This is a genomic window from Fictibacillus terranigra, assembly GCF_030412265.1.
Classification (GTDB): Bacteria; Bacillota; Bacilli; order Bacillales; family Fictibacillaceae; genus Fictibacillus_C; species Fictibacillus_C terrinigri.
On the sequence record NZ_JAUHLN010000006.1, the window covers coordinates 57,672 to 112,590 of the forward strand.

Genomic DNA, 54,919 nt, shown 5'->3' on the forward strand with positions numbered 1-54,919 from the left:
CCATCATTCCCCTTCCCTTTTGGTATTCATTTCCCATTTAACGCCATTATGTAACGTTGTTGTGTCTTGCAGATGTTCAGCCATCTTTAGTCCCTTCTTAGATTATGAACATACCGGTATTTTCCCATAAATGATGAAAAACAAAAAAAGTTTTGCTTATCTAAATCACAGCGATCAAAAAGCCTCTCTGTCTTTATAAAAGAAGGATCTCCGGCTTTTTTATAAAGTACGACCGGCTGTATTTCAAATCATTTACAATTTTGTGCAGGAGTGTTTCATTTTTTATGGAATATTACATTCATGAAGAAGTAAGTTACGCGGAGGTGTTATGATGATAAAAAATAATGTCATTGACTTCCCTGAGCAAGTGAGCAAAGATGTCATTCGTGAAAACGAACTGGACTTGATCACCGAGATTCGCGGTCTTCTCAGTGAGTTTCAAAATGATTACCCTCTGTTGATCAAACGCGCCATTCTGACACGGGTCGATCTTCTGACAAAGCAGTTAGTTTCCTTGAACTAGCAAGCATTTCGTTGGTACTCATTCAGCAAGCCATCAAGCTCCTGGCTGCACTGCACTGTCTCATGACTTGTAAATCCTCTTAGAAATGCCAGTCTGATCAACTCTTCTTTTTTTGCTCCAATCGATTCTAATAACCACTTTTGGCGATACTCTACATTACTCACGCACAATGCTCTCCTTTTCTATCATTTCCAACATTATCAGATACACAAGTGATATTATCTATAAAAATTTGAAGTTTGAGAAGGGATTCAACAAAAGAAGTGATAATGTTACAAAACAATACAAACTTCCCCTTGAACAGCTGAGTGATCACTTGTCTTTTGGTCATACTATTGAAAAAAAGACAGGAGAATCCCTTTGAAATACATCAAAATTATCGTCTTGTCCCTCGGGTTTATTTTCCTTGCCGGCATGTGGTATTTCGAGATTATAAACTGGTTTAAATGAAAAGCTGAAGCTAGACATCACTTCATGAGATTCAAGAAAAAAAACATTCTGCCGTGGGCAGAATGTTTTCTTTTTTATTCTTCCGTTAAATTTTGTTTATTGGCGGCCACGGTCTTTGTTAATTCAATAAGCTGATCGGCCAGTGCAGATACTCGTAAAGCAGCAAGCTCTTCTGAAAGTTCGCGTTCTTCATTGAAATGAAGGGGATCAGCGACAAATTGGTCCGGCAGTACAAGGCTATACAAACCTCGCATTACTGTTCGCAAGTTGTTCAATGCGTTGATTCCGCCTTTGCCTCCTCCGGCTGCGGCGGAGATGGCAACGGGCTTGTTCTTAAAATGGCTGCCGCTTAAAAAATCGAGCGCATTTTTTAATGCTCCGCTCATTCCATTATGGTATTCCGGTGTACAAATAAAAAAACCTTCCGCTTCATCGGCTGCTTTACTCAAACTGCGAACGGCTTCGTCTTCCCGCTCTGCCATATCTCCCGTAAATAATGGAAGACGGTCTTTACCGGCGTCGAAAAAGGAAACTTCTATGCCTTTTTCATTCAGGACGTTTGCTGCATACTCGGCAATGCCTCTAGTTCTTGATTCAGCGGTAGGGCTGCCGTTCATCACAAGAATTTTCATGTTTAATACCTTCCTTTATGTTTCCTTATAGTCTTTCCATTTTATATTATACTTAAATTTTACAATAGGTTAAATATTCTGTTCTTAAGGGGGAAACAAAGTTTCTTCTGCACAGGATATTAGGCGTCTGCATACACTAGATTGTCACAAGGCTACTTAAACGCGAGGTGAATCGAACGTGCTACCTTATCCATATCCTCCTTATCCTTATCTGGGACCGGCACCCTTTCCAGGACCTGCCGAGTTTCCTGGGCCTCAAGGATGGGACGGTCCAGGTCCTGGTTATCCAGGTGCAGCTCCAGGTACCAAAGATTACTATACCCCATACAATAATCCCCTGAAATTATCGACTTTGACATCCGTCGAGTGGTTTGTCCAACGGGGATTGGCTGAGGCTCCGAAAACCTCCTATGAGCATGCTTTGCGGGAGGTGGCTGCCATGGCTTATCTTTATGGAAGTGGCTTCCCGCAGCAAGAGGCTTACCAAATGGTAGAATCATGGGAACTGGGTGAAAAGTTTTTCCCGGGCGAGAGAGATCAACAATATTGAAAAACTGGGGGATACAGTGATGTATTCTCTTTTTTGGAAAGAAAAAACGCAAAAAGGCAGGGAGGAGCTCCCTGCCTTTTTAGCAATTATTGCAGAAACGATGTCGCCTTATAGTTCACGCCGATTCCATTTCCTCCAGCATTGCCTGAGTCGACCACTTTAAGGTAATAGTCTCCTGATTCTGCGAGATTGATTACCTTTTGATAGCCTACACCCTTTTCTGTGATCCAAGGTGTCTGGCCGACTCTTTCATCCTTAAAAAATAAATGCTTTTGCCAAAGCTCCAGCTTCAGCTTCCCGCTTCCCGTGGTCTTCTTGATCGAAATGGTCGCGTAGGTGTCGTCAAACGACACAGAGGACGAGGACTTATCTCCACCATTCGACCTGACCTGAAGCGAGCTGGCCGCATAAACAGTGCTGGTCACCATTAAAAGGAATACCGTTAAAAGGATAGTTTTTGCCTTCATAACGAAATCACCTCGCACGTATGTTATTTCAACATAATAACATACGTGCGAGGTAAACTTAATGGAATTACATAAAACAGTAGGTTTGTCCTACTTACTGTTTTTTCTCATTGAAATAATGAACGCCATAAGCTGAACCTTCCGATACCATTTTTGAGTCTTCATAGTCACTCGGATCAGGATGGCCGCCTTTTTCGACAGGGAGCACCTTCGTCCTTTCTGTATAGTCAGGTTTAATTTTTCTTTTGATATTTTTAAATGCTAGTTTGGTGCGTATTCTATTAGGTTTGGAAGATAACCATACAGCCGCCGCCGATGTGCCTAAACCCACTAATATCCAAGGTTTCATACTCATTGTTTGTCTCATTTTCGAACCCTCCTTACGAATTTATACCCTGATTAATGAGAAGATAACCCATTAAATACATTTCATTTAATTTACAAAAAATTAATTCAAAAGTCAGGTGTATGAAGTGAAGGAAATTTCGGCATATTAACCATAATCAGGATATAAGGGAGGCAGAATTCGTGAAATCTATTTTTTTCAACATGCTTCTTTTCCTCATTTTACTCATTACCGCCGGTACGCCGACACTTGCCAACCCGCTCGATCAGGAAAATAATGAAAATAAAAGCGGCTCATCCATCTATGTGCTTTCTCAGCGAAAAATGGATGTAACAGGTGACAGGCGCCCTGATGTTGTAACGTTAATGGGCCAAAAGGAAAAACAGGAGAATATATACTCTGAAAATCTGTTCATGATTCTTCAGGACTCAGCAACTCATCGGTTCACTACACTAAATTTAAATGATGGAGGCTATCATCCGCACATCCAATTCTTTGATTTTAACGGGGACCATATTCCAGAAACGTACATTTCAGCTGAGACAGGCGGTCGAGGCGGAACCTCTGTCTTCCACCTGGTATCTGCCAAGAATAATCATGTGTTTGAAATTCCAGTTCCTTCTTCATTAGGGATCAGCGGAAGATTTACTGACGGCTACCACGCGAAAATCTTAGTCAAGAATACAGGAAAAATTACTTCCATTAATTTAAAAGAACGCAAAGAAAAATATGATACCTCTGAGGTATATAAGAATGGTACCCTTGTTAAACCCATCAAGGTATCGGCTAATAAATTCAGTATGCTCACTCCCGTTGATATTAACGGGGATGGTGTTTTTGAACTGCGGGGGGTCCAAAGGATATCTGGGATTGCCAATGCCGATTCAGTAGCTTTTGCCGATTCCATCTGGAAATTCCGCTATACACGCTGGGAGCTTGTTAGCAGCAGCGTTCATAAAGCCCAATGAAGCCTTAAAAAGACCAGCGAGAAAAGATATATTCAAATATCTTTCTCTTGCTGGTTCTTAGTTTTTTTCATTTTTTGTCAGCTGTCAAAACGAGTTGCATAAGCTGTTCTTTCACGTCACGGGTGGACAAACCATCATGGTAACATATGACTTTATGAATATCATAAGCGCTATATTTTGTTATTGACTGTTCAGCTTCCCTCAAATCCGGCGTCGTTTCTTCATGAGGTCCATGCAAGGTTCCATTGACGCTGAACATCGCGTCTCCAGCAACGAGTACTTTACTCTGCTGCAGATAGAGGCTGATATGTCCCGGTGTATGCCCCGGAGTAAAAATAACCTTCATGCCGCCTGCAAGCGGAATGGTCTGCCCATCTTTCAGAGTATGATGAACCTTTGAAACCGGGGAGGGTATTTCATAGAATGCTTTAGCAAGGGGAGGAAGGGATTCCCACTCTTCATCTGTCAGTTGGCTGCGGTCCGTCTTAATCAGCGGAAGTCTACCTTCTATATATGGCTGATCGTTCTCATGAGCAAAGACTTCCAATGAATGGCCGGCAGCTTCCTGAAGTTCAGGAAGGCTTCCGATATGGTCAATATCCTGATGAGTCAAAATGACTGCTTTCAAATTGCTGAACGGAACACCCGCTTCAGTCATTTCAGATTGAAATGCTTCAAGCTGTCCAGGCACTCCGGCATCAATTAAAATAGCACTCTCATCATCCCATACGAGTGTGGGATGAAAAGCGATTTCATTGACCTTTAACTCCAGCATGGCTACCCCATTAGAGACCTTTATCATCGGTATGATCCTCCCTAAAAAATTTTTTGATTTGTATTATTTGCCATAAATATATCACAGTGTATCCAAATTACGACTAAAAAAGAGGCTGCCTTCAGCGCCTCTTCCGTTAGTCCTTCTCTTCGTTTTGATGTTCATGTTTCAAACTTTTCATATATTGATCTTTCTTCTTCTGGGCTTGCTCCCGCCTGTTTTTCTCGAATTCGTTTATGGTATCCCGTTTCTTATCCAGGGGTTTTCATCTCCTTTCGTTCATCCTTCCATCAGTTTTTCCATCTGCAAAGTATTTATCCTTGCATAAAACGGCATTGTCTTTGGGAAAAACCGTAAGAAAATGGCTGATTTTTATAAAAAATCCTGTATACTTCATATAGGCATATTGAGAGCACAGGAGGCCTCTATGGAAAAACTAAAATGCCCTGTTCCTGTTTTTATTCCTTTAATCGTTGGTGTTATCGCCGTTTCTTTTTCTTCTATTTTTGTTAAGCTGTCTGATGCTCCCGTTTCTGTTCAAGGGATGTACAGGCTGCTTTTTACTGTGCTTTTCATGCTTCCGTTTTCTGCAAAGCATGTGATGGAGGCAAAACGAATAACCTCCAGGCAGTGCCTGCTCCTATTTTTGTCTGGACTGTTTCTCGCCCTTCATTTTTTATTGTGGATGGGATCACTGAAGCTGACCACAGTCGCGAGTTCAACGATCATACTCGCTCTGCAGCCTGTTTTTGTCCTGATCGGGGCTTTTTTCTTATTTAACGAAAAAACGTCACCATCCTTGCTAGCAGGGATGGGCGTTGCGATTTGCGGAGCAGTGTTCATCGGCTGGGGAGACATCGGCATCTCTCCCGAAAATTTGCTTGGAGATGTGCTTTCGCTTTTGGGCACACTTGCTGTTGCAGTACATATGCTGATCGGTCAGCATCTTTTACGCCGAATCCCTTCTTTTTTTTACAGTCTTTCCGTTTTTGTATCTGCGATCTCTGTTTTTGCCTGTTATAATCTTGCAGCCGGCATTCCGATGGTTGGCTATGCCAAACAGGACTGGACAATATTCTTTTTGCTGGCCATTATTCCGACCGTTTTCGGTCATGTCCTCTTTAACTGGCTGATGAAGTACGTGAGTGCAAAAACCATTTCTTTCAACATCCTTGGCGAACCTGTGGGTGCGAGCATTCTCGCTTATTTCATGCTGAATGAACATATCACTATATTTCAGGCCGCTGGTGGCTTTCTTGTTTGTACAGGTCTGTACGTCTTTCTAAAAACAAACCATGTGAAAGATTCATCCCTTTCCCAAAGCGTCTAGAGGCTGAAGTTGATAAAAATAGATAAAAGATGTACGGTAATATAGTTAATGCATTGTATGGATTTAAAAAAATACATAGATAGTGATCTGATCGGGAGGGGACTCAAGGTTGGAAAATAAAAAAGCACTGCCAATCTTATTCTTAGTCATGTTTTTAGTTATGGTTGGATTCGGAATCATTATTCCTGTCCTTCCTTTTTTTGCAGAAAAAGTAGGCGCCACTCCGGCACAGCTCGGTTTGCTTATGGCTGTTTATTCGTTAATGCAGCTCCTTTTCGCCCCCATCTGGGGAAGAATATCGGACCGCATCGGCCGGAAACCGGTGATGCTGATCGGAATCGCTGGACTTGCTATATCTTTCTTTTTAATGGCTGTCTCAAGCCAGCTCTGGATGCTATTTGCGGCACGTATTATCGGCGGCTTGCTCTCATCCGCAAACATGCCTACGACGATGGCGTATGTGGCAGACATTACAACTCCGGAAAACCGGGGAAAAGGAATGGGTATCATCGGGGCAGCGGTCGGACTTGGATTTATTTTTGGCCCTGCCATCGGCGGCGTTTTTTCAAAAACAAGCTTGAATACACCGTTTTTGCTAGCAGGAGCATCATCGATTATTACCTTCTTTCTCGTTCTTTTCGTTTTGAAGGAATCACTGCCTGAACGGCTTCGGTCGAACGGACCGTCTGAATCCGGGTCAAGATGGAGAGCTTTTACCGGAGCGGTTTCCATTCTGTTCGTGCTCCAGTTGTTCATCTCCCTTTCGTTATCGGGGCTTGAAGCGACATTCGCTTATTTTGCAGCGAAAAAAGCAGGACTGGATACCAATCACCTTGGCTACATTTTTATGATTATGGGCTTTGCAGGAGCCCTTGTCCAAGGTGGACTTGTTGGCCGGCTGACCAAGAAATTTGGTGAAGGAAAAGTCATTCAGGGAGGAATTGTTATCTCTGCTGTTGGGTTCTGGTTAATTCTGCTCGTTCATAACTTTACGACGGCAGCCATCTTCCTTTCCATTTTCGGTATTGGAAATGGTGTCATCCGACCGAGTGTTTCAGCGCTGCTGACGAAAACGTCCACATCTGGCCATGGCAGTGTAACTGGACTCTTGTCATCCTTTGATTCACTTGGACGAATCATCGGCCCTCCGCTTGGAGGCTGGCTGTTTTCACTGGCAGCAGGACTCCCGTATATCTCAGGGATCATTCTGTCAGTCATTGCTCTTGTCCTTTACCAGTTCTATAGTGTACGGGCAAAAGCCTCAGCGCCGGCGGCATAAATGAAGAGAAAAAAGGGCAGGGAGAAACATTCTCCCTGCCCTTTTTTGGGGTGCCATCTTTTTGGTGCCCGCAAGCCTAATAAAAGCTTTTTATTTTCCTTTCTTCACAAAACCCACTACACTAAGGATATAAACTCCGTTACTAAAAGAATAGGAGGTTGACAATGTCTGTTTATGAGTATCGGGCAAAGACGATCATGGGTGAAGAAAAATCTCTAAGAGAATACGAGGGCAAGGTTTTAATCATTGCCAACACAGCGAGCAAATGCGGATTTACTCCCCAATACAAAGAGCTTCAATCGCTTTACGACCAATACAGCGAACAGGGTCTTGAGATCCTCGGCTTTCCGTGCAACCAATTTGCAAGCCAGGAGCCTGGGAGCGAGGAAGAAATCCAGGAGTTTTGTGAATTAAACTACGGTGTAAAATTCCCTATGTTTGCCAAGGTTGATGTTAAAGGCGAAAACATTCATCCTCTCTTTGCCTGGCTGACAAAAGAAGCACCAGGCATACTGGGTTCAAAAGCGGTCAAATGGAATTTTACAAAGTTCCTTGTCGACCGCTATGGTAACGTTGTCTCCCGGCATTCTCCTCAGACCTCACCAATGGATATGAAAAAAGAAATTGAATCACTGCTCTCACAGCAATAAAAATGTTCTCCAATCCGCACACGCTGGAATAGGTTCCAGAAAGAAAGCGTGTGTTTTTTCATTGCTCAGGATTTAGGCTTGCCTTCAAGGCATTCGTCCAGACCGACTGGTGGATCCTTCATATACTGTACCGAGGATGTTGGAATAGTATTTAGAAGGAGGAATTTTAAATGTTTGCAAATGCACCGATGAATGCACCATTGAATGCTCCGCTTAACGCTCCGATTACTGCTTCTTACGGCGGGTACGGGTATGGTGGAGGATGTGGCGGTTACGGCTACGGCGGCGGAAGAGGATTCGCGATTATTATCGTACTGTTTATCCTCTTGATCATCATCGGCTGTGCCTGCTGGCATAGCCATGGCGGCGGATGTGAATCCAGCAGCAGCTGCTGATCACCTTTGCATCAGAACAAAAAGATCCAGGCGAAAGTGCCCGGATCTTTTTATTTGTTTTTGGTGCAATACACCGAATCCTATTGTTCTTCGTCCCTGTTGATCACGAGTCCATCAACGTGCCTTTTGCTCAAAATCCGGTCTTTTTTCCGGTTTTCCTTGCTTTCAAAGACAATATCCATATCATAATTCTCAGGATATAATTCGTTCCTTGAAATATGGAGGGTTAGACGATGCTTATGAACCTTCACTTTTTCCTCTTGCACAAGGACAACGTATTCTCCCCGGGTATCTTCTTCAGAACAGATGATGCCCGCGGTTTTCAAGCTGGAAACATAAACGCGGTCGCCGATTTCGAATGTTCGGTTATCCGGTTTTTCTTTTATTTTCTCCTCCTTTCTGCTTATCTTCCGGCTCCTTTTTTCTTCTGCTTCTCTTCTTCTCTCCACCATTTGCTTTTGTGCATCTTCATGCAGAATAGTCTCCTCTGCCTGTCGTGAAACGTCTTTACTCGTAATTTGTCTGGCTCTTGTGATCAGCTTCTGATCAAGGCCGAGCTTCCACGCGATGGAAAATGCTTGACTCTCGCCGGCTTCGCCGATCCTCAGCTCGTATAGCGGCTGGAGGGACTTAAGATCAAACGCCATGGATGCATTTTCAAATCCGGGAGTAAGAGAAGCAAAATCTTTTATTTCACTATAGTGTGTTGTGGCCAGAATGGAAGCTCCTTTTTCAAACAGATCTTCAAGGATCGCTATTGCCAGCCCCATTCCTTCAGCAGGATCGGTTCCTGCTCCAAGTTCATCGAGAATGACAAGAGTATCAGGCCCAGCCTTTTGAAGAATGGAGATGATGTTTGTCATATGAGCGGAAAAAGTGCTTAAGGACTGCTCAATGTTCTGATGGTCACCGATATCTGTCAGCACCTCTGAATAGATTCCGAACTCACTTCCCTCTCCCGCAGGGATATGAAGCCCCGACTGAACCATCAGCGTCAGCAGCCCTGCTGTTTTTATAGCTACCGTTTTCCCTCCGGTGTTGGGACCCGTAATGATGAGTGCTCCAAAGTCTTTACCGAGTCTTATATTCAACGGAACAGCCTGGCTTCCGAGCATCGGATGCCGCCCCTCATGGAGGATGGTCCGTTTTTCAAGATTAAGCGACACTTCCCTTCCATTAATGGCAAGGCTGTATTTAGCTTTGGCAAAGATAAAATCATAATGAAGCATACCCTCGATATTAACGGAGATCTCCTTTTTATAGCCTGCCACCAGGCCCGTTAATGTGCCGAGCACCCTCGCAGTTTCGATATCTTCCTCTGACTGCAGAAGCTGAAGCTCAGCCTGAAGCTTTCGGACCTCTTTTGGTTCAATAAAAACGGTGGAACCGCTCGCAGATGAATCAACGATTTGCCCATCCATGCTCCGCTTAAATTTACTTTTTACAGGTATAGCGTATCTGCCTTCTCTCATCGAAATCATCGGCTCCTGCAGCATATCCCGATAGGCCGGCGATTTTAAAATATGCTCGAGCTTGGATTTGATTTTTTCCTCACACGCAATCATTTTTTTTCTAACCTTTTCAAGCGGCTTACTGGCTCCGTCATCCACTCTTCCATTCCGTATACAGCGCTGGATCTCGGTTATGAGATCTTTCAGCGGAAAAAGAGAATACGCATAAGCCGATACGGCAGGTGCAATAAATTCTTTATCTTTCATATAGCGCTGCATGCGCTCTACGTTTTCTGCCAATCCGCAAATAAGCTGGAGCTGTTCAGGGCTTAAGAGAAGACCCTTATCCGGAAGCGACATCACATGTTCGATTCCATTCAAGTTCGCGATAGGAACGCTGGTTGACTTTCTTAGAACCGCCGCGGATTCTGTTGTTTCCCTCAGCCAAGCTTTAATAACCGGCAGCTCTCCGGAAGGCAGAAGCTCCTGAATTTTTCTTTTGGTACGTTCATTTAATGCATACTCAGACAGAATTTCTCTGATTTTATTGAATTCCAGCATTTTATTCGTAAAGGTGTTCAATGGTCGTTGCCTCCTCTTTTTTTAACACATTACCGTTACACCATGTTTTATGATTGGTTCCTGCCGTCCCTCCTTCCCGGGAACAGGGCCAGAACATGCCAATGAAAAAGGCAGAAATGGACCGCCGCCATTTCTGCCTGTTAATCATTTTCGCGGAGAAGGATGCGCCACTCTGTACAGCCTCGCCCTATGCTTTGGCAGCTGTAAAAAGCATAAAAAATACGCCCAAAGAGCGCGGCATCGTTCGGTGCACAAAATACGCACACGAAAATGAGAAATGTTGTATGCTGACCGCTGTTCTTAACTATTGGTGGCCGCAAAAAGACATAAAGGTACAAACCGATTCAAACACGGTCTTTTTGCTCCAGCTATCCAATTCGATTAGTTAAGAACGTGAACGCTCATCCACACAACTCCCTTCCTTTTATTACTCCCATCATATGTAAAATACTTTTCATTGTCAACCTGATGACATAAAAAAATCCGCAGAGAGTAAAAGGGCTCCCCACGGCTATCTTTATTCGGCTACAAGAACTTTTTCTCTCTCTGTTCCACTGCTGCTTTTTGAAAGCCGGACCGGATAGATACTGTTCACCGGAATAAAATCATCCTGTGTTGAAGGCAGAGTGCCATCATAAAGCAAAGCAGCAAGAGAAGCATGAGAAAACCTGAGAGAAGTCCGGTCTAAAATGGTACCATGCTTTTCAAGCGATGCCACCCTATCTTTTGTAAAATCTGCTTTGTCACCGATTAGAAGGTAGGTACGATCTCCTTGTTCCTGTTTCTTTTGTGTTACTGCCGATACTGCCGGTTTATCTCTGTACGCTTCTCCTGTTTCATAAATGGATAAGAAATCTTCCACGATGGCACTTGTCGTAGCTTCTGCCCCAGCTCCCGGCCCCTGCAAGGTCAAACAGCCGAGAAGATCGGTCTGAATACGGACGGCATTATCGACACCTTCCACTCCGTATAAAGGGTGATCACTGTCTACAAATACAGGCTTCACTTCAAGATTCAGACTTTCGTTCAAAAGGACGAGATGCTTCAGCCGAAGTCCGATCTGCTCCGCCAGCTGAATCTCCTCAAGGAGCACATTTCCAATCCCTTCAACCTGCACTTCTTCCCAGGAAGGCTGAACGCCATAAATCCATTTGCTCAGCACCATCGCCTTATAAAAGGCGTCCAAGCCCTCAACGTCATTCGTTGGATCCGGCTCTGCATATCCTTTTTGCTGTGCCAGTTTCAGTGCTTCCTCAAAGGAAGAACCGGTCGTTCTCATGTGTGAAAGAATGAAATTGGACGTCCCGTTTAAAATGGCCTCCACATGCTGAATCCGATTGATTCTTAAAAGCTCCCTCAATGTTCTCAATATCGGTATCCCGCCGCCTACACTTGCCTCATAGATAAACCGCACACCTTTTTCCGATGCACGTTCAGATAATTCCTCTCCATGACGGGCGATTAGATCCTTGTTGGCAGAAATCACGTGGCAGCCTGCTTCAAGTGATTGAATGATATAGGTTCGGGCGGGCTCAATCCCCCCGATGGCCTCGATGACCACATCTGGCACTTCTTCCCCGATCGCCTTCTCAAAATCTGATGTCACCCGCACCCCTCCTACGGTTGGCCTCGATTTGGAAGGATCCTTAATTAATATACTGGACAGCCTCAGACGTTTTCCCAGCAACTCTTCTAAAGCTCCTTTTCTTTCTACAATGGATGAATACACACCCGTGCCAACCGTTCCCAATCCAAGCAATGCAATTTTAATTTCATTCATTGTCAACACTCCCTGTAATCTATAATTTTTAGTAAAAGACTGAATAATTAGTACCTGCCAGAAGGCAAAAGAAAAAACCTCATCATAAGAAGAGGTTTGCAGCAGCGGGCCTCCTCTTATCATCCAGGGTCTTTTCCTGCAGGTAGTAGCACCTTTTCAGACCTGTGTCTGCAGGTTGCCGGGCTTCATCGGGCCTTTCCCTCCGCCGCTCTGGATAAGAGTATTTCATTAGAATGAAACATGTTATGTAGCACTTTATTTTTTAGTACAAAAAACCCCCTTATCATAAAGATAAGAGAGCTTTAGGTTCCCGTTCCGTCTCTTATCTCTCAAAGTTTTACCTTTGAAGGATTTGGCACCTTTTCAGACGTATGCCTGAAGGTTGCCGGGCTTCATCGGGCCTTTCCCTCCGCCGCTCTTGATAAGCTTCATTAAATTATTCTAACTCTATCATGGCGGGACGGATAGCGTCAACCATTATTCAGATATTTCAAGATTCAGCGGCAAATGCTTCTGGTATGATAGAAATACATAACTAAAAGGGGTGGAACGTTTGGGCAGGAAAATTGTGTTTACCGGTGGAGGTTCAGCGGGGCATGTCTCTGTCAACCTGGCGCTGATTCCCTTGTTCCTGGCAGAAGGCTGGGACGTCAGCTACATCGGATCTAAAGGCGGAATTGAACAGCAGCTGACAGAATCCATTGATGGGGTGCGCTATTACAGTATCTCAACCGGAAAGCTTAGACGCTATTTCGATTGGAACAATTTTAAAGACCCGTTCCGTGTCGTGAAAGGGGCTTTTGAAGCATTCCGGCTCATTAAGACAATAAAACCAGATGTAGTCTTTTCAAAAGGCGGTTTCGTTTCTGTACCTGTTATACTCGGGAGCCGAATGAACAAGGTACCTATTGTGACACATGAATCCGACCTTAGCCCAGGGCTTGCCAACCGGCTATCACTTCCCTTCGCAAAGAAGGTATGTACAACCTTTCCCGAAACCGCTGACCAGCTCCCAATCGGTAGAGCAGTATATGCGGGTGCAGTGATCCGTACAGAGCTGCATAAAGGGATCGCAGCAAATGGGAGGGCTTTTTGCGGTTTTACTCCCCGCAAGCCGGTTATCCTGATTATGGGCGGGAGCCTCGGATCAAAAAAAATAAACGAGTCTGTACGATTAAGCCTGGATGCCCTGCTCCCCCGATATCAAATTGTTCATCTATGCGGGAAAGGGCAGATGGACGGTTCAATCAGAAGAAACGGCTATGTTCAGTTTGAGTATGTAACAGATGAACTTCCTGATCTCCTTGCGGCCACTCACTTTGTTGTTTCAAGAGCAGGATCAAATTCAATCTTTGAGTTCTTATCACTCAGAAAACCAATGCTTCTTATCCCCCTTTCCAAAGAAGCCAGCCGCGGGGATCAGATCGAGAATGCCCAATCCTTTGAAAAGCAGGGATTCTGCAAGGTACTTTTTGAAGAGGAGCTGACCGCTGACTCTCTCTGTGACAGTATCGAAAAGCTTGATGAGATGAAGGGAGCCTACATCAGCCGAATGGAAAAAAGCCGGCTGAATAATGCATTGGATCAGCTGTTTTCCATCATTAAAGAAGAAGCGAAAGGATAACTTAAACCGATTGGGCGGAGGAAAAGAGAAATGAAAAAGCTTGCCCTATGATTAGGTGCAAGCTTTTTTATTTTGGGCTTGGACAAATTTCTGAAATGCCTGGATCAAAACCCGTCGTTATATGTCGAGAGTAAATAGATCGATAATAAAAAAATTGGCCAAGAAAAATTTATGGCGAACAAGGCCATTTGTCTTATTATATCAAGTAAATTCCCAATGCATCTCCGCCTCGACCCGCCTTTTCTATCCCACTCGATTTTCTAATGTTCAAATCTTAACGATTCGTTATATGGAGGGATCCATGTCTCCCTGCACAAATCTGTCTCAAACCCTCCAGTGCGTCCTGTTTATCCAGGCCTTGCGCAGATATGCAGCATAGCCCGGCAATTCCGCGAAGCTTGCTCATGCTGAGTATGCTTTTGGCGTTCATCTGGCAGTTATCAAATTCAAAATAGATCTGGCATTCCTCGTACTCATTCGCTTTATGAACGAGCTTGTTAATGGTCGCTGAATTCATTTTTTCCTGCAAAAAGCAGTATGTCTTCATGGCCTTTCACTCCTATTCTTTACCCCTAACATTTTAATCCACAATCATTAAGCACATGTTAAGCAGGTTTAGCTTTTGTGCACACGAATGAGGATATGCGGCAGAAATCGCCTTTATGTGAATAAGAATGAATTTAGGAAAAAAGAAGGGATTAACCGATGAAGGATTTTTCAAGGATATGAAGAAGCTTTCCCCCGCCTTCTCTAACTTCTATCTCTTCAAAACCCATTTTGGACCAAAAGGAAAGGGCCGGAACATTCCCGCTAAGCACCCCCACCTCAGGCATTTTTTCTTGTTCTTCTTCATCTCTTCTTCGCAAACCAAATATATTTCCTTGGCTAGCCCCTGTTTTTGAAAAGCGCTGTGTACCATTAAAAAACCGAGGCAAGGTTTGTGGTCTTTCGGATTATGCAGCAGATACTCAAGAATAGCTGCGTTCCTGCCGCCTGTATGAATCAAATACCGTGTCCTCGGCGATCCCTCAAGATCTTTAAGCTCCTCTTCCACCTGTTCAATTGTCACTTTGCTTGTACCATAAAACAGCTTATTGTAAAACGGATTGGTGTTCATGAATCTCAAGCTCGTCCGAAGCTTTTTCCAGGCCGCTCTTGTCCCATTCCAACACGACGTCTGCCCCTTTTTGATCTAAGTTTCATAACCTGCAATGATTTTTCATTAAAGAAAAAACGCACTCCCTGTAATGGAGTGCGCCTTCCTGTTATTTGTTCTCTTTCATGTTTTTGGCTTCCGCAATGTCTCCCTGATTGGCGATTGGATCAGCAAACGTTCCTTTTGGAATATCCGCTTTTCCTTTTCGCTGTTCAGCGTTTTGCTTGCGGATTTTTTCATTGTTAGCCATAACGGCACCTCCTCTTTGGTTATTACCCTAACCATTAACGAGGCATCTATTCTTCTATTTCTCAAAATTAATAAAAGCGTTCTTTGGATCTTCCTTCTTTTTGATCATTTTGGATTCAATGAGCCAATCCGAAACCTGTTTCCATGAACCCAAGTCCTGATAGCCAAATGGCTTCTTCCCGCTGTCCATTAACGGCAAAAGAGTCTGGAGGCTTTTCTTTTCAACGTTTTCATCCAGTGGAAACTCTTTATTTTCATGCTTGAATAAGACATTCAGCGCCTGATCCGGATGATCGTGTACATCCTTTTGACCTTTTGCCAGGGCATTCCAAAACTTCTGGTAAAGCTTCCGGTTCTTTTTCAGCCCATCTTCACTGGAAACTAGAACGAGCTCATAGTAATCCGGAACACCGTACTTTACAGGATCTATAGACCGCACGTCATGACCCTCTTTATTAAGGAGAATCTTTTCATGGTTAATGTAACCGCCAGATATTCCGTCCACTTTATGAGCCGCCATCGCGGGGATGATATCCCAGCCTACATCCGTCATCTTCACTTTTTCAGGATTGCCGCCATCCTGTTTCACCATCGTCTTGACCATCGCTTCATTAATGGGAATTGAAGGATAGCCTACATTCTTCCCTTCCAGATCCTTAGGTGAACGGATCGGACTGTTTTTAGAGACCATCAAATGGTTTAATGGATGCCTGACCAGTGCTCCCAAGGAAACGATGGGAATGTCTTCTGACCTGGAAAGGACGACCTGCGGCTGATAGGTTAACGCAAGGTCAGTCCGTCCAGCAGCCACAAGCTTTAACGGATCGTTTGTTTCGGCAGGCATCTTCACGTCCACCTCGATGCCTTCATTTTTAAAGTACCCTTTTTCAATCGCATCATATATTCCGGCATGCACCGCATTTGGATACCAGTCGAGCATGATGCTCACTTTTTTAAGGTTTCCTTTTGCCTCTTGATTCGGCGTGTCCGCGGATGAACACGCATTTAACAGGAAAAGCAGGCAGCCGGCGATAAGAAGGCTGCTTCGTTTAATCCATACGTTCATTTCATACATCCTTTCTGTTCTCTTTCCATTTAAACATTCTTTTTTCTGCGAGTGCAGCGGCACCGAACAAACACATCCCGAGCAATGATAATAAAAAAATAGCAGAAAATACTCCTTCAGCGTTCAAGCTTCCTGACATCCTTCTTGAATAGTACCCAAGTCCCTCGCTGGCACCTAGCCATTCACCGATTGTAGCACCCACCACGGAAAATACAGCGGCTAGTTTTATCCCGGACATGAATGATGGGAGCGCCATCGGGAGCTGCACCTTATTAAAGATCTGCCATCTTTTTGCTCCCATGGAACGCAGCAGATCAACATAGTCTTTGTCATGACGGTTCAATCCGTCATATGTGCTGACGACGATTGGGAAGAAGGCGATCAGCACGGTAACCGCCACTTTACTCCAGATGCTGTAGCCGAACCAGAGCACAAAGATTGGAGAAAGTGCAATGATCGGTATCGTCTGTGAGATCAGAACCGCCGGATAGACCATTTTTTCTACGGATTTTACAAAGAACATCGCAACAGCAAGCGAAACACCTGCAACAGCTGCGATTAAAAAACCGAGGATGGTTTCTTTAAGTGTTGCCCAGCAATGGCCCAGCAGAACCTCCCTGTTTTCATACAGCGACACGAGAATGCCTGAAGGAGGCGGCAAAATAAAGGAGGGGATCCGGTCAGTCCTGACAAGCCATTCCCATAGTACAAGCAAGACGGCAGCCGCGGCCAAAAACAAATAATAATCTTTAAATAATCGTTTCATGCTGTTCATTTGTAATTCTGCTCTCCAATATATTGATCAAGCCTGCCATCTCATTTGTTAAGACCGCACTTCTTGGCCTCGGAAGCTTGACCTCTAACTCTTCTGTTTCACCAGTTGGATGCAGCACGATGATCCGGTCGCTTAAAAAAACCGCTTCATGAAGATCATGAGTGACCAAAAGGATCGTTTTGTTCAAATCCTTCCATAGGGAAGAGATCCATTGGTGCATTTCCTTTTTTGTCATCGCGTCCAGTGCACCAAATGGTTCATCAAGAAGAAGCACTTCTTTTCCCGTCAGCAAGGTTCGAAGAAAGGCGATCCTCTGGCGCATCCCCCCTGAAAGTTCATGCGGAAAAGCGTTACGGTAATCCCACAGTCCTACTTTTTTCAACCATGATTTCGCCTCTTCTGCTTTTTGCCTCTTTTGCTGCTGAATCTCTGGAGCAAGAAGAAGATTTTCCATGACCGTACGCCAGGGAAGAAGCAGATCCTTTTGAGGCATGTATCCCGCTGCTCCCGGAAAGACAGGCTTGTCCTGTACGAGGATCTCTCCCTTGGAGGGCTGATCCAGTCCGCAGGCAAGCTTGAGCAAAGTGCTTTTGCCGGTTCCGCTTTTGCCGATGATCGAAACAAATTCTCCGGCCGCTGCTGCAAAATTGATGTCGTTCAGAAGCGGGGAGATTTGTCTTTGCTGAGTAAAGGAATAAAATACATTCTTAAAGATCAGTGACATACAAACTCTCCTTCAATGTGGCGATTACACCGGCCATTCATGACCGTAATACACCATATCCCAAAACATGAATTCAAAGCGCGAGGTGGTCAGGAAATGCTCCTCGAGCACTGTCAATTCCTGTTCTGTCATACCTTCAGCCAACCGGTTCAGTTTATTGATGAGCCACTGTGCAAGCCCGCCAAATTCCTCTGACGCATACATTTCAATCCATTGGGCATAAGGATGGTCTTCGAGGCTTCCTGCTTCCCTCTTTAAAGCCGATCCAATCTCATGGTAGCTCCACATACATGGCAGCAGGCAGGAGATAAGCTCCGCAAGTGTTCCGTGCTGGGAGGCGTTCAGCATATAGCGGGTGTACGCAAGGTTAATCGGAGTGGCCTTTTCTTCCTCCAGCTCCTCGGACTGTATGCCAATGTCACTGCAATACGCGCGGTGGAGATCCATCTCGGTATTCAAGGTTTCATGAAGCAGGCTTGAAAACCAGGTCATCGTCTCGGCATCCTTCGCTTTTATTGCCCCAAACGCAAAGAGCTTGGCATAGTCTTTTAAATAGACATAGTCCTGTTTCATATAATAGGCAAAGCGTTCCTTAGGCAGTGATCCGTCTTTAATGCCCTGTACAAACGGATGAAGATGAGTGTGTTTCCAAACGGGTTCCACGCTTTTGTACAATCGTTCAGTAAATGGCTCTTGCTTCAGCTTCGTCATGTGTATTGCTCCTTTCTGTACTGCACCACTTTGCGATAAACCCCGCGAGAACCTTTGAGTGTTCCAACAGCTGATGAAGCTCCACCTTTTCGTCCACAGCGTGAGCATCATCCAGCTTGCCGGGGCCATAAATAACAGCAGGTATTCCAGCGGCTCCAAGCCAACCTGCATCGGTAACGGTTGATGACATTGAAACAACCGCTTTCCGCTTGGAGACCGTTTGATGCTGTTCCTTCAGTACCGCCAAAGCTTCATGAGTGTGATCAACGTCCAGTGCAGGAAAAACTTCTCCTCTCTCCTCAATCATGGATTTTCCTCCCCACTTAAACAGAGGAGGATTGTTTTTCATCCATGGATCGGCCATGGCAACAGCAAGGATGTGTTCCTCAATTTCCTTCGCGACCTCTTCATAGGTCTCATTCGGGTAAAAGTGAACAGTAATCCACAGCCGGCATTCATCAGCGATAAACGCCGCATTTCTTCCTCCTTCAATGACGGACGGATTAATGGTCGTGCTGCCCATAGGGAATTCCGGGTACGATTTAGTGATTGCCCAGTGTCGTTCAAGTTCCTGCAGCCCTTCAATCACCTTTGCCATTTTTTCAATGGCACTCGCACCGTTTATTCCGCCTCCGGCATGGATCATCCGCGAACGGAGCCCATCGTGATAGGTCTCTTTACTCTTAATGGTGATCCACCCTGTGATGACTCCCCCTTGGCCATGAATCTCAAGATTCGATGTGTCGGCGACGATCGCAAAATCAGCTTTCATGCCCCGGTCTACACATGACTTGGTTCCTGCTTCTCCTGCTTCTTCACCTGTCACCGATTGAAAGAAGATGTCCCCTTTCTGCTTAATCCCAAGCTCTTGAAGAAGCTCAAGGGCAAACAGAGATGAGGCCATGCCTCCCTTCATATCTGAAGTTCCGCGTCCATAGAGCAGCCCTTCCTCTTCTGTGATTACAAAAGGGGGATATTTCCATGACGCTTCATCACCGACAGCTACGACATCCATATGTCCATTAAGGAGCAGGCTTTGATATTCCTCTGATCTTTCTCCTTGCTTTGTTCCCGCGACGATTCGGTCCCCGGGAAACAGCTCCCATTCCTCTGTCTCAAATCCCAGGTTAAGGAGTACGTCTTTAACATAGCTCTGTGCCTCTTCTGTATTCCTCGCAGGTGGACTGACCGTCTCGAATGCAACGAGAGTTCGCAAAATATCAATCAGCCTTTCCTGTCTTTCCTCTGCCAATCTATTAATCTTCTCTTGTAAGTCTCTCATCGCAGCCTCCTTTATTTCGGTGCCAGGCACCAAGCATTACATACTTGTGTAACGGCGGGTGCCTGGCACCCAACATATACAAAAAAGCCGCCTTCATAAGAGAAGGCGGCTGAGCTTTCTGCTGGGGTCCGATTAATCAGCTTTTCATTCAGCCTGCTTCCCTCCGCTGGCATAATCCAGATCAGGTTCCAAGGGTCTAGAACACAAAGGTTCAGTCTCAGCCTTTCAGCCCCCCTAGCAGATTTCTATTCCATTATCCTATTAAACTGTAGTACAGATTTTTCGCTTCTGTTATATCTTTCGTGCCATGAATGAGTACGCGTCCGTCTTTAAAAAACACAAGCCTCTGTTCTTCATCACTGCTATATGAAAGCAGATATGGATTCTGCTCGATTCTTCCGCCAAGCCGCGATAAAGACAGTGACAGCTCCTCCAAATCTCTTTCCCCTTTTTCCGAAGGACGGATCTGGACAGTGTTTCTTCCGCACAGGACCGCTGTCTTCGTCTGATTTTCCGGATCAAGATGCGGATAGTGGGCGTGCTCGCCACAGGAAGGGCAATCTGCTTTCTTCAGCTTTTGCACATCCATCGCCAAGTAATGATTGTTCCACATATCAAAGGAGACCAGCTTGTTCCGTAGAGAAGTGGTATTGCCCGTCAATAGCTTCAGCGCTTCAGCTGTCTGGTGGGCGACTACCATCTGCACCACAGGTGCGATAATTCCTGCTGTATCACACGTTGCACCGCCCATAGGCACCTTCTCAAGCAAACAGCTAAGACAAGGCGTCTCACCCGGCAAAATCACATAGCTTAAACCATAGCTTCCGACACAAGCGCCGTAAATCCATGGAATTTTTCTTTCCTGTGAGATGTCGTTGATCAGCAAACGTGTATCAAAATTATCTGTCGCATCAATCAAAAGATCTGCAAATTCCGCCAGTTCCCGCAGTTCTTCCACACCTGCGTCCAGTACAAGACTTTCAACATGAATATCGGAATTCACCTGCTCCAGCCGTTCTCTTGCAGCAACGGCTTTGGGCATCCTGTACTTTGCATCTTCTTCGCTGAAAAGCTGCTGGCGCTGCAGGTTGCTCCATTCCACGTAGTCACGGTCAGCGATCGTAATCCTGCCTACGCCCGCACGGGCAAGTATTTCGGCATTGCCTGTTCCGAGCGCTCCAGCCCCTATAATCACAACGTGTTTATCTGACAGCTGATCCTGCCCTTCTTCTCCGATAGGCTCGAATAATATCTGCCTGGAGTAGCGATCATTCATTAAATACTCATTCCCTCCAGCGGACTGCTTGCCGATGCATACCTTTTCTTTGGAATTCTTCCTGCCTCATATCCGAGACGGCCGGCCTCAATGGCGAGCTTCATCGCCTGAGCCATTTTTACCGGATCATCTGCTCCAGATACCGCAGAATTGAGCAATACTCCGTCAGCGCCAAGTTCCATAGCGGCTGCCGCGTCAGCTGGTGATCCGATGCCGGCATCCACAATAACCGGAATATTGGCCTGCTCAATAATGAGGCTGATGTTTAACGGATTGATGATTCCTAGGCCAGAACCAATCGGTGAAGCTCCAGGCATTATGGCATGTACGCCAAGCTCCTCTAATTTTTGTGCAAGAATGACATCATCTGAAGCATAAGGCAAGACCGTAAACCCTTCTTCCAACAGCATTTCTGACGCTCTTAATGTTTCAAGCGGATCCGGCAGAAGAGTCTTGAAATCTCCTATTACTTCTACCTTTATCATATCACATAGCCCTGAAGCTTTTGCTAGCTTTGCAATTCTAACCGCTTCTTCGGCCGTTTTAGCTCCAGCCGTGTTCGGCAGCAGCGTAAAATTCTCTGCATCCAGTTTTTCTAAAAAATTCGGCTGATCAGGATCAAAAATATTCATCCTTCTTACGGCAAACGTAAGGATCTCAGTACCTGAAACCTTGACCGCCTCTTTTTGAATATCAAAATCAGGAAATTTTCCTGTTCCCAGCAGCAATCTGGAGCTAAACTCATAGTTTCCAACTTTCAGCATGTCTTCATCCTCCTCCTACAAAATGAACAATTTCTACCTTATCACCATTAGCTAAGCGTGTTTCAGCGTGCTGGCTTTTATCGAGAATCTCCTGGTTCAGTTCAACGATCGCCCCTTTTCCGGCAAGCTTCAGCTCCACCAGAAGTTCCTCAATGGTCCTGGCCTGGTCGATATCCAGCGATGCACCGTTAACAATCAACTTCATGAAAGCTCATCCTCTCATTTTTTTCATAGGCAAAGCGGTCAGGAGCAAATTCTCTTAAAGTCTCTTCCTGCAGCTTTCCTTCCAGCAGTTCTGCCATCCAGCGCCCGGTCAGCGGACTGAGTAAGATCCCATTGCGAAAATGGCCCGCTGCAATGTACAGATCTTTATGGCAGGGATGTTTTCCCATGTACGGGAGACCATCCGGCGTTTGCGGCCTGAACCCTGTCCAGGCTTTCTCCCACTCGCCGTGTAAAATACCGGGAAGGACAGCACTCGCTTTCGAAAGCAGCTCTAAAACTCCCTTTGCCCTAACTTTTCTGTCGTAGGAGCCAGTTTCCATCGTTGCACCTACGACCAATCTGCCGCCTCGTTTTGGTACGAGGTAGCACTCATCAGCTATTACCGTTGATGTGATGACCGGCTCTAAAAACGTCAATGAAAGACATTCTCCCTTCACCGGGAACATCGGCATATGCAATCCGGACTGAACCGCCAGCTTTCCTGTCCAGACACCTGATGCCAGTACCACCTTTTCTCCGTAATACATGCCTGCGCTCGTTTGAACGTCTATTCCTGACTGGCTAAAATCGAATCCGGCCACTTCCGTAAAATCTAAAAAAACTGCTCCGAGCCTTGAGGCTGACTCGGCAAATGCTCTCGTCAATTGCACAGGATTGACCTGGCCATCTTTCGGTAGAAACATGGCCCCAGCTACTCTGTCTGATAGCCTCGGCTCCATTTTTAACAGTTCAGGTCCGGCAACCCAATGTGCAGGCTGTCCATTGTTATTGTGAAAATCGATCAGCCGCTTCAATTTTAAGACTTCACTTTCATCACCCGCAGTTTTAAACAATCCTTTGTCGATAAACTCTATATCGATCCCGCAAATTTCCTTCAGTTCTCTGCTTAATTCAGGGAACAGAATTCGGCTTTCACGTGCCATCGTGTAGAGCGGTCCTGCCTCATTCAGTTCGGCCTGCGCCCCAAGCATACCGGCCGCGGCTGAAGAAGCCTCACTGCCGATTCGGCCTTTTTCAATAACCAGAACAGTATAATCTGTAAGTTTACGCAAGTAGTAAGCAATCGCGCAGCCGATAATGCCTCCACCTGCAATAACTACATCATAGTCCTTGGACATCCAAAAATTCACTCCTTTTGTAAAGCTTCTGAATAGCTTCTCGCTTCTAAATCGAGATTCTCCGCCGTCCAGATCCCGGACATGACGGCGATTCCTTTGGCTCCCGCCTGCAGGAGCCAACTGGTATTACTAGGCGTTACTCCTCCGATGGCAACAACAGGAATGGAAACCGCATCTGCGGTCTCACGCAGTAATTCAAGACCGCGGGGTTCACTTCCCCTTTTGCTTTCTGAATGAAAAACATGCCCATAAAATAAATAGTGGACGCCTTTATCCTCTGCACGCATGGCTTCCTCCCTGGAATGAACGGATTTTCCAATTCTAAGGCTGCTGAAATGCTTACTTACGAGATCTGGTTCAAGGCTGGTTCCCTTTAAGTGAACAGCTCCTGCTTCCGCAGCAACGGCTACATCCACACGGTCATTGACGCAGATCTGCTCCCTCCTTAATCCTGCTCCCTTCAATCCCTCCGCCAGATTAAAAATCTCACCGGCATTCCGCTGTTTTTCTCTGATATGGATACATGTCATATAAGGAGCCAGGATTGATGCGGCCGAAATGATTTCTTCAGGCTGCTTCCTTCCATTCGTAATGACATGGAACTCGAATCTTTCCACCTTGCACCCTCCTTTTCCCATACAAAAAAGCCACCCCTTTCGCAGAAAAGAGTGGCTGATTATCTGTTTATCTAATCTTCAGCACTATATTTAGCATAGTGCATAGTCCACTTCCCTACGCTGGCATCATCCAGATCAGGTTCAAAGGGTTTAGAACAGATTGTTCAGTCTCAGCCGGCCAGGCTCCCCCAGTGTTGCAAGTTATTCATTTTATCTACATCTTACCATTCAGATTAGAAATGTAAAACATTAAAATCTGATTTTGGATTCAAGGAACGAACGAAGCTCGGATACCGGCATGCGGACCTGTTCCATCGTGTCGCGGTCACGAACCGTTACCTGCTGATCATCTTTGGAATCAAAATCATACGTAATACAGAAAGGGGTTCCGATCTCATCCTGTCTGCGGTAGCGTTTTCCGATCGATCCTGTTTCATCATAATCTACCATGAAGTCGCTCGCAAGGCCGGAAAAAACTTCTCTTGCTTCTTCTGAAAGCTTTTTCGATAAAGGAAGCACTGCTGCTTTAAACGGCGCAAGAGCCGGATGCAAGTGGAGAACCGCCCTCGTATCTCCGCCCTCGAGCTCTTCCTCTTCAAACGCGTCGATCAAGAACGCAAGCGTTACTCGGTCTGCGCCGAGTGAAGGCTCGATGCAATACGGGATATAGCGGTCATTCGTCTCTTGGTCGATATAGTTAAAGTCCTCACCAGAATGCTCGCTGTGACGCTTAAGGTCAAAGTCGGTACGGGACGCGATCCCCCACAGCTCTCCCCAGCCGAACGGGAATTGATACTCAAAATCTGTCGTTGCGTTGCTGTAGTGGGAAAGCTCTTCGGATTCATGGTCGCGAAGACGGAGCTTATCCTGCTTCATTCCAAGGTTTAATAAGAAATCGTGGGCATATTGTTTCCAGAAATCAAACCATTTTAATTCTTCACCCGGCTTGCAGAAGAACTCAAGCTCCATCTGTTCGAATTCACGGGTACGGAACGTAAAGTTGCCCGGTGTAATCTCATTACGGAAGCTTTTACCGACCTGAGCGATACCGAACGGCAATTTCTTCCTCATCGTACGCTGCACGTTTTTAAAGTTTACAAAGATCCCCTGTGCTGTTTCTGGACGAAGATAGATTTCGTTCGTGCTGGATTCTGTTACACCCTGGAATGTTTTGAACATCAGGTTAAACTGGCGGATCGTTGTAAAGTCGTGCGCCTCACACTCTGGACATGCGATGTTGTGCTCTTCAATCAACTTTTCCATTTGATCGAAAGAGAGCCCGTCAACAATTTTCTCGATCCCTTTTTCGGCAAGCGCATCTTCGATTAATTTATCGGCACGGTGTCTCGCTTTACATTGCTTACAGTCGATCATTGGATCATTGAAGTTTCCGATATGTCCGGATGCTACCCACGTTTGAGGGTTCATGAGAATCGCTGCATCCAACCCTACATTGTATGGGGATTCCTGTACAAATTTTTTCCACCAAGCTTTTTTCACGTTATTCTTCAGCTCAACGCCGAGCGGACCGTAATCCCACGTGTTGGATAATCCTCCATAAATTTCTGAGCCCGGAAAAATAAATCCGCGCTGTTTTGCCATGTTGACGATCTGTTCCATTGTCACACTCATGACCATCTCTCCTTTTTTAGTAAATGCGTATGAAATCAACCAAAAAAACCCTCATCCATAGACAAGTTTCCTTGCCCAGGGACGAGAGCTTATACTCACGCGGTTCCACCCTAATTGATGCTAAATAAGCATCCGCTTTGGTCAATTAATCGCTCGAGACTGCCGTTTCTCTGAACTTTTGCCCCGGGCTTCCACCATCCCCGGTTCGCTTCTCACAAAAGCACCTCAGATACTATTGGTCTGTCATAGCTTTACATCATTAGATTATGGGAAAAATAGTACAATTTTTCAGCCGTAATGTCAAGTCTGTACAATCCTGACACCTTTTATTCTTTTTTCCATAAACATAAAAACTCACGGCAGCCGCTCGCCATGAGCTTTCAACTTTATCACTTAAAAGCCTCCAAATCCGCCTCCTGGGAATCCTCCATAACCGCCTGGAAAACCGCCGAAACCGCCCGGAAAACCACCATATCCGCCTGGGAAAGGTGAAACTCCGCCGTATCCGTATCCATAACCGTATGCGAACGGACGGGGCGCAAGAGCGAATCCTGCAATAGTTCCGAGTCCAAGTCCTACCAAGGCTGCACCAACGACCGGAAAGAACCTTCCTGTCCCATCATCATGGTATGGCAGCAGGTAGACATTTTCTGTATCAACTCTTTGGATGGAGCCTCTGTAGACACTCCCGTCATGGGTAGTAATTTCAACATCTTGCCCCATATGCTGACAGCACAGACCGTAATATTGTTCCTTCAAAAGTTAACCTCCTCTTTACCCTGATAACACTACTACCCTGCATCTTATGCAAAATGTGGAAAATGGGTATGGACAGCAGTCTGCCCGTTTCGACTATCCGCAAAAATGGGTATAAAGGAGATAGAAACCTTGAAAGGGGCTCCTTTATGGAAAAAGATTTATCACAGCACAAAGCACATGCCGAAAGAAAAGCCGAAGAATATAAGGAAGAGGCCGCTCCCTGGATCGTCGGGATGGCCCGTTTCGGCCATTTCTCCAAAGGGGCTGTTTATATTGTTATCGGAATCCTTGCGGTGATGGCAGCATTCGGTCTTCAAGGAAAATTAACCACTTCCTCTGGTGCCCTCTACACCATCGCCAAGCAGCCGTTCGGCTCCGCCATGCTCGCTGTGCTGGCTGCCGGCCTTGCAGGCTATGCATTTTGGCAAGTCATCATGGCCGTATTTGACCCTGAACATAAAGGAAAAGACGCCAAAGGATGGTTCGCTCGAATGAGTTACCTCATCATCGCTGCCATTTATTTCAGTCTCTGCTTTAATGCTATTAAAATCATCTTCAGGGCGAGTGTTAACACATCAAGTGAAAAATACCAATCCTTATCCGCAAAAGCACTCGCACAGCCCTTCGGACAAACGATCATTGCCGTTATTGGCGCTGTATTTATCGGAATAGGGGTTTTTAACTTCTACAAGGCCTATACGGAAAAATTCAAAAACAGGCTGAAGCGTCATGAGATGAACCAAAAAGAATGGAAGAGTGCGCGTTATATTGGTAAGTTCGGGCTTTTAGCACATGGTGTTGTGTTCGCCATCGTCGGCATCTTTCTAATCAGAACCGCCATTCAGGCAGATCCTGATGAAACAAAGGGGCTGGACGGTGCTTTGGCTGAACTTGTAAAACAGCCGTTTGGTCCGGTTCTCCTATCTGTTGTGGCTCTCGGGCTCGTCGCCTATGGTGCGTACCTGCTATTTGAAGCGAAATACCGCAGGCTCGATCCATAAACAATTCCATCAGAAATAAGCCTCACCCATATGGGCGAGGCTTATTTTTTATTTACTCGGCTTCAAAACAAGTTTTTCACTATTATTAAAGCTGGATTCCTTCGTTTCAGTGATATGATAGCTGCCTGTAGTCCAATCCTCGATTTGGTTATCATACCAAGGACATGGCCTGACTGTCCCGGGTCCGATTACATTGTAGGTTTTCTCGAGGTCCGCCAGATCTACCACCGTTCTCCAGGCCGCTCCATGGTTCACCTTGCCAGTAAGAGGGTCCCATGCCGTTTTGTTCTTTCAGCGTTTCCCCTCTTTCTTTATGGCTTCTTTCCTCTCTGTTTTTTTCCTTCTCCTGTAAATTCTATTTTTTCATAGAGATCTCATATGTCCCCATTAGAAGTAAATATATTTGAAAGAAGAAGCAAGGATGGTTTAAAATGGTTACTTTGAAAGGAGGAGCCGTATGAAAAAATGGATATGGCTGATGCTAATCCTTTTTGCAATCGGTGCAATAACAGCTGGAGGCTGGTATTACTATCCCCAGTATAAGATTGATCGTCTGAAAGCCCAAAATGCGGCAACGACCGAATCCTCAGGGAATAAACCACATCAGGAAGATGTATCCTATATTCAGCATTTAAAACATCTGAGTGGAAAAGAGCTTCATCACCTGGCTCTGGGAGATTCGGTCATTCAAGGCCGCGGTTCAAATCAAGGCGGTTTTATAAAAATGGCCAACAATGAAATGAGTGCTTTAACATTTAAAAAAGTGCAGCTTGATAACCAAGGGATATCTGGAGCGACGAGCAGTGACCTGCTCACCTATCTTTCATCTCCCGGCATGTCTGACCGGGTGAAGTCCGCAGACATCATTACAATCAATATCGGGGGCAACGACCTCGTAAAACTTGCATTAAAGGAAGGGCCTGTCAAAGCGCTTCAGGATTACCAAAATGTGAAATCCACTTATGAGAAAAATTTAATTGATATATTCTCATTGATCCGAAAAGAGAATCCTCATGCAATCCTCGTATACAACGAATTGTATAATGCAGTGGACTCTGAAGAATCCTTTTATCCTGCAACTAAAAAATTGCTGAATGACTGGAATCTGATTGCCTATGAAACCACATCAAACTATAAACCCTCTGTTGTGATTCCGAGCAGTGAGGTGCTTAAGCCCGAAAACAGGAAGGAGTGGATCTATGATACCATCCATCCAAATGAAAAAGGCCACGAACGGATTGCGCGGCAGATGATCAAAGCATTGAAAGCTCCATACAAAGAAATTTAAAAGGCATTGTCCCGACAGGACCAATGCCTTTTGATATTATTCTGAAAGAATAAAATCAAGGTAAATAAAATTCCCTTCTGAAACCGTATGATTTTCCTGTTCAACAGCGATCTCACGGCTGAATAATGGTCCGTTGACCACCATTGTATGGAATTCGCCATTTTCTCCGCATGGATCTACGTTTTCTGGGATATCCGCAATCCAATCACGGTTGATTTCCCGGCCAAGAAAATCTTTATCCAGCTTTGTCTGATCAAGCGTTGTAATGACCGTACGGTATCCAAGCGAGAGAAATTCATCAATCAGCTCCGCTGATTTTCTCCCCCACAAAGGAAAAACTCCTGCGATTCCGGCTTGCTTTAATTTGGATTCCCGGTATTCCCTGATATCCGCGAGAAAAATGTCTCCGAACATCACGTGCCGAATACCGGCTTCACTCAGCTTGTCCATTTCTTCCCGCATCCGTTCCTCATAGATGTCATTCGTGCAAACCGTTGGAATCTTTACTTTGCGGACGCGAAAGCCTAAAGATTTTGCCTGTGCATCAAGAATTTCCTCACGAATGCCATGGATACTTGTCCTTCTATGGTCCTCATTGATGGTTGTAAGTAAAGAGTCGACTTCATATTCGTTGGATTCCAGCAGCTTATGCAGAGCCAGCATGGAGTCTTTGCCGCCGCTGAACGAAACGACAATTTTTTTCGCCAATCGTCTCACTTCCTTTTGCATCCTTTTTTTGGTGTAATTGAAATAAATGATTTACATATGATTATAAAGCAACGAGGAGGAGAGAATGGAGGAACATTTGGAGTATACAAAAGAAATATATGAGCCGCCAGTAAAGAAGAACCGTAACTACCCGGTCACATGGGGAGGATTTTTCGGTTTTTTCGGGGCTTACCTCGGATTTATCATCTTGTTTTCTCTGCTGATCGGCATGTTCTATGCTCTCTCGGCGATCATTTTTGATTTCTCAATGGCTGGATTTGAGAACAGCCCTGTTTTTTTGCTGATTGATGCGTTAACCTTCACAACCGTCATTCTGATCTTTAAACAGACCCGCCAATTTATATTTCAAAAACTAGCTTTCGGTGTTCTGAAAAAGAAAAGCACCTATTTGATGATGGCGGGTGCACTGGTCATTTGCCAGGCAGAACAATATATAATTTTTGATGTGCTTCATCTCGAGAACCCCGGTTCAAAAGGAAATGACAGCCTTTTTACAAGCGGGATAGGAATCGCAGGCATCATTCTTGTGATCTTCTGCGCTTGTATTGCGGCGCCGTTTACTGAAGAAATGGTCTTCAGGGGGTTTTTGTTCCGCTTTTTTCATGAGAGGTACCATTTTATTGCCGGCCTCATCATTTCCTCTGCGGTATTCGGCTCTTTGCATATCGGCTATCCTCTTGCTGCCGGTATCATGGGTTTCGTGTTTTCCACATTGTTCTATTTTACAAAATCCCTTGTTCCCGGCATGGTTGTGCATGCACTTTGGAATACGTATGTATCCATTGCAGAGCTTCTCTCCTGAATGACTATGAAACCCAAAAAAATAGAGGCACCTTTTAAAGGTGCCTCATATGTATAGGGGATTTTAATTATCTCACCTTTCCAGGGGATTGGTAAGCATCCAGAGACTTGCGACTTGTTGCCTATTTTTCCTTCAGTATCGCCTGATCAGCTCCAGCCGTACCAATAAGACTATGACCTTTACGCTAACCCTTTGGTCAGCTGATCCTTTGTCATGTAGCCTTTAATTCCGTTTTTGGTAAGCAAGTATTCTACAACCGCTTGCCGGTCCATCCCAAGAGTCTCCAGTCCTTTAGCGATGGTCTTAAGATAAGCGAAGGAGGGTGCCATAAACTCTTCCTCGCCCATGTCATGGTTGGAAGTGAAGGTAAAGATCGGATAGCCGTCAGAATCCCCAAGGTAGACGATCGTTCCATACCAACCCTCAGTTAACGGAAGAAAGCGGGATTCCTTTATTCGTTCAAAATCGATTGCTAAACCCTCGATTCCGTTTTCCTGTGAAGCCACATCCACAAATTGTTCGTCAGAAATCAAATACATTCTTCCTGCTGTTTTTTCGTGCTCGTCCTCACGATGCCCGATAAACGCGACTCCCCCTTTTCCCCACTTGCTTTCCTGCTTTGAAAAATAAAGCGGATACTGTATATTAACGGGCTTGTCTGCTCGAGGAGGGTCACAATTGCGGCATCCCTTTTCGGGTTTCAAACTGCCTTCTGCCTGTTTTCCCTCTATATAACAGCTGAATCTGGCTTGGTTCATGTTGGAGCCGTAGCTCGCATACCATACATAATTCATCGATGTGCTCCTTTCCTACAAATAACGGACTTGCTGTTTAATATAACGTTTTAAATAACTGGCAAAGTCCATGAAACTGTTTTTATCTTCAAAGATGCCCTTTAACGTATCAACCTGCGGGAATATGCCATGCCTGTTAAACCTTACGGCGGTCATTCCCCGATAAAATTCACTTCCATCTTCGTTCAATATGACTGTATCCACCACAACTTCTTTTGTCTCTCCAATATAATGCTCTTTTAATTCAATTACATCCACCACATCAAGCTTGTATCTTTTCATAAGATGGCCCTCCCCAATTATTGTAGCAAACGGTGAGACAGAAAACCCGCTGCATATTCACTCGAATTCCATACAAAAAGCAGCATCATATGTTCGGGATAATAACGTAGTAAAAATGGCATGTCTTCGCCTTTATATTAAAAAATAAGGGTTCTATCCTTGTTTTTGCTTGGTAACTTAGTACCATCGAACCATTGGAAAAGATTTGAAATAGTCTTAACGATTCTTGTTATAAATTAACAATCGGGATAAAATAGGAATATATAAGACAGGGGTTGCTGCTTATCCTGCTTAAACGTTCTAGCCCGAATTAATGAGGGGGAGGGAATGGTATGACAGTATTCGAAGCAATGTCGTTGATGATTGGTTTTTCAATGCTAGTTCTGACCATTATTCGCTCCAAGGACAACGATTAAGCGTAATCACATATTCCATACAAAAAGCCATGCGGCATCGCATGGCTCTTTTTAGTATTCTTTTGGTTATCTTTTTTCTACGACTAATTCATTTTCACGAACATCAACACGTAATTCTGTACTTTCTTCTTGTTCCAGAAGAACATCTGCCACAGCATCCTCCACTTTTTCCTGAATCACTCTGCGAAGCGGACGTGCACCGAAGGATGGATGGTAACCAAGTTCAGCAATTTTCTTTTTCGCCTCTTCCGTAAAGCTGATAGTAATGCCTTGTTCAACAAGGTTTCCTTTCAATTCTTTTAGCATGAGGTCGACGATGAGGACAAGGTCTTCTTCTTTCAGTGACTGGAATTGTACAATGCTGTCAAAGCGATTTAGGAATTCCGGCTTGAAGTAGGAACCGATCGCATCAAGGATACTGGTTTCTTTTTGAACCTCCGCCAGCTCATTCGTAAATCCTAATTTTTTCGTTTGTTTAATGCCGGACCCTGCATTGCTTGTCATAATAATGACAGTATCCTTAAAGCTCACTGTACGGCCCTGGCTGTCCGTTAAACGTCCATCCTCAAGGATTTGAAGGAACATGTGCTGTACATCCGGATGAGCTTTCTCAATTTCGTCCAGAAGAATGATGCTGTATGGTTTTCGGCGAACCAATTCTGTCAGCTGTCCAGCTTCATCATGGCCGACATATCCTGGAGGCGAACCAATCAGTTTGGACACAGCGTGTTTTTCCATGTACTCACTCATATCAAGACGAATCATGGCTTCTTTATCACCAAACAATTCTTCTGCGAGCGACTTCGTAAGCTCTGTTTTACCTACCCCAGTCGGACCGACAAACAGGAAGGATCCGATCGGACGGTTTTTGGCTTTAAGGCCGGCACGGCTTCTGCGGATGGCCTTCGCTACTTTTTCAACTGCTTCTTTTTGGCCGATTACTTTTTGTGATAAATTTTTCGCAAGGTCTTTCATTTTTGCCTGCTCGTCAGCTTGAAGCTTCCTTACAGGAATACCTGTTTTTTGTTCAACGATTTGCTGAATATCCTCTATTGTAACCGCAGCTTTCGTTTGAGCTTCATTTTCACTCAGTTTTTCTTGAAGCTGAAGTTCTTCCTGGCGAAGTTTGGCAGCCAGCTCATAGTTTTCACTTAATGCTGCTTTTTCTTTTTCCTTCGAAATCTCTTCTAAACGTTCTTCAATGGAAGAGGTTTCACTTCCTGAGTGAAGGAGATTGATTTTTGAACCTGCCTCATCCATTAGATCGATCGCTTTATCCGGAAGGAAACGATCCTGAATATAACGGTGAGAAAGATTTACACATGCTTTTAGAACATCATCTGAAAAGCTTACTTCATGGTACTGCTCATATTTTGGAGCGAGGCCTTTTAAGATCTCATAGGCTTTTTCTGGTGTAGGTTCATTTACGATCACAGGCTGGAAGCGTCGTTCAAGTGCAGCATCCTTTTCAATTTTGCGGTATTCCTTCAATGTCGTTGCACCTACAACCTGAAGTTCCCCGCGTGCCAGTGCTGGTTTTAGAATATTACCTGCATCCATAGACCCTTCTGCAGAACCGGCACCGACGATCTGATGGATCTCATCGATGAACAGAATAATATTTTTGCGTTTTTGAAGTTCAGCGATCAGCTGCTTCATTCGTTCTTCAAACTGTCCGCGAATCCCTGTATCGGCCACAAGAGATGCCACATCAAGCAAGTAAACTTCTTTAGACAGCAGCTTGGCCGGAACGGATCCATCTGCAATCTTTAATGCAAGGCCTTCTGCAATCGCTGTTTTACCGACCCCTGGTTCCCCGATAAGAACCGGGTTGTTTTTGTTTCGGCGGTTCAAGATCTCAATCACACGGCTGATCTCTTCCTCCCTGCCAATGACAGGGTCGATTAATCCTGCTTTGGCAGCATGACTGATATTGCGCCCAAATTGATCCAAAAACCCGCCGCCTCCCTGCTGAGTCTTGGGAGACGGCTGTTCGCCGGAAATTCCTGAATTCATTCCGCTGTTCATCATTTGTTTAAAGAAATCATCAAAAGATGAGAATTGATTCATAGGATTCATACCTCCCGCAGAGTTCATGGATTGAGTAACTTTATGATAGCAATCTGTACAAAGTGTTAATTGTTGTTTGTGTTGATTAATTGAAACGTTCATATGAATAGTCGCAGGATTCACTTTACAATGTTCACATCGCATAAAGCATTTCCTCCTTCTTAAGATCGGTCCGTTAGTCTGACTTTGACTATCTTTGACCTTATGACCATATTATACTTTGACCTTCTTTGACTTTCAAGTTTTTTGAACAAAAATTTTATATTTCCTTATTTAAAGTGTGTTAGTACACCTTGGTTTCTAGTACCTTACACTTCTTGTTCTCGAAAATCAAATGATGTGCATCTTCTCATATAAAAAGCAAAAACCCGCTGGAATCAACGGGTTCTTTTACTTTATTTAATTTCAAATGTTTGTTTTTGAAGAAAATCATTATCCTCACTTTTAGCTGTGAGCCAAATTTCGATCGTATACATTCCAGCAGGAAGATTTTTAACCAAAATATCCTGTGTGTACGTTTCACCTTGTCTTATGGTGATTTTGGACAGGGCCTGAGTAAACATATGGTCCTGTGAGTATTGATAAACCTTTTTGCCCTCTTTATTTTTTATAATGTAGTCAAATTTTTTTCCGCTCGTGAATTCGAACGTTTTCACCTGCTCTGTCTGGTTTTTTAATTCGTAGCGCAGAAGAGTGCTTCCTGACTTTTGTTCCAGAACCGTCAGCTTGGGCTCAATTGCACCGGCAACAATTCCTCCGCCATTGTTTCTTTTGGGCTCGTCTTTCTTCTGCTCTTGCTTCTTTCCGTCTCCCATGACTGGATCCCCCTTCTCAGCCTCGTTCTTTTCCGTTGTTCCGCAACCTGCTAATACAAACAACATCCCAAATATGAGCAGCCAGGTTTTCAATGTCATCACCTCACCTATAGTCTTGGCTGATTGTTGTTATTTTACCAGAATAAAAAAGGATTTTTGCATCTACATCTATAAGTACCCTTAAGATACATTATTGAACATACACCAAAGGGAGGATTTTACATGCCTGTACTACACGAAAATTTGCTTATGGAAATGAAAAAACTCACAGATGAAAAACGAGCGACAAGCAATGAGACGGTTCTTCAGCAGCACAGCAAGGATGAGTCCCATCATACTCCTGTTCTGCCGGAGGTCGTTGTTTTTCCCAACTCAGCTTCAGAAGTTTCCTCTATATTACAATACGCCAGCAATCACCAAATTCCTGTCGTTCCATTTGGTGCAGGATCCAGCCTTGAAGGGCACTGCATTCCTCTGCAGGGCGGAATCTCGATTAATTTTCAGAACATGAATAAGATACTTGAAGTACGAGAAGAGGACTTTCTTGTCAGAGTACAGCCTGGCGTTACCCGTACACAATTAAACCAGTCTCTAAAAAAATACGGGTTGTTTTTTCCTGTGGATCCGGGGGCAGACGCAACGTTAGGCGGGATGGCAGCGACGAATGCGAGCGGCACGACAAGTGTGCGCTACGGCATTATGCGCCCGCAGGTCCGGGATTTAGAGGTTGTTCTTGCAGATGGTTCAATCATCCGCACCGGCGGACTAGCAGCAAAATCCTCTTCAGGATATCATTTGACAAGCCTCTTTGTAGGCTCTGAAGGCACATTGGGTGTATTTACTGAGCTTACACTTAAAATCTACGGCATTCCAGAAGCTACAGTTGCTGGCAGAGCAGTGTTCCCAAGTGTTAAAGCTGCAGTAGATGGTGCCATATCTCTTCTGGCATCCGGAAACTCTTTAGCACGAGTTGAGCTGGTGGATGAGCATTCCATCAGACAGGTCAACCGGCACAGTGAAACCTCCTATCCTGAAAAACCTACGCTTTTCCTGGAATTCCATGGAAATCCAGCAGGTATGAAGCAGGATGTTGCCTTCGCGGAAGAACTTCTGTCGGCTAACGGCTCTGAAGATCTGATCTTTGAAACTGATTCCATCAAAAAGGCAAAGCTTTGGGAAGCAAGGCATCACCTCGCTTATGCGTTTAAGCACGGTTTCCCAGGAAGAGAGATGATGCTCACTGATGTATGTGTGCCTCTATCAGAATTAACGGATGCTGTGGTATATGCGCGTAAATTAATAGAAAATGAAGGACTCAACGGAGGAGTTCTTGGTCATGTTGGAGATGGAAATTTCCACTCCATTCTGATGTTTGATAAGAACAATGAAGAAGAAACAGAAAAAGCGAATCGGATCAATGAAAAGATCGTTGAGTATGCTCTATCTAAAAACGGAAGCTGCACAGGCGAGCATGGAATCGGAATTGGAAAGATGAAATATTTGAAGAAGGAGCACGCCGACACCCTCCCTTTAATGAAAATGATCAAAAAACAATTTGACCCCCGCAATATTTTGAATCCAGGAAAAGTTTTATTTTAAAATCAGAAGATTACGGAGAAAGCGGGCAGGGTATTATGTAGGTACACCCTAATTTTAGAAAGGATTTTTTCATGAAAACCTTAATTATCCTTGTGCTCATAATCATCCTCATTGTTCTTTTCATAAGAAAAAGAAGATAGTGCTTTAAGAACCCTTTTTAATTAAAGGGTTCTTTTTGTATGGATAAAAAGAAGCATTTCAACAGAAAAAATGCCAGCCCGGTTTGAGCTGGCCTAGTTCGTTTTTAATGAATTCAGCTCCTGATTAAACTGCAAAGGCTGCCAATGGGCAAGATCATAGGTACCTGAATCAATGTTTTCCTTTTCTTTTGACAGTGTTTCTATAAGATCCTTTGGCAGATGCTCCGTATTCTGTGTAAGATCAATCGAGTCATCTGGTGAATAGAGCAGAACCGTAAACAGCTTCTTATTCACCATATCCATTCCATGGACGTGCAAATAACGAAGATCGTTCATTCGGTATACGAAAAATATTCGGTAGGGGGACATCTCATCATCCTGCCTTTTTAGAATCAGTATGTCCCGGCTCCGGGTTTCTAAACGACTGAAAAAGGATAGATCGGCAACTTTACTTGAACGGTGGTGCCTCTGTCCTCCTCACTCTCAAAGGAGATGCTGCCATAATGTTCTTTTACAATTTTATAACATACCATCAAGCCGAGCCCGGTCCCTTTTTCCTTCGTCGTATAAAAGGGTTCTCCTAATTTTTCAATTCTTTCTTTAGGGATGCCCGACCCCTGATCCTCAATCCTGATCGTGATACTTCCTTTTTTCTTCATGACAGTAAGTGTGATGACCCCGCCTTGATCCATCGCTTCGATCGAGTTTTTCAACAGGTTGATAAACAGCTGTTTCAGCTGGTTTTCCACACAATAGATGGAAGGAATATCTTTATCCGTTTTCAATTTAATCTCTATATTTTTTATGATCGCTTGTGTATCAAGCAGCCGAATGACACTCTGAAGCATGTCCTCCAATGAGCTGTATTCAAAATGGACAGCCTGTGGCTTGGCCACCAGCATAAGCTCCCCGACGATATCATTGATCCGCTTTAGCTCCGTCAGCATGATGCCTACATATTTGTCTTTCATCGCTTCATCCGTTTCCTTTAGAAGCTGGGCAAAACCTATCAGGGACGTAAGAGGATTGCGTATTTCGTGGGCGACCCCTGCGGCAAGCTCTCCCAGCACGGAGAGCTTTTCTGACTTTCTGATTAACTCCTCTGTTTCCTTTGTCGCTGTAATATCGCGGGCAATCGTAACGAAGCTTTCAATCTCGTTCCATTCGTTAAGGACCGGTACCGCATTCGTCTCCATCACCAGCCAGTCTCCATTTTGATGCATGAGGCGAAATTCAAAAGTGAAAGGTTTTTTCTTCGTTCTCGCTTTCATAAAAGCGGCCCGGAGAAATTCCCAGTCATCCGGATGAATCCTTGAAAAAAGTATTCTGTTCAACTCCTCCAGATTATTGGTAAGCCCGAGGATTGCTTCATGGGATGGAGAACTGTAGATCAGTTCGCCTGAAGGATTGGCGACCGCTATTAAGTCTTTTGAATGCTCTGCAATCACACGGTATTTCGCTTCACTTTCACGAAGAGCGCGTTCCACCTTTTTATGCGCCGTAATATCACGATATATCAAACAGAAACCGATGACCCGGCCCTTCATATTTCGGATCGCCGAAAATGATATGGAGACATCAATACGCAATCCATCACGCCGGACTCGCTGAGTTTCGAAGGAGGGCACCGTGCTTCCTTCCGCAAGCAGTCCCATAATACTCTTCGATTCCGCTTTAAACTCGTCCGGTATGATTATGTGAAAATCAATATCTCCGTTTAACAGTTCGTGCTCCTCCCAACCGAACATGTTCTCAAAGGAATGATTAACCCTGATCAGACTTTCATTTGTATCGATAATTAAAATAGCATCAGTCGTGCCTTCAAGGACAGATTCCAGAAGCTCAAGCGCGACACTTAGCTCCTCTTCTTTTTCCTTATGCTGGGTGATGTCCCTGCCGGTCACAAACAAATACAATGGGTTCCCTTCCTCGTCATATGTAGCTTGTTTGATTAGTTCAAGGTATATATACGAGCCGTCCTTCTGCCTAACTTCTTCTTGAATTTTTATTGGATGACCCGTTTCCCAGGCCTTCTTATCCGTTTTCCTTGACCGCTGAATCATCCCTTCCGAACACAAGGAATTCTGCTCATTAAGAGATTTCCCCTTATACGAACAACGGTCCACTCCGCATACTTGAAGCGCAAATTCGTTAGCCTCAATCCACTCGCCGTCTCTATTTTTTAAGCATATAAATTCAGGCAGCACATCGATTAGTTTTTTGAAAACACCAAGTCTCGGAAGAAGTTCATTTTCGGTTAACATCATCTTCAGTCCACATCCTCAACTATCATTCTGTCGTTATGTGTCTCAATCTCCTTTATATTAGATACTAAGGTGAGAATTTCCTTCAATTAATGAACGACAAATAGAGACAAGATTAGGCATGTGAGAGTTCGCTTCAACACAAAAAAAGCCCCGTCATCGGGGGCTTTTTTTATACAGCTTTCACTGCTTCTTTAAGTGATTTCCCTGGTTTAAAGGCGGGTACACTGCTTGCAGCGATCATGATTTCTTCGCCTGTTAAGGGATTGCGTCCTTTGCGCGCGTTGCGGTTGCGAGTTTCAAAGGTTCCGAATCCGATCAATTGAACACTCTCACCTTGTCTTAAGGCATTTGTTATGGATTCAAGAACCGCTTCCACAGCAAGTGTAGATTCTTTTTTATTCATGCTTGTTGCAGATTTTACTGCTTCAACTAAGTCTTGCTTTCTCATGAGAAAAATCCTCCTAAATATAATTTAATGTATTGCATTTGCTACCATTATTAACGCTTTCTTTCTTTTTATACATCTGAATGATATTTTGTACGTAAAAAGATCCCGGCATATAAGGCCGGGATCTCTCATTTCAGCGGTTAAGTTTCTTTAAAATCCATACACGGTCATCCCGCCGTCTACAAAAAGGGTTTGACCTGTACAATAGGAGCCGGCATCCGACGCAAGGAAAACGGCAGGCCCGACTAATTCGGACAGTTCTCCTACCCTGTTCAGCGGTGTGCGGGATAGAATGTCATTTAAATAGTTTTCATCAGCAAGAAGTTGAACGGTTAACGGAGTCCTAAAGTACCATGGACCGATTGAGTTCACATTGATTCCATAAGGGCCCCATTCGAGTGCAAGGTTTTTCGTCATCTGAATCAGCGCCGCTTTCGTTGAAGCATAGACAACTCCCGTTCTTAACGCTACGTGCCCTGCAACAGAGGAAATATTAATAATTCGTCCATATCCCTGAACTCTCATAAGTTTAGCGGCTTCCTGAGAGAAATAGAGTGCAGACCGAAGATTGGTATTCATGATTTTCTCCCATTCCTCTTCCGTAACATCCAGCGCTTTGCTTCTAATATTCATACCCGCATTATTAACTAAAATATGCACAGGAATTTGGCAGGAGACAAGAGAATCGTATAGTGAATGAATCTCTTCCTTAACCGTTACATCTACTGTGTAGGAATAGGCCTTCCTGCCCAATTGTTCAATTGAGCCGGCAACCTCATCCAGATCGGACTGCGTTCGGGAGACCAGCACGATATCCGCTCCAGCTTCAGCAAAGCCAATGGCCAGCGCCTTTCCGATACCACGCCCTGCTCCTGTAATCAACACTGTTTTTCCTTTCAATGAAAAAGACGGTAAATACATGGTTCATCTTCCTCTCCGTTTATTCAAAGCAACAGAATATTTCCAACGTATCAAAATATCCTTATTGAATCCAATGAAATATTTCTTTTTGGCCGGTGAACAATTTACAATGTTTAAACGTCTTACTTTTGATTCACGAACCCGGTCGCAAGGAGGACAAATCAAAGATGGATGAACAAGATTTGGTCAAAAAGGCAAAAAAGGGCGACCAGCATTCTCTTTCACTCTTGCTGCAGCAAAATTATTCCTTTTTGTTTCACTATTTACTGAAAATAACGATGAACCGGTCAACAGCAGAGGATCTTGTTCAGGAGACCATGCTTAAGTGCATTCAAAAGATCGGGTTATACAAGGGAAAATCCAAATTTTCTTCCTGGCTCATATCCATCGCTTCCAATCTGTACATCGACCAGATCAGACGAAAGAAAACCGAGCAGAAGTTTCAAGAGCGTGAACACGATTCCCGAAGCCTTAAATGGAAAGCGGCCTTTATCGATGAAGAATGGAATGAAGCCCTTGATGCTTTGAGTCTTTTGAGCGAAGATACGAGAGTTCCATTAATCTTAAAACATTATTATGGCTATACGTACGAGGAAATTGGAAGTATGCTGAACATTCCGGCAGGAACGGTGAAGTCCAGGATTCATACCGGATTAACCTTCATTAGAAAGGAGTTAAGTGAGAGTGAAGAAGAAACCCGAGTCCGTAACTAACCTTGAAAAGCAGCTCAAGGAAAGCCTCTCGCAAATAGAAAAATATGAAGAAGTCATTGTACCGGACCTTTCCTTTTTTGAAAGAATGGTAGCGGAGGAGACCAGCAGGAATAAAAGGCAGCTGGCAAAAGAGCTTGCCCTGTTTGGATTGATGGCTGCAGTTGTTCTGTTCGTTGTGGCTGCCATGCTTATTCAACTCCCATCCGTTCTCATCCTCCTTCAGATACCCGTCCTGATTGGAGCCGTCCTGTATATTTATAGACAACATAGAAAAGAAGGTGAATGGAATGACACGTAACATAGAAGGCCAGCCGCTTTGGGCATTGATTCTCGTTGTCGTCATTCTTCTCTGCCAGAGCACCTGGCTGTTTCTGGATGGAAGGAAACGCGGCTGCCGCTATTGGTTCTGGTCTTTATGGGGATTGATCCAATGCCCGTTTCCTCTCCTCTTTTACCTCATATTTGCGAGAAAGGTGTTTAGAAGAGCTAAAACCTGACTTCCTGCGTTTATGTTTCTCTTCTTGTGGGGAAAAATAGAAAGAACATAAGGAGGAGATATCAATTGCAGGAATCGTTATATGAAAAGTTGGGAGGCAGAGACTCCATAGAAAAAGTAGTTGATAGTTTCTATGAAAAGGTTTTGGCCGATCCCGTTGTAAATCACTTTTTTGAACATACCAATATGGACAAACAAAGGAAACATCAAACCAAATTTTTAAGCTATGCGTTGGGAGGACCCAATCAGTATTCAGGAACGTCTATGGCAAAGGTACATGAAAACATGAATCTTCAGCCAGAGCATTTCACAGCCATCGTCCATCACTTAAAGGAAGCACTGGAGGAATTCAGGGTACCAAATGAAGATATTAATGCAGCTGTTAAACATGTCAACACTCTTCGAGATGACATTCTATACAAATAAAGAAAGAGGAGCTGCTCAATCCTGAGTCTGCTCCTCTTTCCTCATTCTTTTTCCACCCATTCCTTACGCAGTACAAAAAGCTCTCTCAATTCCTGGGTAGAAAGCTCAGTAATCCAGTTTTCACTCGTAATGACTTTTTCGCTCAGCTCTTTTTTGCTTTCAAGCATTTCATCAATGCGCTCTTCCAGTGTGCCAAGCGTGATCATCTTATGAACGGTCACAAACCGTTTTTGCCCGATCCGGTGAGCCCGGTCTGTAGCCTGGTTTTCTACGGCAGGATTCCACCAACGGTCAAAATGAATCACATGGTTTGCTTCTGTAAGGTTAAGCCCCGTTCCCCCGGCTTTTAAGGACAGCACGAAAACACTATGCTTTCCATCCTGAAACTTTTGAATCATGTCATCGCGTTTTGCCTTTGGCACCCCTCCGTGCAGGAAGAGAACTTCTTCGTTCCAGCGGTTCGCGATATAGTCCTGGATCAAGTTTCCCATAAATAAGAACTGTGTAAAAATCAAACACCGTTCATCTTTTTCTTTTATGGCCTCCAAAAGCTCTACCAGCTTCGAGAATTTATTGGAGCGTTCCTCAAGTTTGTTCTTCTTTTCTTCCTTGAGATAAAGAACAGGATGATCGCAGACCTGCTTCAGCTTGCCAAGCAAAGCAAGGATCAGTCCTCTGCGCTTCATGCCGCTTTCTTGCTCCAGCTGCTGAAAGGTATCCTGAATCATCCGCTCGTATAGAGAAGCCTGTTCAGCCGTAAGATGAACATACTCTTTGATCTCCTGTTTATCCGGCAGATTCAGCTGAACGTGAGGATCTTGTTTCGTCCTCCTCAGCAGGAAAGGCTGAACAAGACTCTGCAGCTGCTTCAGTCTGCCGTTATCATGCTCCCTCTCAACAGGAATAACAAACCTTTTCCGGAAGGCAGCTTCACTGCCCAGATAACCTGGATTAAGGAAATCAAATATGGCCCATAATTCCAGGAGGCGGTTCTCTACCGGTGTTCCTGTCAGCGCAATCTTATGCCTCCCCGATAAACGCCTGATGCTCCTGGATTGCTTCGTAAAACTGTTCTTTATATTTTGGGCTTCATCCAGAATGATCGCATCCCACAAAACAGGCTGAAAATCTTCTTCATCAAGCTGGGCCGTTGTATAGGAAGTCAGGACCACATCTGCTCCCTGAATGGACTGGATAAAATTCTCCCCGCGAATCCGTGTGGATCCGTAATGCAGGAATACATTTAAATCCGGGGAAAAGTGCTGCAACTCCTTCTGCCAGTTGCCAATAACAGAAGTTGGACAGATTAAAAGTGCAGGAAGCTGTGCCTCTTTGTCCTCTTTTCTCGTTTGAAGAAGGTAATCAATCGTCTGGATGGTTTTACCCAGTCCCATGTCATCCGCCAGACACCCTCCAAGACCGAACTTTCGTAAAAATTGAAGCCAGGAGCTGCCTGTTTTTTGATAGTCCCTTAATGTGCCACGAAAGGCTGGTGAGGTCGGCTGGATCGGAATCTCTTTTACTTCAGACAGCTGTTCGACCATTCTGGCAAGGTCCGTGTTCAGTTCGATATTGACATAGCGGAGAACAGAACTCTCCTCTTCACCGCCCTCTTTCGCCGGCTGCATGAGATGCTGTTCCAGGATATCCTTCAGCTGGAGACCATTGCGGTTCACATTCTTCATAACCTGTCTGACTTCACGAATGAAAGCAGGGTCCAGCTTGAACCATTTGCCCTTTATTTTTACCAGACGCCTGCGGCTGTCAACGAGCTTCAAAAATTCTTCTTCGCTCAGTTCGATATCACCAGTGGAAACTTTCCAGTCAAACTGGACGATGGAATCCAATCCTAAAAAGGACGGAGCATATCCGCTGGTTGAACTTTTTACTTTTGCCTTCAGGTCCGGCTGCAGATCCTTCAATGCTTCCCACCAAGATGGGAGAAGGATCTTAAATCCCCCTTCCGCCAGCCACTGCCCACTGTCGTTTAAAAAATCCCATGCTTCATTTTCTGTAAGCTGCTTTTTAAAAGAACCATCCTTTTTTTGAAGAGAAGGTACGAGTGTTCCAGCAAAGGCAAGATCTTCTTCTATCCGATGCATAAAGGGCTGCCATTCTTCCGGAAGATCTTTCAAGTTCCCTGACCATTCATAATGGAAGCCGTTGTCCTTATCCTCAAGCAGTACATCCAGATTCCAATACCGGCCGTCGTCCTCTGGTTCCTGCAGTTCAAGAAGGACATCAAATGGTTTTTCATCCTTTTTCCAGCCCAGTTTGACCAGCCATGATCCCTCAGACAAATTTTCATACAGGGTGTTCTTTTCGAGAAGGTGCTCGAACGGAAAACGGTCAAAAAAGGCAGGATCCGCATCCAGCCTCTCAGGTTCCTCGAGGACGAGCTCGTCGACCGCGTTGTTTAGCCAATCAGGCAGTTGATTCCCGCTGTCATCAAACTCCCATTTCCATTCGCCTTTTTTCCAACATTCAAAACTGGGTTTTACTTGGCGGTCCTGCAGCGAGGCCTCCAGTTTTTGCGCGTCGGCTATCATATTCAGCGCTTCTTGGCCCCAATTGGTCTTTTTTAGAAAAAAGTGCGGATATTCTGTGAACAGGCGAAACGCATCAGCTGCGGATACATAGACGAACTGATCGTCATCCCGTTCAATGAACGTTCCATAATAGGATCTTTTATGCCAGGCAAACAGCATGGGCATCCAGTCATCAACATGGAGCTTTCGCCCTTTCTGTTCACCCCAGAACACCATTCTGCTGTCGTTCAGCCATTTGGCATGAAGTACAATGGCGGTCACATCAATCATGTATGAATTTTCCTTTCCTTAGCTCTTCCTGAAAAGCGCGAAGTCTGGCGTACTGGGTTGCCAGCTTTTCAATATAATCATCAAACTGCACGGTTCTGTCGAGCTTTTTATAGATGGACTGGAGCTTTTTCAGGAAACGGATGGCTAACTTATACGATTTGCGGTTTTTCTCCCTGATGAGACGGTCAATGGATTGATGGTAAAGCGGCAAAAGGACTTCCATATCCAGCTGCTCCACTTCCTTTAAGTCCGTGCCATTGATCAGGGAAGGCGAATACCCCATTAAAATCTGAAGCTCAACCCACCGCCTAAAATCCTGCTGAACGTGCAAAAACTCATTATATTCATAAAAGGTCACCGGCAGACAGTCAACGAGCATCTGTTCATACTCCTTTTCCTCCCCCGTGTATTGGGCGTACTTCCAGAAATATTCAATATATTGATGAAACTGTTCACGGACAGAAGCATCCTGGTAGTAATCCCGCGTCTTCTTGTAAAATTCCTTCTTTAGCGCGAGCAGCCATTTCAATAAAGACTCCCACTTGCCCCAATGAAAAAGCAGCTCAAGCCAGATTAAAGCATGGCGGGAAGAAAACTGCTCGGTCTTTTCCATCCGCTCAAATGCTTCCGTAAGATCGTCTCTGAGAAAGGCAAAATGTACGAGGGCCATATCCAGAAACTGAGCGCGTGAACCTTTTTCTTTTTCCTTTACCAGCTGTTTTTCATAAGCTGCTACCCATTGATCAACATGGTAAATCGTCGCCCAGCCTACCTGAAATACCCGGAAAATAATATCAAAATAACGGGCGGGCAGCGTAAAAATGTTCTGGAATTCTCGTAAACTTTCTTCGATTAAATCGCGATGCTCAGATTTAAGGTTTTCAGCATCGATGTCCATGGCTGATTTAAACATCCCGTCTACCAGCTGGCTGAGATTCAGCTTAAAATGTGAAGCTAAGTATTCAGGAACACCATATTGCTTTTCATACTGCGCAAGCCTCAGGAAAGTTTCAAGCTGTGCATGAAACCGATACAGTTTTCCAACATCATCATCCATAAAACTGGCAGCATTCAATAGACCCGGATAGAACTCCCTATGGATGTGAGTAAAGGTGTAGCCCTCTCCCCTCTCCAGTTCTTTAAAGGTCAAGTTCTGCATCTTATTTTTTTCGAAATCTTCAAAGCGCTGATCAAACGCTTTTTTCCATTCATTAACCGACAATACGTTTTGAATGACCCGTTTTTTCGTACCTGTTTCAGTTTTCCTATCGTTGCTCTCCGGATGAATGGCAGGAGGAACCATCGTTTCCTGCTGCTCTGTCTTTTGTTTTCCTCTCTTGCTCTTCCAATCCAGGATAAGCTGGTAAGGCGGTCCAAAAGACGCATACAGCTGGAAGAACACTGCGAGCTTATGGATACACGGTACGCTGCTGGTGCATGAACATCTGCTCTCCGAAAAATGTTCAAGATCAAGGCTTACTGCGTATTCCCCTTCTTCAGAAACACTTCCCGTTACCGTCTTGTTTTCCACATTAATATTGTATACAGCGCCTTTTTGATAAAGCGCATAGCTATCTTGTATCACTTCTCCGCTAAAATGAAACAGCACGTCTTTTCCAAGTTCCAAAACCACGTCTTTAGGAATTTGCTTACTTAACATGTGAGCCTCCGTAATATAGTACCATCCATTATATCAAAATTACGTAGGTTCCATTCAATGTTGTGCATCATTCCTTCCCCAGCAAAAAAATAAAGGCCGGAATGCCCCCTTTTTCAGATGACAATTTGCATTTAATCCCAGGATTTGATCTTTTTCTTCAGCCGAACGGCAATCAATCAAGGATCCTGTTTATTTTGTAATATTTTGACTATTTTTATCAAATCTCTTTTCGAAATTTAAGTTTTGCTTCATACTTGTTTTTGTGACAAAATCCCTCATGAAAGTCGTGAATGAAAGATGTTATTACAAATGATTGAAAAAAAGCGCGAAGTATTGCTTTGTCTTGGGAAAACCTACGGACTGACAGCAGAAGTCACCGTGAAATGCAGCCAGGAACTAGATCATTTGCTGAATCTGCTTTCACGCATGAAGAACCGGCCTAATACATGGATTAAGCAATAAAACTGCGCTACCTGAAAACTACAAATCTGTTAAACGCAGAAAACGGCGGGAATGCCTCCCGCCGTTTTTGAATACTTGAATCAGTTTTGAAGTATGCTCTCTATGCTTTCAAGAGCGTCAGTTGAAAGTTTGATGCCCGAGGCCTTCGCCGTTTCCTCAAGTTGGCCTGGTGAACTTGCGCCTACAATCGCGCTTGAAACATTTTCCTGCCTTAAAATCCAGGCCAGTGCCAGCTGAGCAACAGAAATACCGTTCTCTGAAGCTACACTTTTCAGCCGCTCCACTTTTTGAAGCTTCTCATCTGTCAGATGGCCAGAGATGGCTTTTTTGCTGTTCTCGTCGGCTGCACGGCTTCCTTTAGGCGCTTCTTCTCCTATTTTATATTTACCTGTAAGCACCCCTTGTGCAAGCGGTGACCATACGACCTGGCCAATTCCATGTTTCTCGCTGACTGGGATCACTTCTTTTTCGATATATCGTTCAAACATATTGTATTGCGGCTGGCTGACGACAATCCGGTCGAGCAGTTTCTTGTCCGCGAGGTGAACCGCTTCAGAGATTTGTTCCGCTGTCCATTCACTCACTCCCGCATACAGCACTTTTCCATGACGTATAAGATCATCGATGGCTCGCAAAGTTTCTTCAAGCGGAGTTTCCTTATCATATCGGTGGCAATAGAAGATATCAACGTAATCCAGTCCCAGCCGCTGAAGGCTGGCATTGCACTGCTCGATGACATGCTTTCGGGAAAGTCCACGGTCGTTTGGCCCGTCTCCCATCGGCCAGAACGCCTTGGTCGCCAAAACATAGGAATCTCTTTGATAGTCTTTCAGCACTCCGCCTACAACCTTCTCAGCCTCACCCCTCATATAAACATTGGCAGTGTCGAAAAAGTTGATGCCGAGGTCAAACGCTTTATGTATGCTCGCCTCTGCATTCTCTTTTTCAACATAGCCAGCTGTAGTCAGCCAGCTTCCGAGTGAAATCTCACTAACCTTCAATCCTGTTTTTCCGAGACGCCGATATTCCATTATTAACTCCACCTTTCCTTCGAAAATGTGTACTTTACAAGTTTAACAGTTTTCAAAAAATTATAAAGAATTACAGCCCGTAAAAACGCTGAACCACTAGTGCGGCCCTGCTTTCATAGGTAAATAATTCAATCATTGGAGGGATATAGAACTATTTTGAAATAATTATGTAATGGTTTTGTTACCTTACTCTAACCTGCCTGTCACACTCACCCTGTACAATGGCAATTGGCTATGAAGGAAAACATATCCTTTTTAACTAAAACTTTTCGTACTTGAGGAGGTACTACATATGATTAAAAAAGTAATTGCAACAGGAGCGATCGCTGGAGTAATGATGAGTTCTCCACTAGTAGGGGAAGCCGCGTTAGGGGACCATACATTAAAACAAGGCATGTGGGATAAAGACGTACATCAATTGCAGCAAACACTCAAAGACAAAGGATATTTTCATTACACCGAAACAACAGGTTACTATGGAGATATCACAACGGCTTCCGTGAAGGATTTCCAAAAGAGAAACGGTTTGAAAGTGGATGGCATCGCTGGCAAACGAACAGCTGAAGCGCTTCTTCAATCTTCTCTAGGAAAATCAAATATACTTAAGCATGGCAATAAAGGCTATGCCGTATCCGGTTTGCAAAGTGAACTGAAGGATCAAGGATTCTATAGCTACACAGTGGATGGAATTTATGGACCGATTACTGTAAACGCAGTAAAAGCGTTCCAAAAAGCAAAAGGCATCACTGTCGATGGATTAACTGGACCTCAAACCATTAAAGCTCTATATGGCGAGAACGGTGTCCGCGTAAAAACAGAAGTTCAATCATCGGCTCCAGCACAAAAAACTTCTGCACCGGTAAAGGCAGCATCTGCTGATCAGAAACAAGGAAAAACAGTATCTGTTGAAGCAACAGCTTACACGGCTGATTGTGATGGATGCAGCGGCATTACAGCGAACGGGACAAACCTAAAAACAAATCCAAACGTAAAAGTGATCGCTGTTGACCCGGATGTTATTCCATTGAATTCTCAAGTCTATGTTGAAGGCTATGGCTATGCAGTAGCTGCTGACAAAGGCGGAGCTATTCAAGGAAATCGAATCGATGTCTTCTATCCATCTAAACAAAAAGCTACCGAATGGGGACGCAAGAACGTCAAAGTTACCATTCTGGATTAATAATGTAATCATTAGATTTTGAAAAAGAGGCGGACATGTGCCGTCTCTTTTTTTGTTTGGTCTGCGAACGTTGTTAGTGTGTGTTCTTGTGCTGTGGGCAGGCGGCATTCGATAGGGTTTGGCTGGTAAACGGCAAAAACTGGATCGCAACCGGCAAAAGTTCGCACGTAATCGACAGAAACCAGATGATAAATAGACAAGCGGTTAAATGAACAGCCGCCCAGTACTTTCATGCCAGGCTGCCGCTTCAGCACTTCTGTGTTGTCACAATATCTTTATATGTTTTTCGCGAAATATCTTTTATAATAAGTAAGTATTTGACTAATTAGTGAACAGGCTGGTGAACGTATGTTTCTTTGGATTGCGATTATAATGGGTATGGTGGAAGGGCTGACAGAATTTCTTCCCGTTTCCTCCACTGGACATTTAATTATTACAGGGCATTTCCTCGGATTTACAGGGGACAAGGCCAAAACGTTTGAGATTGTAATTCAGCTTGGTTCCATCCTTGCTGTTGTGGTTCTTTATTGGAAAAGATTGTGGAGCCTCCTTGGTGTAGGCAAGGTTGAAACAGAAGACGGCCAGAAGGGCCATTTGAATCTGCTCCACATTTTTGCGGGTATGCTTCCAGCTGTCGTGATCGGGCTTGTCGCTCACGATGCGGTAAAAAAATATTTATTCTCTACGAGTACCGTTGTGTTCAGCTTGATTGTCGGCGGTCTGCTGATGATTTATGCTGAAAAAAAGAAGAAAAAAATTACGGCGGCAACACTTGACCAGATTACGTATAAGCAGGCGTTTATCATTGGGCTGTTTCAATGTCTTGCGCTCTGGCCAGGTTTCTCCCGGTCCGGTGCTACCATTTCCGGCGGTGTATTGCTCGGCTTGAGTCATAGGACAGCTGCCGATTTCACCTTTATCCTTGCGGTTCCGATTATGATCGCTGCAAGCGGCCTGGATTTGTATAAAAGCTGGGATGTTCTTAGCGCAGCGGACCTTCCGTTCTTTGCTGCAGGATTCCTTACGGCCTTTATTGTCGCGGTCGTTGCCATTCTGTTCTTTATCCGTTTGATCGCAAAAGTAAAGCTTACTCCTTTTGCTTATTACCGTTTTATACTTGCCGCAGTTCTAGCGGCGATGATCTGGCTTTAAACTTCAATTTCACAAAAAAGATGGCGTTTTTCGCCATCTTTTTTTGTTGGAGGTTTTTTGGCTGGTTTTGTAGAATATAAAAGAAAATTGGTAAATAAAGGTGGGGTTGATATTGGACATCCTTCAACAAACAGAACGCATGAAACGGAATATATCGTCAGTATTGGTCGGAAAAGAAAAAATTGTCGACTTGATCATAATTGCACTTATTAATAGAGGACATATTCTTTTAGAAGATGTGCCAGGCACCGGAAAGACGGTGTTGGCTAAAAGTGTGGCCAGATCGATCAGCGGCGGATTCAAACGGATTCAGTTTACGGCGGATATCCTGCCCAGTGATATAACAGGCATTAAATTTTTCAACCCGAAAGAACAAGACTTCGAGCTGCGAGTCGGACCTGTCATGACGAACATATTGCTGGCTGATGAGATCAACAGGGCAACACCAAGAGCACAATCGAGTCTGCTGGAAATTATGGAGGAGCGGCAGGTTACCATCGAAGGAGAAACGACACAGCTCCCCTCTCCATTTATTGTCATCGCTACCCAGAATCCGATCGAGTCTCAAGGAACATTCCCCCTCCCTGAAGCACAGCTTGACCGTTTTTTCCTACAAATTCAGACCGGATACCCTTCTTTTGAAGAAGAAAAGAGGATGCTCTCTCTTTATCGAAAGCAGGAACCCTTCGATCAGCTCGAAGCTGTCTTCTCGCTGGAGGATTTACATAGGATGCAGGACATGGTAAAGGAAGTGGAGTTGTCAGAGGATGTTGAGAACTACCTGCTGTCCATCATTCATGCGACAAGAGAATCCGGATTTGCTGAAGCTGGTGTTAGTCCGCGGGGAACACTTGCCTTTATGCGTGCATCCCAGGGCAACGCCCTGATTCAGGGACGGATGTACGTCACTCCAGATGATGTAAAGCTGATGGCGCCTTATGTTCTCTCCCACCGTCTGGTCCTGTCGCTTGAAGGGACACTGAGAAAAACAAAGCATCAGGTTATTCAAGAAATATTGAAATCGGTTAGGGTTCCTGTCGAATCAGGTGCTGGATCATGAGTATCTGGAGGGAAGAGCTTGCCCTACCCAAGCTTCTTCAAGCTTCATTAAGTGCCGGCTTGGTTTTGGCTGTCATCAGTTTTTATAAAAAGTCTCCTCTTATACTGGCGCTCGCTTGTTTATTCGCAGCTGTTTACTATGTTAGCCGGATTTACTTTAAGTCTGCAGCAGATCATCTTGTTCTTCAGAACCCCCGAAGAACAATCCGGCTATTTACGGGCGATACAGAAAGTCTGCACCTTATCCTTTCCTATGAAGGCAGCTGGCCGGAGATCCGTGGAACGATGGCATTTACCGCGGACGACGCCGTTGAAGTAGAAAATGCTGTAATCACTCATGAAAAGAAAAACGTAAAACAAAAGGATTATGAATGGAGATTTGCTGTACCTAAAAAGTCACAGGTGGAGGAGGAGCTTAAGGTTACAGGAAAAAGGAGAGGCGCCGTGAAGCTGAACCGTATTGAACTCAACATACGTAATGCCGTTGGATACGGCGTCCTCCTCCTTGCGTTTGATCCAATCTACCGAACGGAAGTGATTGTTTTTCCAGCCCCTCTCCCAGTGGTGGGCATTCATCCTTTGCTTCGCTCCAGGCAGGGTCTTCATCCTTATTCACGATCATTGTTTGAAGATGCCACTTCTCCTGCAGGTGCAAGAGCCTATGAAAGGAGTGATCCTTTCAACAGAATCCACTGGAAAGCTACAGCAGCTTCAGCTTCATTGAAAACAAAAATCGTCGAGAAAACGAGAGAATGCACATGGGCATTTATACTGAATGTTGGATCATCCTCCTATGGAACATCTTCTTTTCAGGGGGAAGCGCTGGAAAATCAGCTTAGTTATTTAGCTTTTATGTGCCAGCAAGCCTCTTCAGCCGATATTCCGTACGAAATTTTCATGAATATCCGCGTTCCAGGTGCTGCTGGTTATCTTAAAGTAGACAAAGGAGAGGGGCGTGCTCATCTCTTGCGAGTACTTGAAACACTTGCCCGTATCAGTGTTTCAAGTGTAACCTTTCCCCTTGTTGAGCTGCTTGCAAAAACAGACGGTGAGATTTCAAGCACGGCTGCTGTCGTAATCTTGGCTGGCAGGCAGGAAGTTGACGGCAGGCAAGAGAAATACTATCAAAAGTGGCAGAAACACGGCAGCCCGGTCTATCGGATTATTGATGATGAAGAAGGGGCTTATTTAGCAAAATGGTCAGCCAAGAGAGACATCTCATGAGGACCCACGGCCGGCTTCCCACGTTTTCTTTCAATTATTTGTTTGACGGTCTGCTTCTTTATTTACTCGTTATCAGCCTGCTGCCTTTCAGTCTTGCCTTATCTTTAAAGCTTTGTGCCCTTTATATTTTTGGCTGTTTACCGTTTGTTCTGCTTTTTAACTTTTCAAAAAAAATCACCATGGGTAAAATCATCCTTCTTAGCCCTGTCGCTTTTGAAATAGGTTTTATTTTTGGGTTTAGCTTCATCCATTCCATCCTTTTAGCAGGGATCATAGGCTGGAGAGCATGGGTAAACTGGTCTGAGCCGATTAAGCAAGACATGGAAGTGATCTGGCTTGGTGCTTTTGCCCTGGCCCTTTTCAGGTATATTTTCTTTCCGAACATTTCTGAAGCTTTGCTCCTTATACCTGCTTTACAGCTGGTCTGCCTTATCCTGCTTAAAAGCTATCACCGTCATTTGAATGAAGGAATACCCGGGTTTCAGAACATGAAACAAGGAATATTTTCTTTATCTGTGCTTCTGTCTTCAGCTGCGGCAGCATATCTTGTGTTCCCGCTCTTTTCGTTCTTATTTAAAAATTTGATGGGGGCATTGTTCTATGCTGTATTTTCCCTATTGAGCAAACCTCTATTCTTTCTTTACAGCCTTCTTCCCGTCTCTGATGGCCGCAAAAAAAGGGCTGAAGCCTTTGCAGGAACGTTTATGGAAAGTGAAAAAACAACAAAGACGCCATCCTTAGCCCCATCAGATGATCAGTGGATCTTATGGTTACTCTTTGCGCTCCTTTTGGTGGCTGTTTACATCTATTTTAGACGAAGGATTCTAGACACATTAGGGCAAACGATTTCAACACAACGCATTCAGCCGATCCTGCCCGGTAAACCATTGACAGAGCACAACAAGGAACGGCGTTATTGGAAAACACCTTCTGATGAGGCAAGGAAAATTTATATCCAGTTTGAAAAACGAATGACAAAACTCGGTGGAAGCCGCGCCTATAACGAATCTGTTTCAGAGTGGCTCCAGCGTCTGGATCTGCCAGGCTCCACCATTCATTCGGTTGTATCCGCTTATAATAAAGCAAGGTATGGGGGACTGACTCTTCCGTCCGAAGAACTTGCGTCATTAAAAAGCGGAACACAAAGCCTTATCCGTGAATTTAAAGAACGTCAGAAAGAAGAAAAACGCATGGATTAAACCCATGCGTTTTTTAATGTTGAGCAAAGTCTTTCTTGATCAAGCTGTGCATCACTAGATCTTGAAATTCTCCATCCACACATTGATAGTCTCGCAGACATCCTTCTTCTTTAAATCCAAACTTGGAAACAAGACTGGCAGATCCATGGTTTTCCGGATGGATCAGCGCTCCGATCCTGTTAAGTTCCATTTGCTGAAACGCGAAAGGGAGTATGGCGGAAAGCACTTCTTTCATGACCCCTTTCCGCCACTCGCTTTTTCGAATTTCATAACCAATCTCTGAACGGAACTTCTTTTTTGCCCAATTGTGGTAGCCGCACGTCCCGATTATCCGGTTTCCTTTCTTTTCCGCGATTCCCCAGCGGATAGTGAGCTGACCCTCATAGCCTTTGTGAAAGTCGCTGATCAGGGATTGCGTTTGTTCAATCGAAGTAAACGGGGCGGTACCCCAAAATTTGACGACGTCAGGATCTGAATAGGCTTCATGGAGATCCACTGCATCCTCCAGTTCAATGTTCCTTAGAATAAAGCGCTCAGTCTCCATCTCTGGAAACAAAGAGAAGATTTCATCCATTCTTTTTTAGGTCCCCTTTATGGCAAACAGCTGATTGGAGCAATACTCAATAATGTCGCTCCTGCGGACGATCCCGATAAATACACCCTGATCATCCACAACAGGAACAAAATTTTGCGTAGCGATTAAAGATAACAGATCTTCCATTACAGCGTTTATATTGACAGATTTGATGATGCGTTCCTTTTGAATGCCCGCGATGGAAAAACGATGACTAGTTTCAAAAGTCAGTCCTGGCGTGTTTTTAATCGTCCAAAGCAAATCTCCTTCTGTCAGCGTTTCAGAATACATTCCTTTTTCATCCAGCACAGGAACGGCCGTATATCGATGATGCTCCAGTTTTTCAAGTGCCTGCCTGATCGTTGATGTGGACTTTAAAAACGCCACATCTTCTTTCGGCAAAAGAAAAAAAGCGATGTTCACAGTACCTTCCTCCTCGTCCCATTCTCATTCTATCCATCTTTTGCGATCGGTTCGACGGCTAAACTTTCCCAAAGGTAATACGTAATATAGGTGTTCCAGGGCGCCCAGTCCTCAGCCAGCTTTCTTACATCCTCTTCAGACGGCTGGTAATCCAGGCCCCATGCTTTACGGACACCATTTCGCAGACCGATATCCGCAGCGGGAAGCACATTGGTCCTCCCCATAGCAAAAATAAGAAGACATTCAATCGTCCAGCGGCCGATTCCCCTGATCGGCAGCAGCGTATTCATTATTTCCTCATCCGCCATGGACCAAAGGGAATCGGTATCTAAAGCTCCGGAATTAATCAGCCTCGCAAAGTCGATGATGTACTCCGCTTTCCTTTGGCTGAATTGCAGCGCCCTCAGCTGTTCAACATCAAGGGAGGCTACTTTTTCCGGAGTTGGAAATACGGAGAACATTTCTCCTTCATGTTCAATGTGTTCACCGGCGAGATCAATCAAGCGGTCGATCAAGACACCCGCAAACGTTAGATTCACCTGCTGGCCAATGATAATTTTAACCATGGATTCAAAAAGGTCGGGATCGGTCACTAGGCGCAAACCGAAAAAGTCCGTGATGAGCGGCGCAATCTGTCTATGGTCTGAAAATTGGCGGTAGAATTGTTTAATATCAATCTCTGTGGAAAACATGCGCTTTACCATAACAGCGAGCTCTTCTTGCTCCATTTTGGAAAACCCCTCGGAGTGTTCCATCATAAGCTCAGGACTGTC

63 protein-coding genes, 2 pseudogenes and 4 riboswitches (2 of these 69 only partly in view) are annotated in these 54,919 nt (G+C 44.6%); of the genes and pseudogenes, 24 read left to right on the forward strand and 41 right to left on the reverse strand.

Annotated elements, in window-relative coordinates; all coding sequences use genetic code 11:
* Positions 1-7, reverse strand: partial view of a hypothetical protein gene (locus QYF49_RS21700; protein ID WP_290401686.1) — the 5' portion only. It extends 119 nt beyond the left edge of the window; the window shows 7 of its 126 coding nt (coding positions 1-7); its start codon is at positions 5-7; its stop codon lies beyond the left edge, outside the window.
* A gap of 321 nt (positions 8-328) precedes the next feature.
* On the opposite strand from QYF49_RS21700, the gene QYF49_RS21705 reads away from it, so the two are divergent.
* Entirely contained in the window at positions 329-523 is a 195-nt protein-coding gene (locus tag QYF49_RS21705; RefSeq protein ID WP_290401687.1) for a hypothetical protein, read from the forward strand.
* Here QYF49_RS21705 and QYF49_RS21710 read toward each other — a convergent pair.
* A complete protein-coding gene (locus tag QYF49_RS21710; protein WP_290401688.1) occupies positions 520-687 on the reverse strand; it encodes an aspartyl-phosphate phosphatase Spo0E family protein in 168 nt (55 codons plus the stop codon). The two genes, QYF49_RS21705 and QYF49_RS21710, sit on opposite strands and share 4 nt — an antisense overlap.
* A 360-nt stretch (positions 688-1,047) precedes the next feature.
* Positions 1,048-1,605 carry an NADPH-dependent FMN reductase gene (locus QYF49_RS21715; protein WP_290401689.1) on the reverse strand — a complete coding sequence of 186 codons (558 nt, stop codon included), beginning with the start codon at positions 1,603-1,605 and terminating at the stop codon, positions 1,048-1,050.
* 178 nt (positions 1,606-1,783) lie between these two features.
* On the opposite strand from QYF49_RS21715, the gene QYF49_RS21720 reads away from it, so the two are divergent.
* Entirely contained in the window at positions 1,784-2,155 is a 372-nt protein-coding gene (locus tag QYF49_RS21720) for a hypothetical protein (protein WP_290401690.1), read from the forward strand.
* A gap of 86 nt (positions 2,156-2,241) precedes the next feature.
* On the opposite strand, the gene QYF49_RS21725 is transcribed toward QYF49_RS21720, so the two are convergent.
* Both QYF49_RS21725 and QYF49_RS21730 read right to left on the reverse strand, forming a co-directional pair.
* Entirely contained in the window at positions 2,242-2,622 is a 381-nt protein-coding gene (locus tag QYF49_RS21725) for a hypothetical protein (RefSeq protein WP_290401691.1), read from the reverse strand.
* Positions 2,623-2,716: 94 nt separating this feature from the next.
* On the reverse strand, positions 2,717-2,989 hold the full coding sequence (locus QYF49_RS21730; RefSeq protein ID WP_290401692.1) for a hypothetical protein: 273 nt from the start codon (positions 2,987-2,989) through the stop codon (positions 2,717-2,719).
* Positions 2,990-3,150: 161 nt separating this feature from the next.
* Here QYF49_RS21730 and QYF49_RS21735 point away from each other — a divergent pair, with 161 nt between their 5' ends.
* Complete coding sequence (locus QYF49_RS21735; protein WP_290401693.1) at positions 3,151-3,936, forward strand: hypothetical protein; 786 nt, start codon at positions 3,151-3,153, stop codon at positions 3,934-3,936.
* A gap of 67 nt (positions 3,937-4,003) precedes the next feature.
* Here QYF49_RS21735 and QYF49_RS21740 read toward each other — a convergent pair whose 3' ends face one another.
* Entirely contained in the window at positions 4,004-4,735 is a 732-nt protein-coding gene (locus tag QYF49_RS21740; protein WP_290401930.1) for an MBL fold metallo-hydrolase, read from the reverse strand.
* A gap of 403 nt (positions 4,736-5,138) precedes the next feature.
* Between QYF49_RS21740 and QYF49_RS21745 the strand changes: the two genes are divergently transcribed.
* The 4 genes from QYF49_RS21745 (at position 5,139) to QYF49_RS21760 (ending at position 8,365) form a co-directional block, all read left to right on the forward strand.
* The gene (locus QYF49_RS21745; protein ID WP_290401694.1) at positions 5,139-6,041 is read left to right on the forward strand and encodes a DMT family transporter; all 903 of its coding nucleotides are present in this window, start codon (positions 5,139-5,141) and stop codon (positions 6,039-6,041) included.
* A gap of 109 nt (positions 6,042-6,150) precedes the next feature.
* Entirely contained in the window at positions 6,151-7,320 is a 1,170-nt protein-coding gene (locus tag QYF49_RS21750) for an MFS transporter (RefSeq protein ID WP_290401695.1), read from the forward strand.
* 164 nt (positions 7,321-7,484) lie between these two features.
* Entirely contained in the window at positions 7,485-7,970 is a 486-nt protein-coding gene (locus QYF49_RS21755; protein ID WP_290401696.1) for a glutathione peroxidase, read from the forward strand.
* Between the two features lie 188 nt (positions 7,971-8,158).
* A complete protein-coding gene (locus tag QYF49_RS21760; protein ID WP_290401931.1) occupies positions 8,159-8,365 on the forward strand; it encodes a YjcZ family sporulation protein in 207 nt (68 codons plus the stop codon).
* 80 nt (positions 8,366-8,445) lie between these two features.
* Here the strand turns inward: QYF49_RS21760 and QYF49_RS21765 are convergent, their stop codons facing one another.
* Positions 8,446-10,398 carry an endonuclease MutS2 gene (locus QYF49_RS21765; protein ID WP_290401697.1) on the reverse strand — a complete coding sequence of 651 codons (1,953 nt, stop codon included), beginning with the start codon at positions 10,396-10,398 and terminating at the stop codon, positions 8,446-8,448.
* 95 nt (positions 10,399-10,493) lie between these two features.
* On the opposite strand from QYF49_RS21765, the gene QYF49_RS21770 reads away from it, so the two are divergent.
* Positions 10,494-10,787: a hypothetical protein gene (locus tag QYF49_RS21770; RefSeq protein WP_290401698.1), complete on the forward strand. Its 294-nt coding sequence runs from the start codon at positions 10,494-10,496 to the stop codon at positions 10,785-10,787.
* A 128-nt stretch (positions 10,788-10,915) separates the two neighbouring features.
* Here the strand turns inward: QYF49_RS21770 and QYF49_RS21775 are convergent, their stop codons facing one another.
* Complete coding sequence (locus QYF49_RS21775) at positions 10,916-12,178, reverse strand: homoserine dehydrogenase (protein WP_290401699.1); 1,263 nt, start codon at positions 12,176-12,178, stop codon at positions 10,916-10,918.
* A gap of 113 nt (positions 12,179-12,291) precedes the next feature.
* Positions 12,292-12,399: riboswitch (SAM riboswitch) on the reverse strand.
* A 98-nt stretch (positions 12,400-12,497) separates the two neighbouring features.
* Positions 12,498-12,606: riboswitch (SAM riboswitch) on the reverse strand.
* A gap of 125 nt (positions 12,607-12,731) precedes the next feature.
* On the opposite strand from QYF49_RS21775, the gene QYF49_RS21780 reads away from it, so the two are divergent.
* Entirely contained in the window at positions 12,732-13,802 is a 1,071-nt protein-coding gene (locus tag QYF49_RS21780; protein WP_290401700.1) for an undecaprenyldiphospho-muramoylpentapeptide beta-N-acetylglucosaminyltransferase, read from the forward strand.
* 274 nt (positions 13,803-14,076) lie between these two features.
* Here the strand turns inward: QYF49_RS21780 and QYF49_RS21785 are convergent, their stop codons facing one another.
* From QYF49_RS21785 to QYF49_RS21855, 16 genes and pseudogenes are all read right to left on the reverse strand, one after another.
* A complete protein-coding gene (locus tag QYF49_RS21785) occupies positions 14,077-14,349 on the reverse strand; it encodes an HPr family phosphocarrier protein (protein ID WP_290401701.1) in 273 nt (90 codons plus the stop codon).
* A 151-nt stretch (positions 14,350-14,500) separates the two neighbouring features.
* Positions 14,501-14,668: a GNAT family N-acetyltransferase gene (locus QYF49_RS21790; protein WP_290401702.1), complete on the reverse strand. Its 168-nt coding sequence runs from the start codon at positions 14,666-14,668 to the stop codon at positions 14,501-14,503.
* Positions 14,669-14,682: 14 nt separating this feature from the next.
* A pseudogene (locus QYF49_RS25910) lies at positions 14,683-14,919 on the reverse strand (GNAT family N-acetyltransferase); the annotation flags it as partial.
* Between the two features lie 148 nt (positions 14,920-15,067).
* Entirely contained in the window at positions 15,068-15,208 is a 141-nt protein-coding gene (locus tag QYF49_RS21795) for a hypothetical protein (protein WP_290401703.1), read from the reverse strand.
* Positions 15,209-15,262: 54 nt separating this feature from the next.
* Positions 15,263-16,273: an ABC transporter substrate-binding protein gene (locus QYF49_RS21800; protein ID WP_290401704.1), complete on the reverse strand. Its 1,011-nt coding sequence runs from the start codon at positions 16,271-16,273 to the stop codon at positions 15,263-15,265.
* 1 nt (position 16,274) lies between these two features.
* Entirely contained in the window at positions 16,275-17,048 is a 774-nt protein-coding gene (locus tag QYF49_RS21805) for an ABC transporter permease (protein ID WP_290401705.1), read from the reverse strand.
* Positions 17,023-17,772, reverse strand: a complete 750-nt coding sequence (locus QYF49_RS21810; RefSeq protein WP_290401706.1) for an ABC transporter ATP-binding protein — start codon at positions 17,770-17,772, stop codon at positions 17,023-17,025. The genes QYF49_RS21805 and QYF49_RS21810 overlap by 26 nt, the downstream gene beginning before the upstream one ends.
* A 24-nt stretch (positions 17,773-17,796) precedes the next feature.
* The gene (tenA, locus tag QYF49_RS21815) at positions 17,797-18,483 is read right to left on the reverse strand and encodes a thiaminase II (protein ID WP_290401707.1); all 687 of its coding nucleotides are present in this window, start codon (positions 18,481-18,483) and stop codon (positions 17,797-17,799) included.
* Positions 18,452-19,765 carry an acetylornithine deacetylase gene (locus QYF49_RS21820; RefSeq protein ID WP_290401708.1) on the reverse strand — a complete coding sequence of 438 codons (1,314 nt, stop codon included), beginning with the start codon at positions 19,763-19,765 and terminating at the stop codon, positions 18,452-18,454. The genes tenA and QYF49_RS21820 overlap by 32 nt, the downstream gene beginning before the upstream one ends.
* A 141-nt stretch (positions 19,766-19,906) precedes the next feature.
* Positions 19,907-20,011: riboswitch (TPP riboswitch) on the reverse strand.
* Positions 20,012-20,018: 7 nt separating this feature from the next.
* Entirely contained in the window at positions 20,019-21,041 is a 1,023-nt protein-coding gene (locus QYF49_RS21825; RefSeq protein ID WP_290401709.1) for a thiazole biosynthesis adenylyltransferase ThiF, read from the reverse strand.
* Positions 21,041-21,805, reverse strand: coding sequence for a thiazole synthase (locus QYF49_RS21830; protein WP_290401710.1), 765 nt, complete (start codon positions 21,803-21,805; stop codon positions 21,041-21,043). Before QYF49_RS21830 ends, QYF49_RS21825 begins: the two co-directional genes overlap by 1 nt.
* A 4-nt stretch (positions 21,806-21,809) precedes the next feature.
* Positions 21,810-22,010 (reverse strand): sulfur carrier protein ThiS, encoded by a 201-nt coding sequence (gene thiS, locus QYF49_RS21835; protein ID WP_290401711.1) that lies wholly within the window; start codon positions 22,008-22,010, stop codon positions 21,810-21,812.
* A complete protein-coding gene (gene thiO, locus QYF49_RS21840) occupies positions 21,994-23,148 on the reverse strand; it encodes a glycine oxidase ThiO (RefSeq protein WP_290401712.1) in 1,155 nt (384 codons plus the stop codon). The genes thiS and thiO overlap by 17 nt, the downstream gene beginning before the upstream one ends.
* Positions 23,149-23,156: 8 nt before the next feature.
* On the reverse strand, positions 23,157-23,765 hold the full coding sequence (locus QYF49_RS21845) for a thiamine phosphate synthase (RefSeq protein ID WP_290401713.1): 609 nt from the start codon (positions 23,763-23,765) through the stop codon (positions 23,157-23,159).
* Between the two features lie 95 nt (positions 23,766-23,860).
* Positions 23,861-23,965, reverse strand: a riboswitch (TPP riboswitch).
* A gap of 49 nt (positions 23,966-24,014) precedes the next feature.
* Positions 24,015-25,397: a glycine--tRNA ligase gene (locus tag QYF49_RS21850; protein ID WP_290401714.1), complete on the reverse strand. Its 1,383-nt coding sequence runs from the start codon at positions 25,395-25,397 to the stop codon at positions 24,015-24,017.
* 393 nt (positions 25,398-25,790) lie between these two features.
* On the reverse strand, positions 25,791-26,156 hold the full coding sequence (locus QYF49_RS21855) for a hypothetical protein (protein ID WP_290401715.1): 366 nt from the start codon (positions 26,154-26,156) through the stop codon (positions 25,791-25,793).
* Positions 26,157-26,302: 146 nt separating this feature from the next.
* Here QYF49_RS21855 and QYF49_RS21860 point away from each other — a divergent pair, with 146 nt between their 5' ends.
* The gene (locus tag QYF49_RS21860) at positions 26,303-27,157 is read left to right on the forward strand and encodes a DUF1206 domain-containing protein (protein WP_290401716.1); all 855 of its coding nucleotides are present in this window, start codon (positions 26,303-26,305) and stop codon (positions 27,155-27,157) included.
* 48 nt (positions 27,158-27,205) lie between these two features.
* Here the strand turns inward: QYF49_RS21860 and QYF49_RS21865 are convergent.
* A pseudogene (locus QYF49_RS21865) lies at positions 27,206-27,433 on the reverse strand (penicillin acylase family protein); the annotation flags it as partial.
* Positions 27,434-27,614: 181 nt separating this feature from the next.
* On the opposite strand from QYF49_RS21865, the gene QYF49_RS21870 reads away from it, so the two are divergent.
* The gene (locus QYF49_RS21870) at positions 27,615-28,445 is read left to right on the forward strand and encodes a GDSL-type esterase/lipase family protein (protein WP_290401717.1); all 831 of its coding nucleotides are present in this window, start codon (positions 27,615-27,617) and stop codon (positions 28,443-28,445) included.
* Positions 28,446-28,481: 36 nt separating this feature from the next.
* Here QYF49_RS21870 and QYF49_RS21875 read toward each other — a convergent pair whose 3' ends face one another.
* Positions 28,482-29,153 (reverse strand): Dph6-related ATP pyrophosphatase, encoded by a 672-nt coding sequence (locus tag QYF49_RS21875; protein WP_290401718.1) that lies wholly within the window; start codon positions 29,151-29,153, stop codon positions 28,482-28,484.
* Positions 29,154-29,238: 85 nt separating this feature from the next.
* Here QYF49_RS21875 and QYF49_RS21880 point away from each other — a divergent pair, with 85 nt between their 5' ends.
* Positions 29,239-29,976 (forward strand): CPBP family intramembrane glutamic endopeptidase, encoded by a 738-nt coding sequence (locus QYF49_RS21880; protein WP_290401719.1) that lies wholly within the window; start codon positions 29,239-29,241, stop codon positions 29,974-29,976.
* Between the two features lie 179 nt (positions 29,977-30,155).
* Here the strand turns inward: QYF49_RS21880 and QYF49_RS21885 are convergent, their stop codons facing one another.
* Both QYF49_RS21885 and QYF49_RS21890 read right to left on the reverse strand, forming a co-directional pair.
* Positions 30,156-30,770 (reverse strand): hypothetical protein, encoded by a 615-nt coding sequence (locus QYF49_RS21885; RefSeq protein ID WP_290401720.1) that lies wholly within the window; start codon positions 30,768-30,770, stop codon positions 30,156-30,158.
* Positions 30,771-30,785: 15 nt separating this feature from the next.
* Positions 30,786-31,052 carry a hypothetical protein gene (locus QYF49_RS21890; RefSeq protein WP_290401721.1) on the reverse strand — a complete coding sequence of 89 codons (267 nt, stop codon included), beginning with the start codon at positions 31,050-31,052 and terminating at the stop codon, positions 30,786-30,788.
* Positions 31,053-31,384: 332 nt separating this feature from the next.
* Between QYF49_RS21890 and QYF49_RS25915 the strand changes: the two genes are divergently transcribed.
* The gene (locus tag QYF49_RS25915; protein ID WP_353051312.1) at positions 31,385-31,468 is read left to right on the forward strand and encodes a putative holin-like toxin; all 84 of its coding nucleotides are present in this window, start codon (positions 31,385-31,387) and stop codon (positions 31,466-31,468) included.
* A 66-nt stretch (positions 31,469-31,534) separates the two neighbouring features.
* On the opposite strand, the gene QYF49_RS21895 is transcribed toward QYF49_RS25915, so the two are convergent.
* A complete protein-coding gene (locus QYF49_RS21895) occupies positions 31,535-33,682 on the reverse strand; it encodes an ATP-dependent Clp protease ATP-binding subunit (RefSeq protein ID WP_290401722.1) in 2,148 nt (715 codons plus the stop codon).
* A gap of 251 nt (positions 33,683-33,933) precedes the next feature.
* Entirely contained in the window at positions 33,934-34,452 is a 519-nt protein-coding gene (locus QYF49_RS21900; RefSeq protein WP_290401723.1) for a BsuPI-related putative proteinase inhibitor, read from the reverse strand.
* 123 nt (positions 34,453-34,575) lie between these two features.
* Here QYF49_RS21900 and QYF49_RS21905 point away from each other — a divergent pair, with 123 nt between their 5' ends.
* The gene (locus QYF49_RS21905) at positions 34,576-35,952 is read left to right on the forward strand and encodes an FAD-binding oxidoreductase (protein WP_290401724.1); all 1,377 of its coding nucleotides are present in this window, start codon (positions 34,576-34,578) and stop codon (positions 35,950-35,952) included.
* A 233-nt stretch (positions 35,953-36,185) separates the two neighbouring features.
* Here QYF49_RS21905 and QYF49_RS21910 read toward each other — a convergent pair whose 3' ends face one another.
* From QYF49_RS21910 to QYF49_RS21925, 4 genes are all read right to left on the reverse strand, one after another.
* Positions 36,186-36,461 carry a hypothetical protein gene (locus tag QYF49_RS21910; RefSeq protein WP_290401725.1) on the reverse strand — a complete coding sequence of 92 codons (276 nt, stop codon included), beginning with the start codon at positions 36,459-36,461 and terminating at the stop codon, positions 36,186-36,188.
* A 47-nt stretch (positions 36,462-36,508) separates the two neighbouring features.
* Positions 36,509-38,359: a PAS domain-containing sensor histidine kinase gene (locus QYF49_RS21915; protein WP_290401726.1), complete on the reverse strand. Its 1,851-nt coding sequence runs from the start codon at positions 38,357-38,359 to the stop codon at positions 36,509-36,511.
* A 169-nt stretch (positions 38,360-38,528) separates the two neighbouring features.
* Entirely contained in the window at positions 38,529-38,807 is a 279-nt protein-coding gene (locus QYF49_RS21920; protein ID WP_290401727.1) for an HU family DNA-binding protein, read from the reverse strand.
* Positions 38,808-38,957: 150 nt separating this feature from the next.
* The gene (locus QYF49_RS21925; RefSeq protein ID WP_290401728.1) at positions 38,958-39,728 is read right to left on the reverse strand and encodes an SDR family NAD(P)-dependent oxidoreductase; all 771 of its coding nucleotides are present in this window, start codon (positions 39,726-39,728) and stop codon (positions 38,958-38,960) included.
* 167 nt (positions 39,729-39,895) lie between these two features.
* Between QYF49_RS21925 and sigY the strand changes: the two genes are divergently transcribed.
* The 4 genes from sigY to QYF49_RS21945 all read left to right on the forward strand — a co-directional run bounded on the left by sigY (position 39,896) and on the right by QYF49_RS21945 (position 41,363).
* Positions 39,896-40,441, forward strand: coding sequence for an RNA polymerase sigma factor SigY (gene sigY, locus QYF49_RS21930; protein ID WP_290401729.1), 546 nt, complete (start codon positions 39,896-39,898; stop codon positions 40,439-40,441).
* Positions 40,413-40,739, forward strand: coding sequence for a DUF5345 family protein (locus QYF49_RS21935; RefSeq protein ID WP_290401730.1), 327 nt, complete (start codon positions 40,413-40,415; stop codon positions 40,737-40,739). Before sigY ends, QYF49_RS21935 begins: the two co-directional genes overlap by 29 nt.
* Positions 40,729-40,938, forward strand: coding sequence for a sigmaY antisigma factor component (locus tag QYF49_RS21940; RefSeq protein WP_290401731.1), 210 nt, complete (start codon positions 40,729-40,731; stop codon positions 40,936-40,938). Before QYF49_RS21935 ends, QYF49_RS21940 begins: the two co-directional genes overlap by 11 nt.
* 65 nt (positions 40,939-41,003) lie before the next feature.
* Complete coding sequence (locus QYF49_RS21945; RefSeq protein WP_290401732.1) at positions 41,004-41,363, forward strand: group I truncated hemoglobin; 360 nt, start codon at positions 41,004-41,006, stop codon at positions 41,361-41,363.
* A gap of 41 nt (positions 41,364-41,404) precedes the next feature.
* On the opposite strand, the gene QYF49_RS21950 is transcribed toward QYF49_RS21945, so the two are convergent.
* Positions 41,405-44,182: a DEAD/DEAH box helicase gene (locus tag QYF49_RS21950; protein WP_290401733.1), complete on the reverse strand. Its 2,778-nt coding sequence runs from the start codon at positions 44,180-44,182 to the stop codon at positions 41,405-41,407.
* Positions 44,175-45,842 (reverse strand): SWIM zinc finger family protein, encoded by a 1,668-nt coding sequence (locus QYF49_RS21955; RefSeq protein WP_290401734.1) that lies wholly within the window; start codon positions 45,840-45,842, stop codon positions 44,175-44,177. Before QYF49_RS21955 ends, QYF49_RS21950 begins: the two co-directional genes overlap by 8 nt.
* Positions 45,843-46,151: 309 nt before the next feature.
* Between QYF49_RS21955 and QYF49_RS21960 the strand changes: the two genes are divergently transcribed.
* A complete protein-coding gene (locus QYF49_RS21960; RefSeq protein ID WP_290401735.1) occupies positions 46,152-46,304 on the forward strand; it encodes an aspartyl-phosphate phosphatase Spo0E family protein in 153 nt (50 codons plus the stop codon).
* An 80-nt stretch (positions 46,305-46,384) separates the two neighbouring features.
* On the opposite strand, the gene QYF49_RS21965 is transcribed toward QYF49_RS21960, so the two are convergent.
* On the reverse strand, positions 46,385-47,335 hold the full coding sequence (locus QYF49_RS21965; protein ID WP_290401736.1) for an aldo/keto reductase family protein: 951 nt from the start codon (positions 47,333-47,335) through the stop codon (positions 46,385-46,387).
* Positions 47,336-47,627: 292 nt separating this feature from the next.
* Between QYF49_RS21965 and QYF49_RS21970 the strand changes: the two genes are divergently transcribed.
* A complete protein-coding gene (locus QYF49_RS21970) occupies positions 47,628-48,515 on the forward strand; it encodes a peptidoglycan-binding protein (protein ID WP_290401737.1) in 888 nt (295 codons plus the stop codon).
* Positions 48,516-48,526: 11 nt separating this feature from the next.
* Here QYF49_RS21970 and QYF49_RS21975 read toward each other — a convergent pair whose 3' ends face one another.
* Entirely contained in the window at positions 48,527-48,748 is a 222-nt protein-coding gene (locus QYF49_RS21975) for a hypothetical protein (RefSeq protein WP_290401738.1), read from the reverse strand.
* Positions 48,749-48,863: 115 nt separating this feature from the next.
* On the opposite strand from QYF49_RS21975, the gene bacA reads away from it, so the two are divergent.
* The 4 genes from bacA (at position 48,864) to QYF49_RS21995 (ending at position 53,149) form a co-directional block, all read left to right on the forward strand.
* Positions 48,864-49,667 carry an undecaprenyl-diphosphate phosphatase gene (bacA, locus tag QYF49_RS21980; RefSeq protein WP_290401739.1) on the forward strand — a complete coding sequence of 268 codons (804 nt, stop codon included), beginning with the start codon at positions 48,864-48,866 and terminating at the stop codon, positions 49,665-49,667.
* 139 nt (positions 49,668-49,806) lie between these two features.
* Positions 49,807-50,727: an AAA family ATPase gene (locus QYF49_RS21985; protein WP_425589630.1), complete on the forward strand. Its 921-nt coding sequence runs from the start codon at positions 49,807-49,809 to the stop codon at positions 50,725-50,727.
* Positions 50,724-51,950, forward strand: a complete 1,227-nt coding sequence (locus QYF49_RS21990) for a DUF58 domain-containing protein (protein WP_290401740.1) — start codon at positions 50,724-50,726, stop codon at positions 51,948-51,950. Before QYF49_RS21985 ends, QYF49_RS21990 begins: the two co-directional genes overlap by 4 nt.
* Complete coding sequence (locus QYF49_RS21995) at positions 51,923-53,149, forward strand: hypothetical protein (protein ID WP_290401741.1); 1,227 nt, start codon at positions 51,923-51,925, stop codon at positions 53,147-53,149. Before QYF49_RS21990 ends, QYF49_RS21995 begins: the two co-directional genes overlap by 28 nt.
* Positions 53,150-53,162: 13 nt before the next feature.
* Here the strand turns inward: QYF49_RS21995 and QYF49_RS22000 are convergent, their stop codons facing one another.
* The 3 genes in view from QYF49_RS22000 to QYF49_RS22010 are tightly spaced (at most 29 nt apart) and all read right to left on the reverse strand, a layout consistent with a single transcriptional unit that may run on beyond the window.
* On the reverse strand, positions 53,163-53,723 hold the full coding sequence (locus QYF49_RS22000; protein WP_290401742.1) for a GNAT family N-acetyltransferase: 561 nt from the start codon (positions 53,721-53,723) through the stop codon (positions 53,163-53,165).
* Between the two features lie 6 nt (positions 53,724-53,729).
* On the reverse strand, positions 53,730-54,146 hold the full coding sequence (locus QYF49_RS22005; protein ID WP_290401743.1) for a CBS domain-containing protein: 417 nt from the start codon (positions 54,144-54,146) through the stop codon (positions 53,730-53,732).
* A gap of 29 nt (positions 54,147-54,175) precedes the next feature.
* Positions 54,176-54,919, reverse strand: partial view of a DNA-3-methyladenine glycosylase family protein gene (locus QYF49_RS22010; protein WP_290401744.1) — the 3' portion only. 177 nt of this gene lie beyond the right edge of the window; 744 of the gene's 921 nt are visible here — the last part of the coding sequence; its start codon lies beyond the right edge, outside the window — the gene reads right to left on this strand; it ends in the stop codon at positions 54,176-54,178.

Excerpts from the sequence above, each read along its gene's own strand:
- QYF49_RS21940 (WP_290401731.1), top strand. The coding sequence starts at position 40,729 with ATGACACGTAACATAGAAGGCCAGCCGCTTTGGGCATTGATTCTCGTT.
- QYF49_RS21805 (WP_290401705.1), bottom strand. The coding sequence starts at position 17,048 with ATGAACAGCATGAAACGATTATTTAAAGATTATTATTTGTTTTTGGCC.
- QYF49_RS21915 (WP_290401726.1), bottom strand. The coding sequence starts at position 38,359 with ATGATGTTAACCGAAAATGAACTTCTTCCGAGACTTGGTGTTTTCAAA.
- sigY (WP_290401729.1), top strand. The coding sequence starts at position 39,896 with ATGGATGAACAAGATTTGGTCAAAAAGGCAAAAAAGGGCGACCAGCAT.
- QYF49_RS21885 (WP_290401720.1), bottom strand. The coding sequence starts at position 30,770 with ATGAATTATGTATGGTATGCGAGCTACGGCTCCAACATGAACCAAGCC.
- QYF49_RS21795 (WP_290401703.1), bottom strand. The coding sequence starts at position 15,208 with ATGGCTAACAATGAAAAAATCCGCAAGCAAAACGCTGAACAGCGAAAA.
- QYF49_RS22000 (WP_290401742.1), bottom strand. The coding sequence starts at position 53,723 with ATGGATGAAATCTTCTCTTTGTTTCCAGAGATGGAGACTGAGCGCTTT.
- QYF49_RS21950 (WP_290401733.1), bottom strand. The coding sequence starts at position 44,182 with ATGATTGATGTGACCGCCATTGTACTTCATGCCAAATGGCTGAACGAC.
- QYF49_RS21775 (WP_290401699.1), bottom strand. The coding sequence starts at position 12,178 with ATGAATGAAATTAAAATTGCATTGCTTGGATTGGGAACGGTTGGCACG.
- QYF49_RS21900 (WP_290401723.1), bottom strand. The coding sequence starts at position 34,452 with ATGACATTGAAAACCTGGCTGCTCATATTTGGGATGTTGTTTGTATTA.
- QYF49_RS21800 (WP_290401704.1), bottom strand. The coding sequence starts at position 16,273 with ATGAACGTATGGATTAAACGAAGCAGCCTTCTTATCGCCGGCTGCCTG.
- QYF49_RS21870 (WP_290401717.1), top strand. The coding sequence starts at position 27,615 with ATGAAAAAATGGATATGGCTGATGCTAATCCTTTTTGCAATCGGTGCA.
- bacA (WP_290401739.1), top strand. The coding sequence starts at position 48,864 with ATGTTTCTTTGGATTGCGATTATAATGGGTATGGTGGAAGGGCTGACA.
- QYF49_RS21925 (WP_290401728.1), bottom strand. The coding sequence starts at position 39,728 with ATGTATTTACCGTCTTTTTCATTGAAAGGAAAAACAGTGTTGATTACA.
- QYF49_RS21810 (WP_290401706.1), bottom strand. The coding sequence starts at position 17,772 with ATGTCACTGATCTTTAAGAATGTATTTTATTCCTTTACTCAGCAAAGA.
- QYF49_RS21820 (WP_290401708.1), bottom strand. The coding sequence starts at position 19,765 with ATGAGAGACTTACAAGAGAAGATTAATAGATTGGCAGAGGAAAGACAG.
- QYF49_RS21965 (WP_290401736.1), bottom strand. The coding sequence starts at position 47,335 with ATGGAATATCGGCGTCTCGGAAAAACAGGATTGAAGGTTAGTGAGATT.
- thiS (WP_290401711.1), bottom strand. The coding sequence starts at position 22,010 with ATGAAGTTGATTGTTAACGGTGCATCGCTGGATATCGACCAGGCCAGG.
- QYF49_RS21960 (WP_290401735.1), top strand. The coding sequence starts at position 46,152 with ATGATTGAAAAAAAGCGCGAAGTATTGCTTTGTCTTGGGAAAACCTAC.
- QYF49_RS21905 (WP_290401724.1), top strand. The coding sequence starts at position 34,576 with ATGCCTGTACTACACGAAAATTTGCTTATGGAAATGAAAAAACTCACA.
- QYF49_RS21975 (WP_290401738.1), bottom strand. The coding sequence starts at position 48,748 with ATGAAAGTACTGGGCGGCTGTTCATTTAACCGCTTGTCTATTTATCAT.
- QYF49_RS21985 (WP_425589630.1), top strand. The coding sequence starts at position 49,807 with ATGAAACGGAATATATCGTCAGTATTGGTCGGAAAAGAAAAAATTGTC.
- QYF49_RS21895 (WP_290401722.1), bottom strand. The coding sequence starts at position 33,682 with ATGCGATGTGAACATTGTAAAGTGAATCCTGCGACTATTCATATGAAC.
- QYF49_RS21745 (WP_290401694.1), top strand. The coding sequence starts at position 5,139 with ATGGAAAAACTAAAATGCCCTGTTCCTGTTTTTATTCCTTTAATCGTT.
- QYF49_RS21970 (WP_290401737.1), top strand. The coding sequence starts at position 47,628 with ATGATTAAAAAAGTAATTGCAACAGGAGCGATCGCTGGAGTAATGATG.
- QYF49_RS21955 (WP_290401734.1), bottom strand. The coding sequence starts at position 45,842 with ATGTTAAGTAAGCAAATTCCTAAAGACGTGGTTTTGGAACTTGGAAAA.
- QYF49_RS21825 (WP_290401709.1), bottom strand. The coding sequence starts at position 21,041 with ATGAATGATCGCTACTCCAGGCAGATATTATTCGAGCCTATCGGAGAA.
- QYF49_RS21995 (WP_290401741.1), top strand. The coding sequence starts at position 51,923 with ATGGTCAGCCAAGAGAGACATCTCATGAGGACCCACGGCCGGCTTCCC.
- thiO (WP_290401712.1), bottom strand. The coding sequence starts at position 23,148 with ATGTCCAAGGACTATGATGTAGTTATTGCAGGTGGAGGCATTATCGGC.
- QYF49_RS21850 (WP_290401714.1), bottom strand. The coding sequence starts at position 25,397 with ATGAGTGTGACAATGGAACAGATCGTCAACATGGCAAAACAGCGCGGA.
- QYF49_RS21830 (WP_290401710.1), bottom strand. The coding sequence starts at position 21,805 with ATGCTGAAAGTTGGAAACTATGAGTTTAGCTCCAGATTGCTGCTGGGA.
- QYF49_RS21990 (WP_290401740.1), top strand. The coding sequence starts at position 50,724 with ATGAGTATCTGGAGGGAAGAGCTTGCCCTACCCAAGCTTCTTCAAGCT.
- QYF49_RS21920 (WP_290401727.1), bottom strand. The coding sequence starts at position 38,807 with ATGAGAAAGCAAGACTTAGTTGAAGCAGTAAAATCTGCAACAAGCATG.
- QYF49_RS21705 (WP_290401687.1), top strand. The coding sequence starts at position 329 with ATGATGATAAAAAATAATGTCATTGACTTCCCTGAGCAAGTGAGCAAA.
- QYF49_RS21910 (WP_290401725.1), bottom strand. The coding sequence starts at position 36,461 with ATGTCCCCCTACCGAATATTTTTCGTATACCGAATGAACGATCTTCGT.
- QYF49_RS21715 (WP_290401689.1), bottom strand. The coding sequence starts at position 1,605 with ATGAAAATTCTTGTGATGAACGGCAGCCCTACCGCTGAATCAAGAACT.
- tenA (WP_290401707.1), bottom strand. The coding sequence starts at position 18,483 with ATGACGAAGCTGAAGCAAGAGCCATTTACTGAACGATTGTACAAAAGC.
- QYF49_RS21760 (WP_290401931.1), top strand. The coding sequence starts at position 8,159 with ATGAATGCACCATTGAATGCTCCGCTTAACGCTCCGATTACTGCTTCT.
- QYF49_RS21860 (WP_290401716.1), top strand. The coding sequence starts at position 26,303 with ATGGAAAAAGATTTATCACAGCACAAAGCACATGCCGAAAGAAAAGCC.
- QYF49_RS21785 (WP_290401701.1), bottom strand. The coding sequence starts at position 14,349 with ATGAAGACATACTGCTTTTTGCAGGAAAAAATGAATTCAGCGACCATT.
- QYF49_RS25915 (WP_353051312.1), top strand. The coding sequence starts at position 31,385 with ATGACAGTATTCGAAGCAATGTCGTTGATGATTGGTTTTTCAATGCTA.
- QYF49_RS21730 (WP_290401692.1), bottom strand. The coding sequence starts at position 2,989 with ATGAGACAAACAATGAGTATGAAACCTTGGATATTAGTGGGTTTAGGC.
- QYF49_RS21725 (WP_290401691.1), bottom strand. The coding sequence starts at position 2,622 with ATGAAGGCAAAAACTATCCTTTTAACGGTATTCCTTTTAATGGTGACC.
- QYF49_RS21890 (WP_290401721.1), bottom strand. The coding sequence starts at position 31,052 with ATGAAAAGATACAAGCTTGATGTGGTGGATGTAATTGAATTAAAAGAG.
- QYF49_RS21755 (WP_290401696.1), top strand. The coding sequence starts at position 7,485 with ATGTCTGTTTATGAGTATCGGGCAAAGACGATCATGGGTGAAGAAAAA.
- QYF49_RS21770 (WP_290401698.1), top strand. The coding sequence starts at position 10,494 with ATGCCAATGAAAAAGGCAGAAATGGACCGCCGCCATTTCTGCCTGTTA.
- QYF49_RS21880 (WP_290401719.1), top strand. The coding sequence starts at position 29,239 with ATGGAGGAACATTTGGAGTATACAAAAGAAATATATGAGCCGCCAGTA.